This is a genomic window from Croceimicrobium hydrocarbonivorans (assembly GCF_014524565.1).
Classification (GTDB): domain Bacteria; phylum Bacteroidota; class Bacteroidia; order Flavobacteriales; family Schleiferiaceae; genus Croceimicrobium; species Croceimicrobium hydrocarbonivorans.
The window spans coordinates 1,282,219-1,339,889 of sequence record NZ_CP060139.1 but is presented as its reverse complement, the minus strand read 5'-3'; the positions used below and the strand labels follow the sequence as shown (position 1 = coordinate 1,339,889).

Genomic DNA, 57,671 nt, shown 5'->3' with positions numbered 1-57,671 from the left:
TTTCAAAAAGCTCAAGGCTGAAAGTCCTGCTCGCTCCCCACCGTAATTAGGTAGGATTTGAGCTGTGGCTGAAAAGCTACACAGGAGGGCAAAGAGGTATAGTGCTAATTTCTTCATCTCCTAAAAGCGAAATTCGATTCCGTATAAAATTTGTCGAGGGGCCAGATATCTTGCCGGGTTGCGAGGATCTACTCCACTTTCCTGGGGGCCACTGTAACGTGGATCGCGCCAGGTAATGGGCACATCGTCTCCGTATTCATAAGCTTCACCCGTAACCGGATTAATGATTTGAGAATTCTTGGCATTGGCCAGGTTTCGGATTTCCACACTGAGGGAAACTCCTTTGCCACGCTTCATACCCAGGGGTAGATTGTAGCTTAATTTCAAATCGATATTATGCCAGGGTTTGGCTTGATTTTGCAAATACTGATCAACGATAGGCTCATAAATAGGACGACCTAATTCGTTGGTGCGGGTTAATTGCTGTGGAGTGTAGCGGAAACCCGAGGTAAATTGATAAGACAGAAAGGCGCTAAAGCCAGTCCAGTTCATCCCTAAGATTGGAAGGGTGCTATCCGGTGCAAAGATGATTCCGGTATTGATGTTCCAAGGGCGGTCGAAGGCTAAATACTGCTCACGACTTAAAGATACCTCTCCGTTTTGTTCAATCTGTAAGCTGGATTCGCGGGCTGAGTTCGACTTACCACGAGCCACCTGATAGCCAATATTGGCAAAGCTGTTTAAATAGCGACCAATCCGGTAATTAAGTCCTAATTCTACACCGTAGATATTGGCATAATCCTGATTGATGTAGAAGTTCTTGGTAGTTGGACGACCCGTTTGATCTGCCACAATTACCCGACGGGATACGATATAATCGAAACGGTTATTGTTAAAGGCGGTAAGGCTCATGGCCAAATCCTTATTCAATTTGGATTTCAATCCAATCTCGTAGCTCACATTCACCTCTGGATCCAAATCGGGGTTACCCAAGCTAGCCAGGAAAGAACGATCCTGATAGGTGGGGTCTAATCCGGCATAAATGAAACGAGGGTGAGGTAAACGCATGCTATGCCCGTAGTTAAAGTAGAGCACATTATTTTCCGTTACCGGGAAGCTCACATTGATTTTAGGCAGTAAGCGTGCTTTCCACCGTAAACCAAATACCTCGCTGGTTTTAGCGAGATAATCTTCGCGTACCTGATCAATTACCGGAGCGCTAGGATCATTTACAGCATCATCCACAAATTTACCGGGAGCCCACATGTTTAATCGCAGCCCGAGGGTAGCAATAATCCCTTTATAGCTAATGCGATCTTGTACAAATAAACCGGTTTCGATGGGGTTTACCGACCAGATATCATTGCTTGAACCAATGCTTACTGATTGGGTGTAGGTACTGTCGTTGATCTTAATCGGGGCACCTACCCAAGGACGGGTAACATCTACCCATTGGTATTCGGTAAAAGTGTTTTGGAGCCCGAAGCTTAACTCATGTTGTTTGTTATCCGGAATCCAGGTGGCTTTGCCATTTACACTGTATTCTTCCACATAGTGATCGTGCCAGGTAGGGGTAATACCACCATTGTTGATTAATCCGTCACCTACAGATACGTAGTAAATACCACGAGGATCGCCCGGGTTAAAGATTTCAATGGGAGAGGAGATGATGTGTTGTTCATCTAAGATCTGATCGACCGTTTCGGTACGGAAAGGACGACCATTAGCATCGGCGCGCAAATTAGTGAATAAGCGACCTACTGAAACACTCAGTCCCCAGTTTTTAGTGATAAGGTGATTGAGGTTTAAGGCCGTTAAATTGGAGTGATGCGTATAAGTGGTTGCATTGTCCAAATTATTGCTGCGGTTGTATTGGAAACCCGGCGTTAAGATGGCGTCAAAACCTACAATTTGCAGCGTACGGGTATTCTGGTTGATGTTCAGCGAATGCTGATTGGTTAAGGTCAATTTGGTGCCAGAGCGCAGTTTATAAGCTAGCTTAATGGTATTAGTGTAGGAGTTGGTATAGCGCGGTGCCCAAAATTCGGGATTGGCACTAAAGAGTGAGCTTTCCAATTGATCGGCTGTAGCTCCGAAATATTCGTCGGTCATATAGGCCGAGATACTGGCAAACAGCGTCAATTTTTTTTGAGTGCCGGGAATAGGAGAACCAACATTCAGTTCGAAGCGATCGGTATTAAAGCTACTGGCGATATCGGAATTTCCAAGGTTATCACGCTGATAGCGACCACTAATTTGGAATTTCTCGCCTCCTTCGCGGATGCGGGTATTAACTACCCCGGAGCTACCTCCACCAAATTCGGCACCCACACCACCCGTGATAAGGTCTACACTGGCCACGGAGCTCGAATTTACATCCACACCAAAACCAGTACCGGCTAGTGGATCTTGGGCAGAAATACCATCAACGATGTACTCGGTTTCGTAAACCCGAGCACCACGGATTTGCAAACCATCCTGAGTTTTAATCACCCCAGCTTGCATCTGCAGTACTTCCTGCACATCGCGTACATTCATCTGCGAGATTTGCTCCTGACTGATGGTTACTTCACTGCTGGCTTTCTCAAGGCTAATTTGTTCCTTCTTACCAACAATGGTTACCTCATTAAGAGATTCGCGTTGTTCACGTAATTCGATATTGAGCACCTTGCTTTCGCCGGGCTCAAAGGAGATGCCGGTAAAAAGCTTGGTTTCATAACCGATAAACTGAACCTTAATGGTGTAATCCTGGGCCTTAATTCCATTGATTACATAATTACCATTGATATCCGCTGCGGCGCCCAAATAGGTTCCTACCAAAAGCACATTGGCACCGGGTAAGGTTTCCCCGCTTTTGGCATCGGTGATCACTCCACTTAAGGAGGCTTTTTCTTCGCTTTGAGCCTGGAGGCTGAGGCCTAAAAACAGGAAGGCCAGAAGACGGTAAAGGAGCTTAGAATTCATTATCGAAGATTTCACCGATTAATTGTTCAATAGCACCGGCATTCCGTTCAAAGCGATGAAGCTCCATGCAGAAGAATACCTGGGAGATTTTAGAATTGCGACGACGAACGGCGGCTACTACTTGAGAGCTGCCATTCCATCCGCGGAAGCGCGTAATTTGAGCATAGTAAAAATTCTGGGCATCGGCAGAAGCCACCATGGGCACAACGCCAAACTCTACATTGGTGGGAGCCAATTCAGGATATAAGGTGGTGTCCACCAAATTTACCAAAGCCGAATCGGTAGTAATACGCGCTTGCGAACCCGGAACGGTTGATACTACGATATCATCAATGGGATATACCGAGCGAGATTCACTGAGATCCTGAGTGCTGGTTAATTGAGTGGTGAGGAAGTATTTACCACCATTATCCGTAAAGCGCTGAATAACCGGCGCCAGATAGTCGATAAGAGGTTTTTCATCACCGGTAACCGAATTACGGAAATTGGTAGAAGGCAAGTTTAAAAAGGCCTGCTGATATTGTTTAAAGATCAATTGAACGGTTGGATCAAAATACTTTGGGAGATTCGCTCCTTGGGCATAGCCAAAGTTCAAGAGATCGTAATTGAGATTATTGCTTTGAAGGTATCCTTTGTACTGGTTTTTAATACCGGCATTATGACCGGAAACCCAAAGCATATTTACGCCGCTGGTTTTAGGGCGGAAGTAGAAAACTTCAGAGGTATCGACATCGCTAATTGCATCTGCAATGTCGATAGAGCGGATGTAAACACGGTTGGTGTCGTTTACTTTTAATCCGTTAATGTTGTAAGGTGCTGCGGCCGTTGATTGTCCGTAATAGATTTCAGCACTGGCTTCACCGTTTTGAATAGAGGTATCAGCCAAGAAGGTGATGAGGTTTTGACTGCGGTCGATTTCAACCCAGTCGCCCTCATTGATTTTCATCTCTACTGCTTTGAGGGTATTGTCCCCATCGGGGTCGGAAGCTTGCCAAAAGAAAGTGGCAGCAATAAAAGCAGTATCAGATGGTCCACGATCGTCTAAGAAAGCCGCATCTGGCGGAGTGTTGATCAGTGGAACTTTTAAGAAAGCCGGGCTGGGATCGATATTACCATCATTATCAATGGCACGTACGAAGAAGCTGATATCAGCAGAGTCCTGACCCGGAGGAATGTCAAATAGGAAAACAGAATCCTGAGTAGTGGTGTACTCCCAATTCTGATTGTCGAGTGATAGCTCGTAGCCGGAAATATAACCATCTCCATCGGTGCCATACCAAGTAAGGCGAACAGAGGAGTTTAAACGATTCTGACCGCTTAGATTGATAGCTTCATAGCTGATGAAGGTATCGGGTAAACCATTGCGATCAATTTCGCCTTTGCGACAGCCTGCGATGAGCAAAACCGCGCTGAGGCCCCAAAGGATGGATTTTAATTTTCCCGGCATAGGAATGAAAATTAAAAAGGGAAGCCTCCCGGAGAAGGCTTCCCTGAAATTATTAGTGGGCTACAACAACTTTAAAGCTGTTAGAAGCTCCGGTTTTAGTTTCGATAGTGTTTAATACGTAAACACCGTTCACTAAATTAGCCACATTTACTTCGTGCTGGGTAGCGGCATCGCTGCTGCTTAAGATCACACGACCATTGAGGTCCATTAAACGGAATTCAATAGTTCCATTCGCGCTCTCAATATTGAAGAGGCTGCGGGCTGGGTTAGGGTAGATGGCCACTTCAGCAGTTGCTACTTCTTCGATGCTCACATTGGTAGGAACATTACATCCATTGGTATCTAATGGAGTGCTCAAGTTCACAATGTCGAAGTTGTTACGAGGCATCAATTTGTAGTTACCGAAGCTGTACCAAAGGATACCGTGCATAGCATCCATATCCATGCTGGTGTTGGTGATAACGGCAGGTACCTGAAGAGTTCCATCATTGCTTACATAGTTAGAGTCAGCAATTAAAGAAACATAAAGGCTAGAGTTAGCACTGGTACCGCTCTGACGACCGGCAATTACGCGAGAAGACTGGCTGCTTCCGAAAGTAGGATCGGTTGCTACAGTGTACTCAGCAAATCCAGCATTAGCATTGGTAATGTAGATTTTACCACCATTAGGGTTTTGGTAAGATACCAACATACCTTCGTACATCTCCATGTCCAGGTTAGGATCTGAAGGATCGATAGCGATAGGCATAATGGTTTGGCTATTGTTCAAACCTACGTAGTTGTCTACGTTCAGGTAAGTAACACCGTAAGTTTCCTGGATGGTACCAGTTACTTGAATTTCCTGATCGCGATAAACATTGTCTAAGTCCTGGTTAGGAATTAAAGCAATACCAGCGTAGATAGTATCATTAGGATCTTGTAAGTACACATACTCTAAGTCACAATCTTTACGAGCTGAGGTGATGAAACCACGTACAGTTACAGTTTGACCTTCGAATACGCTAGAACCAGTTCCGTTTCCACTAAACTGAAGATCGAAAATGCGTAAACCATTATCGCGAACCACATAGTGGTTGAAGTTAGGATTAGCTTGGGCAGCAGGGCTAGCAGGGAAAATTACCGCAGAACCGTCGTTGTCTACTGCACGAATATAATAGCGTACCAAAGTGTTGTTAGCTTGAGCAGGAACATAGTACTCATAAGTAGTTCCACTAGCCAAGTTCATGTTCACAGCGTTGAAAGAACCGGTAGGCATAGAACCATTAGCACTCCAGAATAATTGTACAGTATCGATGGTACCATCAGCGTCAGAAATGTCGGCACTGATTAATACTGAATCGCTGCTAGTAGGGATTACAGGGAAGTGGAATACATTGGCAATAGCAGGAGCGCTGGCACCTACTTCATAGTGGGTAGAGTCGAATGGGTTGATTTCATAACCACGACCAGTACCACCGGTACATCCGTTACCTGAGTGACGAACAATACCTTTTAAAGAAGAGTAGAAAGTACCTACGGAAGGAGCTACGAAAGAACCGGTTCCGTTAGAAGGAGAGTTAGGGTTTACGGTGCTGAAAGAAGGAGTTTTCTGAGCTAGGAAGCGGTCAGAAACGTTGATCACATTACCAGCAGCATCGGCTACGTTGAAGCTTACACGGTTTCCACTGAAAGGAATTACCTGTACTACAGTTACGTTTTGCAATTCAACGAAGCTGTTTTGCCAGTACTCACCGCTCTGTACATTGTTTACACGTTGGGCATCGTTTAAGTCACCTAAAGGAAGGGTCTTAGGAACGAAAGCCGAGCTGGGTAAATCGCCAGAAGTAAGTAAGGTTACTGAGTTTACATCTAAAGTAGTTAACTGGGTGTTGTTTTCGTATTGCTCAACAACCGCGGTTACTTCTACTTTATCACCTTGGAATAAGGCAGTAAATCCTGGGATTGGCTGCAGGTTACCACTACCATCAGTGTAAACACCCATCACTTCGATTCCACCTAATGAATCTACAACACCACCCATGGCGGTATCGATCATGTAAATGAAAGGACGGTTACCACCTTGTACTGAGCTGGAAGCAACTTCAGAAAGTCCACCATCAGTAACAACATGCGCACGGAAGCGAACGGTATCTCCCAAATAAACGGAAGAATCGTTACAAGCAGCCAGGTCGATTACCTGGTTAATTTGCTGAATAGTAACCAGAGGGTAGGTCTGGGCACTTAAAAGGCTGGTCATAAATAGACCTAAGAAGAGAGGAAGTAATTTTCTCATCACTACTACATTGTTTACTTAATTATCACAAATTTTCCGGTGAACTTTTCACCACTGTTTAAATCTTCAACCGAGAACATATAGAGGCCTCGACTAATAATTTGGCTTTCGATGGACAGTAAATCCCAAGCATGCTCACCGCCGCTAAAACGGTTTTCACCAGCATCTTCAGCACCGAAAGTGCGGAACCAGCGAGTATCGCTACCATCGTAATTTTCATCATGACGGATCTCGTCAATAAAGTCACCCCCAGCAGTGTAAATGCGGATTACACAGCGTGCCGGTAAATTGGCAAATATGATCTTGCGGCTTTCTTCCTGGAAGTTGGATTTGCCTTCCCAGGCGGCGCCATAGTAATAAGGGTTAGGATATACGAAGGGTGCATCGGCTCCCATATCTTCATTAGGACCGGTTCCGGCGAAAGCCCGATTATTATTGGCCAGGAAAGAGCTCTCCAAGGATTCGAGATTCCCTTCCGGGTTCCCTTCATCAAAAGCAGTTACTGCCGTGGCATATTGCCAGCCATTGGGAATATTGTCAATCACATAGCGATAGTGATAAGCAATGGTATCGTCTTCAAAATAATAAGGTTGAGCAAGCTTGATGCTGCCAAAGCCCGTTTCGTTAAAGAGGTTGTTTCCAGCTTTATCGTATTGGGCGATTAAACTGAAGTCGCGCGCTAAATCTTGAACTCCGGTAACGTCAAATCCTAATTTGGAGAGGTATAAGCGATAGCCTTCAAAATCTTCGCGATTGGAAATTGGATCGATGCTGCGCTCGGCATTATCAGACCAGTAAATTTCAATTTGACCGTCGCCTGGTTCTACCCGGGTATAAGGGATATTGGGAGGAGAGGGTAAAATGAAACGCGTGATTTCACCATCACCATCATTGTCTTCACCTGGATCCAAGAGGCCATTAAAGTTTTGATCTTCACCATTAAAGGCTTGTTGAGCCCAACCGGCATTGGTGATTAAGTTGGCGCGCTGCACCTCATTATTGTCGGTATTGGGATTGCCATCCTCGTTTTTCTTAGCGAATACATAAGCGAAGGAAACTTCAATAACATCGCCGGGAGCAAAGCTGCTAAAGGGACCCGCTGCTAATAAATCTGAACGGTTACCCGAAGCATTTAATTCGGCCTGGAAATTCCGACCATTACAGCCAGGATCATTGGGATTATCCCAGCATGGACTTTGGTTTAAGCCTTGGGTCATTTTTTGGTAGCGATCGTTCTCCGTAGTTGGGAAGGCGAAATCCGCGCTAAAGTCATTGAAGGCCCAAGCATTGTAGTTTACCAGGAACTGATCCAATTCCCAAGCTCCATTAATAGGATTGTAATTGGAGTCGAGGTCTGGGTGGTGGAAACCTTCTTTATCCGTAGCACCCAAAAATTTCTGACCAACATAACTTTCGGTAAATCCTGGATCTCCATCGGCATCAAAGCAATAAGCCAGGTGCAGACTGTCCATAAATCCATTACCACCGCGATTGTAAAATGCCGATCCACCGGCACCGGCAGGAGTGATGTTTACATTTCGTACTACGGTATTATTCCAAAGGGCGGTGTATACATCATCGTAGGTGTTTTGCCCCTCATTATAGAAACGCAGGTTTACGATCACCATAAAGTCGGTGAAATTGTAATTCCAGTTATAGGTTTCCATTTCCACACGCACCCCCATTGGGCGGGTATGGTCGTTAATGGGAATTTGAGTTCCGGGCACCACAATGCTTTTATCACTGAAGGTGGCTACATAATCCTGATGAGAAATGGCGAAAGGATCGAAATAGCGACTGTCAAACAAGCTACTGCGTTCTTGCAAGTTTCGGGCATTCCCGGTAATAGATGTGTCTACGTGAAATTCGAATCCACCACGACCAGGAGCATAGCCTTGTGGGGCATCATAAGCGGAAGTAGATACTACGATCTGACCGCCATTTTCTTTACCACCAATCCAGATACCACCTTCAAAAAGGTGCTCTACACCGGAACCAGCTGGATATTCTGCACTGGGATTTCCGGTACCATCGCGATACCCGCGGAAGGCATTTCCGAAGGTGCCCAGGTTGGTTACGTTTAAACGCACATTACTGGCATTGGTGGTTTTCTCCTGATAGCTCTGGGCCATCAGGCTGTAGCCTGAAAAAATCAGACTGAATAGAGTTCCGATACGAAGAATCTGCTTCATCGTTTAATCACTTTGCGGGTTTCCAGAATCTCAGCGCCATCTGAAACCTGGATTAAATAAATACCATTCTGCCAAGCACTGCAATCGATGCTTAAGCGGGCTTGCGCTTCACTATTCCAGTGGCCGATCATTTGTCCGTTAATGCTCAAAACTTTTACCTGAACCGGCTTTTTAGCCATCAGGCCACTAAAGTTAATCACTAATTGATTTTCAATAGGATTGGAGAGGGTCCAGGCTTTACGGGCCTTCTCAATTGGGCTTAAGCCGATGCCGGAAACGGTGGCTTCCAATTCCAGTTCCACCGGTAAGTGATCACTGAAATTGTATAAGGCCGAGGCTACCGAACTATTAACCGATACATTATTAGTGGTGCTTAAGCTTCCACCGCAGCAGCTGCTTCCATCTTGACCCACCGCGCGGTAGTCGATAAAATCTAAGCCATCGCTGTTATTTTCGATAGCATCCGAAATAAGGATGAAGTCAAAACGGTCATCCATACCTCCACCACTAAAACAGCCACTGCTGCTGGCATGAGTACTTTGGGTATGATAGGCGGCAAAATTGCTGTTGTTGTTCCAGCTACCTAATTGATTTTCGGGATCATTAAAGCTGATGGCGGGATTGCCACTGTAATTAATGAGATTTTGAAAGGCAGCTTGGTTAGCACTGTATACATTAAGGTCGCCGGCAAAAAGCACATTATCGTCGGCTACATTCTGATCGATATAGTCCATTACCGCGGCGGTAGCACGTGCACGCTCAGCGGCATCTGCACCGCTGTTTCCAGCTTTTAAGTGGGCTACACCAATAGTGAAGAAAACGGTATCTACGCCTGCGGAGCCTAAACCCGCATCTTTAACATAGAGACGGTAGAAGTCTATTACCCGAACCAGTGGACTTTGATTGATATCGAGATTGATAGAGCTCTGTGAGGCTAAAACTAACTTCTCCTTATTATAGAAGAGCATGTTTACTAAGCCACTGGAGCTGTTATTGCTGCTGCCGGCACGATCGTAATGACTAATGCCATTCACATTAAAAATGTCGCTTAGCATTACGAGGGGATTCACCGGATTATTACCCAGTTCATTCACCACCATAACATCAGGGGCGAGGTAAGAAACGATGGTTTGTAAATCAGCATCTCGCTGAGCGGCGGTACGACTGTGGTTACAGGGTGCTGAACCCGTTTTGTAATACATTAAATTGTACGAAACCACTTTTATAGTTTCTGTTTGGGCCTGGGCCTGCAGAGCTAAACTGCAAAGAATGAGACCGATATAGCTTCTAAACATACCTACCGATTGGGGCGCGAAGTTACAAAAGCTATTGTTGCGAATGTTAAGGGAATCTTACCTTGTGCGGATGGGATTGATATCCTCCATTTTGGCCTTTTCTGAGAGCAGGGACATGGGGTTTAATCGGCTGGTATGTAGCTTGTTGTGACTGATTAGAGGCCTATCGAGATCTCTCGCTTAGAGATAGATATAACTTATACCGGCAGAAATATAGCCGAGATAGTTACTTTGATTCAAGTTTGATAAGAGTCCTGTAGTGCTAATGAGAAGGCCCAAGTAGTTTTGTTCATTTAGCTTAAAGTGCCACCTTAGGCTGGCTTCGAGTTTTAAATCTATATAGTTACTGTAAAGAGCGTCCTTAAGCTGCTGCTCAAATTTTTCACCACTAATGTGAGCAAATTCCTGCCTGATGTATATGGGTGTAGCTAAGTGAAAGTCGAGGCCAAAATTAAGCTTGCTGCGAAGCCCGGGTCTAAAGGGTAGGTTAGTTCCATATCTCAATCCATAGGCCAAATCGAGCTTCAGCTGTTTTGTATCTGTAAGGATGCTGGTATGGGTTGGAGTAGTGGATACAAACCCATAATTATAGGCTAGATAGTCGAATTGGGTAAAGGCATAGCTTGGCTTTTGATAGCTTCTAAATTGACTGCCTAGGCTAAAACCATGGTAAAGAGGGAAACGAGAATTTCCCTTTTTGTAAAGACCCCAGCTAAGATTGGTATTGAAAAGGGGAATTTGATTGTTCTGGTTTTGAGACAGATCTATACTCGATTCTAGCGGGTATTTTACGAGGTTCGCAAAACTAATTTTCACCTCTTTAAAGCTATTCTGACTCCATAAGGGATTGGAGAGGCAGATACTTATGAATGTCAGGTAGGCTAAGGGTTTTAAGGACATTTCAGGTTTAGGCTTTTGTTTACAGATTCATAATATAGAATTGTAGGGCATCACAAGGAAAGACAAATTTCCCTCGATTTAGGGATTTAACCTTCATCCCATTCAAACTTAAGGCCGGTGTCCTTCTCCTTTTTCTCTTCTTTTTTCTTGAAGAGCCCTTTGATCTCCTCACCTTGTTTCCTCAAGCTTTCCTTTACTGAGCTGCCCATGGCTTCGCCGTCAATTCCGATTTGAGGATCGTCTACCGTGCCGCTAATGCGAATGGGAATTCGGTGATCGTCATCGCGCTTAGAAACGGATAAATGCTCTTCAAATTCTTTGTTTCCAGAAGTCTTATCGCGCTTCGCAAAAAGCACATCGCCCAATCGCATGGTAATGATGTACTCAATTTCATTCTCGAAATTATGGGTGCCACTTAAGTTCAAATTCAAAACATTGCTGGCAATAGCCATATCCGGAATCCGAATCTCCCCATTGGCGATGGTGATGGTATTCTTAAGGGTATTAAAGCTTACGTCTTTCAGCTCATCTACTTCCGCAAAACGAGAGAGCGCTTGCAGGGGCTCATAATTTCGGAGATGTCCTTGATCAATTTGCATCTCACTAAGCACTTCCAGCCCATTGGGGTCTAGTTGTAAATCTGGGCTAATTGGTGCTTCAATTTTGGCCTCCAGGCTTAGGCGGCCTTCCAGATTGTCGGCGGTAATGGTCTCCTGACTGAAATTGTCGAAGCTTTTAAATACCGAGGCTACTAATACATTAGTTGCTTTTAATTCGGCTTGGAAATGGAAGCTGGAATCTTCCGGGGTGCGCAGTACAAATTTTCCTTGGTAGCGACCTTCATCCGCCAAGAGCGAAATCCCTTCACCGCTAATGGCCCGACGGTTGATATATACCTGACCTTTTAATTCTTTGGCATCGAAGTTTCGGAACTTGAATTCATGCAGATGAACCCGAGTACGGAGGTCCAAGCGTTTTTTCCAATCTAAACTTAGGCTGTCGTCTTCCGAGCTACTGCCCTCCGAAAGGAAATCTTGTAAGTTAAAATGTTGGGATACAATTAAAGCTTCTGCACCCAGGGTGGTGAGGCTGTCGCTTATAAAACGGAGGGGATGAATTAGACGTCCTTTTAAGCTGAGGTCGCTATCTCCGTGCTTTATAAGCAGGGTGTCGATCTGCAGATTTTGTTTCAGGAAGCTACTTCTGCCTAATTTCGATTCGAAGGCAAAGTTATCGCCAATCTCCATTTCCAGTTTTTCCCAGTCGATATTGCCGTCGATTTTGGCATTAGCCAGGGCGATGCCTCCTAAGGAATTCCAGTCGGGGAAGCTGCCATCAATATTCAGATCCACCTTGCAATGCCCGGATTTCATTTGCCAGTCTTCCGGCAATAGCTTGGCCCAAAAATCCTGATCCTCATCTATACTAATATTCAGCTTAAGCTGAGGTTTTAAGATTTGGCGAATGGTGCCTCTAATTTGCACTTGTTCTGAGAGGCTTTTTAATTCTCGGATTTCCAAGCGATCGAAAGCCCCTTGTCGGTAGTACTCCAATTGGGCTTCTAAATCTGCAAATTGAAAATCGCCACTTTCGATATTGAGACCTTTTAACTGGGCAAAAACCTCAGTACGTAAATCGGTATTTTCACGGATGATGAATTGGGCCTTTAAAGCGGCTTTGCCGTCCAGGTCCAGATTTTCCGGCCACTCCATATTAAGGATGGCGTAGATATTTTTGATTTGCTGGAGATCTAGCTCTTGATGTTCTAGGCTAAACACAGAAGCTTGGCCGGTTTTTAAGGAGGCCTTTAGATTTTCGATGGTGGCCAATTGTAATTGACTGGCAACTAATTCCAATTCTTCTCCGCCTTTAAGGCTGAAGGCGCCATCTACGATGATCGGATTTTGCAAATAATGCTCCTTGCCGGATTTGAAGCTTTCGGCCTGCGACTGTATTTGTAAATCTAGATTCCAGTCCGATCCGCCAAACCGACCAGCGGCTAATAGATCGCTAATAAATCCTTTTAAAGATGACTCTTCATCTTGATATCGGTAGCGAATATTCTTGAGCTTGATCGACTCTAGTTTTACTGCCGCCTGAGAGTCGCCGGAACCTTCCTTAAAGATAGACCAGTTGTTGAGGGCTCCGTTTTTAACCAGATTTAATTGGCCATTCTCCAGGCTAATGCTGCTAATGGGAATCTCAGAATCGAACATATCCCATACCCGAAATTCTACGAAGAGATCTTCGGCATAAAAGAGGGTGTCGCTCAAATCTCGACTGCCAGCCGCATGAACTGCTTGCAGGCGAATGGCGGCTTTGGGAAATTTGCGTAGGGAAATACCGGCCTCTTTTACCTGAATTTCTGTTTCCAGATTTTCATTGAGGCTGGCAAATACCAAATCCCGGATTTGATCCTGACGGAAATAGAGTAGGGCAAATGTTAATCCAAAGATGAGCAGGAAAATTCCTGTTATCCAAGCAAATATTCTGAGGATCCCTTTCAACATATACTTCTATGTCTAAAGCAGAACGTCAAAGATGCATCTTTATTAATGCATCATCAAAGTGTTGACCTCTTTAGGGTTCAATTTGCGCCATTGACCTCTGCGCAGGTTCTTCTTGGTGATACCGGCAAATACAGAGCGGTCGAGCTTGGTTACGGTATATCCTAAGTGTTCGAAAATACGACGTACGATGCGATTTCGACCACTGTGTAAAACCACCCCAACGTGGTTGCGATCCTTGCCTTCTACAAAGGCGATATCATCCACTTTAATAGGTCCGTCATTAAGTTCCAGGCCTTCTGCAATAGCGTGGAAATCTTTTAAATCCAGGTTTTTATCCAAGGTTACATCATAGACCTTACGCGCTCCATGTGAAGGGTGGGTAAGGCGTTTGGCGAAATCACCATCATTAGTAAAAAGGAGAACACCGGTAGTTTGGCGATCCAAACGACCTACGGGATAGATGCGCTCAGGACCGGTTTGGGCCATTAAATCCATTACCGTTTTACGGGCCTTGGGATCATTAGTGGTGGTGATAAATCCTTTTGGTTTATTGAGTACGTAGTACACTTTGGCTTCGCGACGAATCTCGCTGCCATTAAAGCGAACCTTATCTCGAGATGCTACCTTGTAGCCCATCTCCTGAACTACTTTGCCATTCACCTCTACCAAACCAGCGGCAATCAGATCATCAGCTTCGCGACGAGAGCAGATTCCGGAATTCGCTAAGAAACGGTTCAAGCGAACATTATTGTCGCCGCCCGCTACATTAGCCTTGGTTTTGGTTACGTATTTACTATCGTTATCCTGCTCCTTTCGCTTAAATGGTTTGCGACCGCTAGGACGAGAATTTCCATTTGAGGATTTAGGGCCTCTGGAATTGGAATTAGAGTTGCGGGAACGTGATTGATCCCTGCGAGAATTGTTTCGGCTCATGCGTTTAAATTTTGCACAGCCCTTATCGCCACTGCCGGTTCACACCGGGAACGCTTCAGGCTTATTTTCGGCCGGCAAAAGTACATTTAATCCAAGACGTGGCAAAATTTCTTTTACTGGAAATCAAGGCTTTAAAGGCTGGGGTAAAAGGCATCTTCAATATGTCGCAATCCATAAGGATTTAGGCAAATGCCAATGATGTCGAAACGGGTCATCCCTTGCCAATTGATTTGCTGAACGTATTGGTTGGCAGCGCTGATTAAGAATTTTTGCTTTTGCTGGTTTACGAATTCCCAGGCCTCCCCAAAGCGATTGGAGCTGCGTGCTTTTACTTCGATTATCACCAAGCACTCCTTATCTATAGCAATAAGGTCTACTTCCTTGCGGCGGAAGCGCCAGTTTTGTTCCAGCAATTGGTAATTATGGGAGAGTAGATAGCGCGCAGCAGCGGTTTCGCTACTCTGTCCCAGTTTTTGATTCGGATGCATGCGGAAAACGGATTAAGGTTTCCTGCGAAGCTACCGATAGCTCCACATCCAATCCGAAGATAAACGTTTGATTGTCGCTTAAATGTCCGGCAGGAACGCCAAAGGCAATGGGAATCTCCAAATCTTTAAAATGACGATGCAATATTTCCTCAGCCTTTTCCCCAAATGGAATGCTGTTATCATTCATATCACTCATGCCACCCACGATAATCCCCGCTAGATTTTCGAAATAGCCATTTCGACGAAGATTATAGAGCATGCGATCGATATGATAGAGGTATTCGTCCAGGTCTTCCAGAAAGAGGATTTTACCACTAGTATCTACACTTTCTTTTGAGCCTAGTAGACTGTAAAGCATACTTAAGTTCCCGCCACATACAGCTGCCTTTACTTCGCCTTCTTTATTAAATGCATGCGCAGGAGCGCTGATGGAATAACTTTCTCCGACTAAAGCCTTTTGCATACTTAGTAGTGCGGCCTCACTATTCCCCTTGAAATTAATGGGCATGGACGCGTGCAAACTGGCATAGCCCAGATTGTGTAGGGCGCTATGAAATACAGTGATGTCGCTGTATCCCACCAGCCATTTTGGACTTTTCTCAAAGGCTTCAAAATTGAGCTGATCAAATAAGCGCACGGATCCATATCCGCCCCGAGCACAAAGAATGGCGCGGCATTTAGGATCGTCCAAGGCCGCTTGAAAGTCGGCGGTTCGAATGGCATCACTACCCGCAAATTGATTTTCTTCCGCAAATAGATCCTCGGTAAAAAAAGCCTCATAGCCCCAGGTCGCTATTTGGTCTAGGGCAGGCTGTAATTCTTCCCGACTAATTTTTCGAGCCGGAGCTACAATGCGAATCCGATCGCCTTTTTGGAGTGATGCCGGGCGAATCATTGGGCCATTTCAATTTCGCGCAGATAACGCTGAATGGTGTTTTCTAAACCAAGATAGAGTGCATCTGAAATTAAAGCATGACCAATAGATACTTCTGCTAAATGAGGCACTTCCTTGGTGAAATAGCGGAGGTTATTTAAGTCTAGATCGTGACCCGCATTTATCCCTAAGCCAAGCTCATGTGCTAGGAGGGCTGCTTCGCGATAAGCTTTAACTGCTGCTTCTGGATCATTGGGGTATTCACGGGCATAATCTTCCGTGTATAATTCAATGCGATCGGTGCCGGTTTGAGCCACCGCTTTTATTTGTTCGGGATCACATTCCATGAATACCGAAACTCGTATCCCGGCGTTTTTGAAAGTAGGGATCACCTCTTTTAAAAAGACTTGGTTTTCGATGGCATTCCATCCGGCATTGGAGGTGAGTACTCCGGGTGGATCGGGTACCAGGGTAACTTGGGCCGGAGCAGCTTCTAAAACCAAGGCGATGAAATCTTCCGAAGGATATCCTTCGATATTAAATTCGGTTGAGACAACTTTTGTGAGCTCGCGAACGTCATTATAACGTATATGGCGTTCATCAGGACGCGGGTGAACTGTGATTCCCTGGGCGCCGAAACGCTCGCAATTCTGAGCCGCCAGAATCAAATCTGGAACATTGCCTCCCCGGGCATTGCGCAGGGTTGCAATTTTATTAATGTTAACGGAAAGCTTTGTCATGGTTGGCAAAGATAAAGCCTTATGTTTGCTTTGAATATGAGAGTAAGAGATCACATTCTGAATGATTTTAAACCCCTGAGTACCGGGGAGCGAGTAGCGGATATTATGTTGGCTATGGAGGAGTTGAAATGCAGCCATTTACCGGTGCTGCATGAGGGTGCCTATTTGGGCCTGATCTCTGAAGATGATCTGCTGGATATCCAAAATGATCAGGATAGCTTAGAAAAGCATCTCAAGGTGATAAAACCTTATAAGGTGCAGGCCGATACTCATATTTATGAGGCTATTCAAGTGATTGGAGAGGGCAATCTAACCTGCCTGCCTGTAATTGATGGGCAAGGTCAGTATATCGGTTATGTCTCTCCACAAGAATTAATGTGGGATTTAGGTCGGCAAGTTTCGTATGCCGAGCGTGGTGGTGTAGTGGTGCTACGTCTTCCTGTTCGCGATTATCATATCTCTCAAATCGCCCAAATTGTAGAGTCGGAAGACGCGCTGATTTTAGGATTGCAATTGCGGTCCCATGCCAATGATTTTATCAATGTGGCCTTAAAAATCAATCAGCAGGATTTAAGCCGAATCGTTAAAGCTTTCGAGCGCTATCAATATGAGGTAGTGGAGCTTTATCACGAAAGTTTATTCGATGATACTGCTTCTGATCGCTACGAAGGTTTGATGAAATATCTCAATATCTGATGAAATTAGCGGTATACGGAAAGAAGATCACGGCCGAAGCGCGGGAGGATATCGAGAATTTACATTCGATATTAATCGAGTCGGGCGTAGACTTTAAGGTCTTCCACCGCCTAAATTCTTATATCAAAGAACATTGCGATTTAGGTTTGGAATTCGAAGAGTTTCGAACCAGTCAGGAATTGCTCGAGTATGCTCCGGATTTCTTGATTACCATTGGTGGGGATGGCACCATCCTCGATGCGGCTACTTTGGTGCGCGATAGTGGTATTCCGATTTTAGGGATTAATACCGGTCGATTGGGATTCTTATCCAATGTAAATCGCCAGAAAATCGAAGAGAGTTTGGAAGCCCTTTTCCGGAAGGATTACCAGCTCAGTCATCGTCGTTTATTGCATATGGAGTCCAAGGCCTTGGATTTGGATTTGCCTTTTGCCTTAAATGAGATTACAGTCAGTCGAAAAGATACCACCGCCATGGTTACCGTTGAGGTTTCCATTAATGGAGAATTCTTTAATAATTATTGGGCGGATGGATTGATAATCGCCACCCCAACCGGTAGTACAGGATATTCATTATCCTGCAATGGGCCAATTATGATGCCGGGTTCCGAAACTTTAGTGCTAACGCCAATTGCACCACACAATCTCACCGCCCGACCTTTCGTTATCCCGAACAGCTGTGAGATCGAGTTGAAGGTGCACAGTCGGGAAGAGTGGAACTTAGTGTCCCTGGATTCCAGGATCTATTCTATTCGTAATGGGGAGCCCTTGAAAATTCGCAAAGCGGATTTTAGCATTGCTCTGGTAGAAACCGCAGACCACACCTTCGCCAAGACCTTGCGCAATAAGCTGATGTGGGGAATGGATAAAAGAAACTAAAAACTTATCTATACCCTTGATTTATTTATATTTGCGCTCCCAAAAATGAAGCATAAATCTTTCATAATCAAAAGCATACTGCTTTTAATCCTGCCCCTATGCAGTACAGCACAGTACTTAGAGGCCGGAATTAATGGTGGTGGCTCCAATTTTTTGGGGGATGTAGGTCCATATCGGATTGATGTTCCTCGAGGTTATCACGCTGGAGTATTGTTTCGCTATAACTTCAATCGCTATTGGTCGGTGCGCTTCCAAGGGAATTATGGAATGATTGCAGCCGATGATGCAAATTCCACTTTGGATGAACGCAAGGAACGCAATTTGAATTTCCGATCCGAGATTTGGGAAGCCTATGCCGCTGCGGAGTTTAATTTCTTCGAATTTGAACCCGGAACTAAGCTCAATCACACACCCTATATTAATGCCGGTTTCGGCATTTTCAGCTTTAATCCAGAGGCCAATTATAATGGTGATTGGATTGCCTTGAGGCCTTTGCGCACGGAAGGACAGGGTACTTCACTAGGAAGAGGCTCGCCTTATGCGACCGCTAGTTCCTACTTCATATTTAGTTTGGGCTACAAATGGGGCTTAGGTCGCTTTAGCTCCATCGCCATCGAAAGTAGCTTCCGCAATGCCTATACCGATTACCTTGATGATGTAAGTGGATACTACGCCGATCCGGTAGTTTTAAGCACTGAGGTTTCAGAATTATCTGCGACCTTAGCCGATCGCAGTTTAAGTCAGAGCAACAAAGAGAATATTTTACGCGGGGATCCCACCAATCGCGATTGGTACATATTTACCGGGATTACCTTGCAGTTTAAATTTGGTGAGCTGTACGAAAAATGTGCAAACTTTATCGGTAAATAAGGAACTGGATGTCTGAGCTCAAAGAACAAGTTAAAGCGTTAAAAAATCTGCCCGAGCATATAGCCATTATTATGGATGGCAATGGTCGTTGGGCCAAGAAACGCGGATTTTTACGAGCCCTCGGGCATGAAAATGGAGTAGACGCCTTACGTCGTATTGCCACTGCATCTGCAGAGGTGAATATTAAGTACTTAACGGTTTACGCTTTTAGTAGCGAAAATTGGAACCGACCTAAAACTGAGGTGAAAGCTCTGATGACTTTGCTGGTAAGCAGTCTTAAGAAGGAGTTAAAAACCCTCAACGATAATAAAATTCGTTTGCAGGCTATCGGCGATACTTCATCTTTGCCCGGCAATTGTAGAAACGAATTGGAAGAAGTGATCGAACTTACTAAAGATCATAAACATATGACCCTCACCCTGGCCCTGTCTTATGGCAGTCGGGAAGAGCTAAGCCGGGCAGCACGCGAATTAGCCCAGGAAGTAGCAGAGGGAATCCGCACTGCGGATAGTATTAACGAAGAAGCTCTGGCCTCCAAACTCTATACAGCAGCTATGCCCGATCCCGATTTATTGATTCGGACCAGTAATGAGTACCGCATCAGTAATTATCTGCTTTGGCAGATAGCCTATTCGGAATTGTATTTCAGTCCTAAATTATGGCCCGACTTTCAGGCTGAGGACCTCTACAATGCCATTTTGGATTATCGGAATAGAGAGAGGCGTTTTGGAAAAATAAGTGAGCAATTAAAATCTGATTATCATAATGCATAAGCTCTTGCGGCTGGCGGCATTAGCTCTGCTCTTGCAACCTTGGAATCTTATCGGTCAAATTACCGGCGACGTAACGGTAGTACCTGGTGTGAAATACGAAATCGGCGGTATTCGCATCACCGGTTCTGACAACCTCGATAAACAAGTAATTACCTTAATCTCTGGCTTGCAGGTAGGGCAAGAAATTACCCTTCCGGGTGATGCGACTACCAAAGCGATTGAGAACTTATGGCGCCAAAAACTCTTCGATGATATTGGCATTTTTGTTACCGAGGTAAAAGGAAAATTGGTCTTTTTGGAAATTCGATTGAAGGAATTACCCAAGCTTTCGAAATACGGAATTAAAGGCCTTTCCAAAACCAAGCGCGATAATCTGCGGGATGAGCTCGACTTGAGCAGTGGCCTGATTGTTACGGAAAACCTGATTGTAAATACCCGCAATATTGCCCGAGATTTCTTCGTGAAGGATGGCTATCTCAACACCAAGGTGGAGGTGCGTAAAAGAGCCGACACCACCCGCAGTAATTCGGTGATCCTAGATATCATTGTTGATCGTGGCGAAAGGGTTAAGATTCGTAATATCAACTTTATCGGCAATGAGAAGATCAGCGATAAGAAATTGCGAAAGGCCATGGATGAGACGGTGCGCAGTCGCATTTGGAACATCTTTAAATCTTCTAAGCTTATTGAAGACGATTACGATACGGATAAAGGTCTGATCATCGAGAAATACAATTCGGAAGGATTTAGGGATGCTCGGATTATCAAAGACAGCATTTATGCCGTAGATGACGATCGTATTAATATTGACATTTACGTTAAGGAAGGACCGAAGTATTATTTCGGTGATATTACCTGGTTGGGTAACTCCAAATACTCTGATGAGGTGCTTTCCAAAGTATTGGCGATTCAAAGAGGGGATGTGTACGATGCATCCTTCCTAAATGAACGTCTATTTGTAGATCCCCAAGGTGGTGATGTATCTTCCCTCTATCTTGATAATGGATACCTCTTCTTTAATATGGTTCCGGTTGAGGTAAACGTGCAGAACGATACCATCGATTTGGAAATTCGTATTCAAGAGGGTCGTCAGGCGACCATCAATAAGGTAACTGTGGTGGGTAACGACCGCACCAATGATCATGTTATTTTACGTGAACTGCGTACCAAGCCCGGTGAGCTTTTCCGTCGTAGTGATATTCAGCGTTCTTTACGTGAATTGCAGCAATTAGGCTTCTTCGATCCACAGAAATTGAATGTGGAGCCCAAGCCTAATGCAGAGACCGGTACTGTAGATATTCAGTACATCGTTGCAGAGCAGTCTACCTCTCAATTAGAATTACAAGGTGGCTGGGGAGCTGGTCGTATTGTAGGTACTTTGGGATTGAACTTCAACAATTTCTCAGCGCGCAATATGTTTAAGAAATCAGCCTGGCAGCCATTGCCAGCGGGTGATGGACAAACAATTAACCTGCGGGCTCAGAGTAATGGTCTTTTCTTCCAATCCTACAGTGCGTCTTTCACTGAGCCTTGGCTGGGAGGTAAGAAACCCAACTCATTAACTGTATCGGTATATCATAATATTCAGAACCTTACGGGGCTACCTAGTGATGACCCTAATTATCAAGGTCTATCTATCACCGGGGCAACGGTAGGTTTAGGCCGTCGTCTAAAATGGCCGGATGATTACTTCACCTTATATCAGGCGATTGACTTCCAACGCTATCGTTTGAGGGATTATCCTTTAGGTGGCATCCGCTTTGAAGATGGTAGAGTGAATAATATCAACTATAAAATCACCTTGGGAAGAAACAGTGTCGACTTCCCCATTTACCCGCGTAAGGGTAACCTCTTTAATTTGAGTGGTGAGTTCACCTTGCCCTTATCCTTGTTCAATGGTAGAGACTATTCTAATCTCGATGCCAGTGATCGCTACGAGTGGTTGGAGTATTATAAGATTAAGATGAATAGCTCTTGGTTTACCGAGATCTTCCCTAAGACGGTAATAAAGGCAGCTGGTGAATTTGGTTATTTAGGTACCTATAATTCTGAAGTGGGCTTGCCTCCATTTGAGCGTTTCTTCGTTGGGGGTGATGGTCTGCAGAACTTCGTATTGGATGGTCGCGAAATTATTGGCTTGCGCGGATATCCAAACAACCGAATTGTACCTACTACTGTATCCCAAATTGGTGGAGCCTTGTACAATAAATTCACTTTGGAATTACGCTATTTGATTACCGAAAACCCCAGTGCACAGATCTTTACTTTAGGATTTTTGGAGGCCGGTAATAACTATGATACTTTTCAGAACTATGAGCCGTTTAACCTCAAGCGTTCCGCTGGCTTTGGAGTGCGCATCTTTATGCCTATGTTCGGATTACTGGGTGTAGACTTCGGATACGGATTCGATCCTATTCCTGGTGCCACAGCTCCAAGCGGTTGGAATACGCACTTTATAATTGGACAGCAATTTTAAATAAGCTATTTTCGCCCGCTCTCGGAAATGCTTTCATTTTGAGCGAGAAAAGGCGATTTGCGAACGGCAACTATGAATAGAAAAATTTGGCTTCTTCTTTTTGGTCTGGTTTTTGGATTTCAGATAAGCGCACAGCGATTCGGCATCGTTGATTCGGAGTACGTGCTTACGCAGATTCCCGAATACGCCAAAGCTCAACAACAATTGGATCAACTAAGCCGTACCTGGGAAGGTGAAATTGAAGCCCTCCTCAGTGAAGCAGATGCCATGCGTAAGGCTTATGAAGCCGAGAAAGTTCTTCTTACCGAAGAGATGAAAGCCGAAAGAGAGGCTGCCATCAAAGCCAAGGAGGAAGAAGCTAAGAATAAGCAGCAACTGTACTTCGGGATTAAAGGCAAGATTTACAGTAAGCGCCAGGAGTTAATCAAACCGATACAGGATAAGATTTACAACGCTGTGCAGGAAGTGGCAAGACGCCGTAACCTCGACGTAGTGTTTGATAAAGGGAGTGAGCTGATAACCCTTTATGTAAGCGAAAAGGTTGATATCAGCGATGAAGTGATTGAAAATTTAGAAGACGAATAACAAAACAAGACCATTAAACAAACTCAGCAATGAAGAAGATCATTTTACTAGCCGCCTTATTTTTTGGATTGAGCAGTACTGCTTTCGCTCAACAAAAGATTGGCCATATAAATGCAGACGAACTCCTAGCCTTAATGCCTGAAACTAAAGCTGCTCAAACTGAATTGGAGAACTTTAGCAACCGTTTGCAAGCGGATCTTACCGAGATGGAAAATGAACTCACCAAGAAAATTGAAGAGTTCCGTCGCAATGAGCAAATGATGACTACCTCCACTCGTGAGATTAAGACCAAAGAATTACAAGAATTACAAGGTCGTATTCAGCAGTTTAGCCAAAGTGCACAACAAGAATTACAATCTAAGCAAGTAGAGCTTTTACAGCCTGTAATCGATAAAGCTTCTAAAGCTATTGCCGATGTAGCTCGCGAAAAAGGATTTGCTTATGTTTTGGATAGCTCTGAGAGCAAAGCAGTGGTAGTATTCGCCGAAGGTGGTGAAGACATTATGCCGCTGGTAAAAGCTAAATTGGGAATCCAATAAAAAGCATTTAGATAGCTTAACTTCGTACCCGCTGTTATCCACAGCGGGTTTTTTTATGGCCAAAAACAATCCCATAGGCATATTCGATTCCGGGGTAGGTGGTTTAACCGTTGCCTCGGCCATTCACCAATTACTACCCTCCGAATCCTTTATTTATTTCGGAGATACCCGGCATGCCCCATATGGGGATAAGTCGAAAGGTACCATCCTCGATTATTCTCGACGCATAAGTCGTTTCTTGGTAGAGAGTGATTGCAAGTGCATTGTTATTGCCTGTAATTCTGCCTCGGCCATGGCCTATAAGGAGCTAAAACAAGATTGGCCGGAAGTGCCCATCCTTAATGTGGTAGAGCCGGTGGTAGATGAAGTGGCTCGCTTAAAAGCGCGTAAGGTTGGGGTAGTAGCGACCCGTGCCACAGTACGCTCACAAGTGTATAGCAAGCAATTGCAAAAGTTGGATACTGACTTGAAAGTCGTACAAAAAGCCACTCCTTTATTAGCTCCTTTAGTGGAAGAAGGTTTCGCAGGAACCGAAGTGAGCACTGGAGTTTTAGCACATTATTTGGCCGATCCCGCTCTGAAGGATTTGAGTCATTTGATTTTAGGCTGCACACATTATCCCTTATTACAAGCTGAGTTTGAGCACTACTTGGGGCAGGATGTTCAAGTGATTAATTCGGCCGAGATGGTCGCTCGTCGTTTAAAGCAAATGCTAAGTGAAAAAGATCTTTTGCGGGAATTGAATACGGAACCCAAGCTTCAATTCTACGTATCCGAAAAGACCAAGGCCTTCAGTAAAACTGCTCGCCTATTCTTCGGCCAGGAAATTAAATTGAGCGAGAAATTATTGCCCGCCTAAAAAGTCGCTAACCGCTTCAAAGAAAAGCTCGGGTTGCTGGGCATGAAGCCAGTGGCCAGCATTGGGGATAGTTACCAATTCTGCTTGGGGGTAATGACTTTGAATTTCATCGATATCTTCATCCTTGATGTACCAGGAATCACCACCGCGTAAAAAGAGGGCGGGTCGATCGTAATAAGCATTGGGTGGTAGACTCTCACCCACCTTTTGAATTTCTCGAGACAATACCTTGAGGTTGAAGCGCCAATTAAGTCGATCCCTTTCTTCCCAATAGAGATTCTTTAAAAGAAACTGACGTACACCGGGCTCTAGTTCGGGGCCAAATTGATCATTGGCTTCACTGCGTCGACTGATTTTAGAGAGGTCCAAGGCTTCCAGCGCTTCAATCACATCCATATGGTGAGGAGGGTAGGCCTTAGGGGCAATGTCGGCAATGATCATAGAGCGACAACGTTCCGGATGAAGTACCGCAAACAGCATCGCTACCTTACCTCCCATACTATGGCCAATGATATGGGCTTCATCGATTTGATGTTGGTCGAGGTATTCCAGTAAATCATCAACCATCAGATCATAGGAAAATTCCTCAGAATGAGGGCTACGACCATGATTGCGCAGGTCCAGTAAATGCACTCTAAAATGCTCTGACCACTTGCGACCCAGGCTTTGCCAATTATCGCTCATCCCAAAAAGGCCGTGCATGATAATGAGGTCTTCCGGACCTTCGCCAAGAATATTTGAAAAGAGTTGCATTCTTTTTTTTGCAAAGATCGTTAAGCTCCTGCGAATGACCTGAGTTTTGGAATTCAATTCCTTTGCAGATCGGCAATTGCGGAGGCCGCGCAATTCTTACTTTTGTGGGCTAAATTGAATGTATGTCCTCCGAGATTTCGCGCTATACTATTACAGCAGCCCTTCCATATGCCAATGGCCCTGTACACATCGGTCACCTAGCCGGATGTTACTTGCCTTCGGATATTTATGCTCGATATCTGCGTAAAAATGGCAAAGACCTCATTTTCGTTTGTGGAACGGATGAGCATGGTGCGGCCATTAATATGAAGGCTCAAAGTGAAGGCGCCGAACCTCGGGAGATCGTTGATCGTTACCATGCTATCATCCGCGATTCATTGGATAAGATCGGCATTAGTTTCGATGTGTTTTCTCGCACCAGTAAGGAGATCCATCATAAAACTGCGCAGGACTTTTTTACTAAACTCTATGAGAAGGGATCCTTAGAGGAAAAGGTAACGCAGCAGTATTTCGACCCGGAGGCAGAGCAGTTTATAGCCGATCGTTTTATTGTGGGTGAATGCCCCAATTGCCATTTTGGTGAGGCTTATGGAGATCAATGCGAGAATTGTGGTACTTCTTTGAGTCCTACTGATCTGATCAGCCCAAAGAGTCGCTTAAGTGGAGCGGAGCCCATTTTAAAGGAAACCAAACACTGGTTCCTACCCTTGGATCACTTGAGTGGGAAAATTAAGGATTATATCCAATCCCATAAAAACTGGAAGCCTAATGTCTATGGCCAATGCATGAGTTGGTTAGACAGTGGTGATGGTTTACAAGCACGCAGTATGACCCGCGATTTGGATTGGGGTATCCCCGTTCCTCTCGATGATGCGGAGGGCAAGGTTTTATACGTATGGTTTGATGCTCCCATTGGGTACATTTCTGCAACTAAGGAATTGTTGGGAGATGCCTGGGAGGATTATTGGACTAAGGACGATACCAAATTGGTGCATTTTATCGGTAAGGATAATATCGTTTTCCATTGCATCATTTTCCCAGCTATGTTGATGGAGCACGGTGGTTTTCATTTAGCGGATGAAGTGCCAGCCAATGAGTTTCTCAATTTGGAGGGACGTAAAATTTCTACCAGCCGTAATTGGGCGGTTTGGTTACATGAGTACCTCGAGGATTTCGAGGGTAAGGAAGATGTATTGCGCTACGTACTAACTGCTACGGCTCCCGAGAGTAAGGACAATGATTTTACCTGGAGCGATTTCCAAACTCGGAATAATAGTGAGTTGGTTGCCATTTTGGGCAATTTTGTGAATCGGGTGCAGGTATTAATGCAGAAGTATTATGAAGGCGAAATCCCCAAAGCCGGAGCATTCACTAGCGAAGATAAAGAGGCCTTAGCCTCGATGGCAGCTACACCCGCGTCGATTGCTGAGTCTTTGGAAAGCTATCGATTCCGTGAGGCTTTAAGCCGGATGATGGGATTGGCCAGATTAGGGAATAAATACCTAGCGGATCAAGAGCCCTGGAAGAAAATTAAGGAAGACCCGGAGCGAGCGGGAACCACCTTATATGTGGCTGCCCAAATTTGTGCTCAGTTGGCCCAGGTTATGGAGCCTTTCATGCCTTTTAGCGCTAATAAGTTGCGGACAGACCTGCAAATTGAAGCTTTAGCCTGGGAAGATTGCAATAGTCAGGAATTACTTAAGGCCGGGCATCGCATTCAAAGTGGTGGTCATCTCTTTTCTAAAATTGAAGATGAAACTATTGAAGCCCAGAAAGCCAAATTGGAAGCCGCTGCGGCAGCCAAAGCTGAGCCTCAGTACGAGGCTTTAAAGGAAGAAATACAATTTGAGGATTTCACTAAGCTTGATATCCGAGTAGGTACTATTCTTAGTGCTCAGAAAGTAAAGAAGGCGGATAAGCTTTTACATCTCGAAGTAGATTTAGGTTTCGAAAAGCGGAGTATTGTTAGTGGAATTGCCCAGTATTTTAATCCCGAAGATTTATCAGGCACTAAGGTGTCCGTGGTAGTGAATTTAGCTCCGCGAAAATTGCGGGGTGTAATGAGCCAGGGAATGATATTAATGGCGGAAGATTCGGAGGGAAATCTTAAATTCACTTCAGCACCCGCAGATATGCCTAATGGTGCTGTAATCCGATAGTATGAAAGCACCACATCCTGATACCTACCAGTTTTTAGAAGCTTTAAAAGTCCTCAATACAAAAGAGTGGATGGATGCCAATCGTAAATGGTATCAGGATATCCGACAGGGCTTAATCGACTATGCCGGTCAAATTCAGGAGACCTTTGCCGAGGTCTATCCCATGACCATGATGGACCCTAAGAAGTATCTGGCCAGGATTAATAATAACCGTCGTTTTCATCCGGATAAACCGCCCTATAAGACCAATTTCGCCCTCATGGTGAAAAGGAGAGGGCCAGGCTATGGTGATTTCTATTTACATATTGAGCCAGGTAATTTGTTTATTGGCACCGGATTGTATCATCCCGCCAAGGAACATCTTTTGGCATTGCGCGATTTAATTGATGTGCGTGGAGATGAATTGAAAGCCATTGAAGAAGATCCGCAGTTCAAGAAAGTGTATGGTGCTTTTAGAGGTGATAAGCTTCAAAGAAATCCCAAGGGTTTTGAATTGGATCATCCTCATATTGAGCTACTGAAACACAAGGATCTCCTAATCATGAAGCAGCTTGATGAGCAAGCTATTTTTACAGCTAAAGGACTAGAGGAACTAAAGGAAGCCTTTGCTGCAGCGATTCCATTTATGGATTTTATCGACGACGCGATTAGCCAGGCTTAATGCGGTTTAAAAGGGATGGAAACCGTAAAGGTGCTGCCTTTTCCAGGGCTGCTATCCAAGCTAATACTACCTTGATGCAAGTCTACGTATTCCTTCACTATCAATAGACCGAAACCGCTTCCTCGTTCTTGTTGAGTACCCGGAACACTTTCTGTGCGGCCGCTAAAAAGAGTCTTTTGTTTTTCAGCTGAAATCCCAAGTCCTTGATCACTTACCGTAAAAAGCACAGCGTTTTTAGTACTGCGAACTTTTAGCGAAATCTCTTTACCACTAGGAGTGAATTTAACAGCATTCTGTAAGAGATTTCGGATAATAACGGTCATCAAAATGGGGTCACAGAATACTTTTTCCTGACCATTGTAATCATCTTTCAGTAGGATTCCTTTTGCTTTGGCCATACCTCTTAGATGCTCTACGGTCTGATTTAACCAGGACCCTAAACTTACCAAATGGAAATTGGCATGATTGCCGGCGATTTGGGATTTGGACCAATTCACCATATCATCCAACATATGGGAGGTGTTTTGCACCATTTTCAGAAGCTCGGCTTTGAGCTGCATTCGGTCTTCCTCCGGAATGGCACCATCTCGGGCTAATTCAAGATAGCTTTCTATGGAGGCCAAGGGATTCCGAACATCATGAGCAATTATAGAAAGAACTTTGGTTAATTCTTTATAGCTCTCTTTTAGTTCCTTTTGGTTTTGTTGCAGTTCAATTTTTTGGTCCTCCACTTTCTGACGTTGCATCTCATAAGCTTGTCGGATCAATCGGAAGATTAAAAAGAAAAGCCCCAGGGTAAGAAGGTAGCTAAATACCGTATCGATATAGCGCAGTTCCTCCGTTTCGTAGCCTACGATGTATTGGCGACCGAAGTTGTATTCATAGAGCAGTAGACCGGAAAAAACAATTCCGTGAATGACGGTCCAAAACCAATGTTGCTTGCTTTGAGTGGTGGCAAAAAGCATGGCCAGAGTCATGAAGCTTAGAACTGTGGTGGTTCCATTAATACCGCTATTTAGAAAATAATTAAATCCAAATAGGGCATAGGAGGTGATCATAAAGATGAACCATCCCACTTTGAAATAGCCCATCACTCTGGAAAACCAGTAGCTTAAGATCAAGATTAATTGGGTGCCCAGAATTACCAAAACCAGGTCCCATTGACGGATATTAATGGAAAGCAGCAGGCCTATGCTCAAAGCAATAGCACTGATAAAACAGATTTGATGGAAGATGATTTCTTTAAGATCAAATTCATCTTCCCGACCGTAAACTATTTCTCTAAACTGCTTATAAGACATTCTTATTTAAAGGGGGCTCGTTCCGCGTCTTCTTCTGAAGCAGGCTTTTTCTGAGGACTACGCTCAATTTTGGTAATGAAATAGCGTGTGCTTCCTCTCCAGGGTAAAACTCGATATCTTTCGATATAGTGTAAGTTAACACGTTCTCCGGAAAGTGAAACCTCCTCAAGGGTTTTAATTATGTGCTCTTGATCACTTTCAATGGAAAACTCAAAGGTCTCGGAAAGGCTGTTATTGCTGTTAACCGCACCAAAAGAGCGAATATTAAGCTGGCCTTCCCAGGTTTTAAAAACTACACCTTTACGAGAAAGTTTAATCACGGTACCCGCACGAACTCCTTCAGAATAGGTGCCGTAGTAAAGGAAAGTGATCCATCCGATGAGCAGGATCAGGGCAATACCCAAGATCCAGAAAAGTGTTTTACGCATAAGGCTTTAGCTTAATTATTGGCCCTGTATTTTTTATAGTCCTCCAGACTTTGAAGTACAATTTTCCTGGCAATTTCAGCATTTTGGAAATCTTCCACTTCTACGGTTTTGTTTTCCAGCTTTTTATAGTCTTCAAAGAAATTTTTAAGCTCCTTTAAAAAGTGCACAGGTAATTCTGAAATATCGTGAATATGGTTGACACTCATATCATTTTCGGCTACAGCAATGATCTTGTCATCCAATTCACCGCCATCGAGCATTCGCATAACGCCAATAACACGAGCCGAAACCATGCACATCGGAACAACGGTAATTTGCGAAAGCACTAAAATATCGAGGGGGTCTTTATCGTCGCAATAAGTTTGAGGGATAAAACCGTAATTGGCAGGGTAGTACATAGATGAGTACAAAACCCTATCCATTTTTAATAGGCCAGAGTCTTTATCTAATTCGTATTTCGCACGGGTATTCGCGGGAATTTCAATGATACCATTTACGTAAGATGGGAATTTATCGCCAGGAGAAACAGAGTGCCAGGGGTTGAAAGGGGTGTTCATGTTAGTGTTTTGGACAAAGTTAGTGCATGTAGCCGGTCATTCTCACGACAAGTACTATTTTTGCAGCCCTCAATTACCTATGCTAAATTGACTCCAATTAGCAGTTTTGAGTTCTTTGGATATTGAAAGAAGAATTGGCTCCGTAGTACAATGGATAGTATGCAAGTTTCCGGAGCTTGAGATGCAGGTTCGATTCCTGCCGGGGCTACTTTTTGTTTCAATAGCATTTCACACTTTCATTTTGATATATCCTTGTGCTTTAGCTTCTTTGCTTCAAGATTGCATTAGTCTTGGAGAATTTAGCTTGTTTTAAAGCCTAGATGAATAATCTGAAATCTTGCTTAGCTCGGATTTAAAGGGATACGATTAGAATGAAAAGCCTTTTACAGTTTTATCTTGAAAAATGGTATCTCCCTATTTATGGCATTATCCTCTTTGGCTTAATTGGTGTTTTCATATTTAGTGTTTCTAGTAGTTTTTCGATCCACTTATTTGCTCTGGCTTTGCCTTGGGCCGCCATTATTGTGTCTGGAATAATATCCTTGCGAAGATTTTTGCGTAAAGATTATAACAGAGGCTTGGCCCAACTTGCTTTAACGGGCCTGCTCACTTGTCTTGGGATGATCATCGGAGGCTTATTATTCTATAATTCACCCTATGATTATTATGCAGATGATTTAGAAATTCCAACGGGCCTGCAGGTATACGAACCGGTAGGTGAAAAGTCAGGTCAACTCGTATTTAAAAAGGATCAGCCTGATAGTATTAACCAGATTACAAAGGATCAAATTGACTTTGAAATAGTTTCCCAGTTCCTAGCGGGCATTTATAGCTATCAAGCTTGGCTATCTAATTTGGATAGCGGGGAAATTTACTTGAAGGCCTTTGAGCTTAGTCATAATGATCCATTATCTGGTAACAGCTTAGCCTTAAGGTCAAAAATGAAGGTTTTTAATGCTACTGACTCCTTTAAGCTTTTTCGCTTATCGGATCATCTCACGATTTATGAAGGGGATTGGGATAAACCTTATGCAGCTCGATTTGAATTGTGGTACCAAAGTGCAAAGTCCCAAGAGGAAAGGATGCTTTTATCTAAAAATTACCGGATCGAAGGTTGGATGAGGTAATCCAGCTTAATGGGTTTGAGCTAATACCATAACCGAAGCCATTGCAGATAAAGAAAAGGCTTCAGTGCATAGTGACATGACCCCGTTTTCAATGGATACCCGCCTACCGTCAGGCAGGGAATAGAGTTTCCTATTTCTCAAACGTTTATCAGACAATTCAATTAGAACTATTTCATTTAGTTTGATAAGTGAAAAGGTATTTCGTTTACGCTTTGTGGAGTCCCAGTCATTCTAGGCTTTATATTGGCCTCACTTCAAACCTGAAGATCCGTCTAGAGCAACATAATTCTGGGAAGACTCGCTCCAATAGATATTATCGACCATGGAAGGTTTTAAAAGTCGAAGAAACTACCGATTTGAATTCCGCTCGCCAATTAGAGTTAAAATGGAAAGGAGGAAGTTTTCGCGAAAGATTTAGGGAATTGGCCAAGCACAAGTTCGGAGTCAATGGCCGAAATGATTAGTGTATTATAATGCCATTGCAGATAAAGAATAGGCTTCAGTGCATAGTGTCATGGCCCCGTTTTCAATGGATACCCGCCTACCGTCAGGCAGGGAATAGAGTTTCCAAATTATTCTTTACAAGGAGAGAATTTCGTTTAGGACTATACTAAGGCTATAGCTAATATTATTACAGAAGCCATTGCAGATAAAGAATAGGCTTCAGTGCATAGTGACATGACCTCGTTTTCAATGGATACCCGCCTACCGGCAGGCAGGGAATAGAGTTTCCAAATTATTCTTGACAAGGAGAGAATTTCGTTTAGGCCTTTACTAAGGCTATAACTAATAATATTACTGAAGCCATTGCAGATAAAGAAAAGGCTTCGGACCTTTGTTGCTTGGCCCCGTAGTTCAATGGATAGAATAGAAGTTTCCTAAACTTTAGATGCGAGTTCGATTCTCGCCGGGGCTACTCCTTTTTCTTTTACTCAAGCTGAGGACAACATTTCAGAAGTTTATCAGCTCTTTCCCTAAGTGAAATCCATCAGCGAAAGCAGTGGCACAGATTTGGTCTTTATTAAATCAAATTCATGCCTTATGAAAAAGTCAATTTTCCTTTTCGTTTTTGCTTGCCTGGGCTTACAGCCCTTAAGTGCTTCTAACTTTATGGATTATGATCACCGCAAGCCTCATCATTCCAATCCCCATGCTGAAGCGCAGGTAACTCTTTTTAAGGAACCTGGTTTTCGTGGTGATGCTTTGATCATTAATGGAGATTGGTCATGTGAACTAGATCGGGACTTTTGCTTTACTATCGAAAGCATTATTATTCCAAGAGGCTATGAACTTTGGTTGTATCGCCATCGTAAATTCAACGGTGATCCGGTGGTTTTAAATAGCTCTTGGGATGGAAGTGGGGCCGGATCTTATATGTTGAGAAACCGCATCCGAAGCATTCGTATCGTCCAAAGAAGACAAGCCGTGCCACGCTTTCCACGCTCTGCTACCGGAAGTCAGGTTATTGTTTACGATCAATTTTTTCAAGGTCGGCAAATGGTATTAAATGGAAACTGGACTGTTAGTCAACATAATGGCTTTGACTTCAATGATTGCATTAATGCTATTTACGTACCACGTGGCTATGTAGTACGGATTTTTGAAGATGCCAATTACAGCGGACGCTATCAAGATATTTACGGAGATTGGAGGGTAGGCCAACAAGACTTTTGGTTCGCTCGAATAAGCTCCATAATGATTATGCCAGCCAGAAACTTCAGAACTCGAAGGTCCATTTAAGCTTAAAAAGCTCTGAATTTAGTTCAGGGCTTTTTTTATCGAATACAATAGGTCTCTATTCTTTAATTAAGCTTGATAGTCGAAATCCGTAACTTCCCCACAAATTATTGCTATGCGAAAACTACTATCCCTTGCCTTATTATTTGGATTGACTTTAGGAGCGGAAGCCCAAAGTTTAATCTCCATAATTCCCTTAGATACTACCTCAAAGTTTACTATCAACTTTGTGGCTAACGGCCGTGCCAAGTATGATGTGGCCAATTATAAAATTCTGTACCAAACTCCGGATGTGGATGGTAATCCCAGTACCGCATCAGGTTTGATGTCTGTGCCATTGGTAGCTTGCGATAGCATCGGAATTGTACTCTATGATCATGGAACTGTTTTGGAACGTGATGATGTGCCTAGCCGGAATAATTTCGAATCTATTATCGGAAAGGTATTCGCCAGTCGCGGCTACGTTTGTGTAATGCCTGACTATTTAGGTTTGGGCGATAGTCCGGGTTTGCATCCCTATGTTCACGCAGAAACTGAAGCTACGGCTAGTATCGATATGATGCGTGCTGTACGCGAAGCTCTGGCAGATAGCATTGCCAGTTATAATCTGAATTCCGAACTGTTTATTACCGGTTATTCCCAAGGTGGTCATGCCGCGATGGCAACAGCAAAATACATTCAGGATAATAATCTGGAAACCGAATTTAATGTGGTAGGTGCAGCTCCCGCTAGCGGACCTTATAATTTAGCTGGATCTCAAGCTTCGGTATTCATCAACAATCAACCTTATAGCAATCCGGGTTATGTGGTGTACCTTCTTTTAGGAATGAACCATGCCTATGGAGGTATTTTCTTTTCTAATCCATCAGAAATCCTAAAAGCACCCTATGATGTAATTATCCCTCCTTACTTTGATGGTACCTATCCTATGGATTCGGTAAATAGTAAATTACCGTCTCGTGTGCGTGACTATTTAGAGGATTCTGTGGTGCAGGCTTTTGTGGATGATACGGTGAATCAACAGCACTGGTTGTGGACGATCTTAAACGATAATTCCAATCACGATTGGCGTCCCAATACCAAATTGCGCATGTATTACTGTACCAATGATGAGCAGGTAAACTATCAGAATGCTTTGGATGCCTATGCTGCTATGACTGCGAAGGGAGCTACAGATGTACATGCCATTGGCAGAGGAGCTTTTAACCATGGTGGTTGTGTAGCACCATCTATTGAGTCGGCAGTATACTTTTTCGATAGCCTCAGTACTTCTTGCAGCAGCTTTGTCGGTTTATTGGATCAGGATATAGCCTCTTACGAGATTTATCCGAATCCTGTTCATACCGAATTAAAAATCAAAGGAATAGGCGAGCAAGCCAATATCCTAATCTATGACCTAAATGGTCGTTTGGTATTGGAGCAGAAAGCCAGCTTCCAAACTCGACTAGGTCTGTCAGAATTGAATAAGGGGATATACCTCTTAGAAATTCAAGAAGGACAGAGGAGAACGCGTCAGCGAATTATGAAAAACTAAATGAAAATGGCGGAGCTCAATTATCGAGCTCCGCTTTTTTTTGTTCCAATTGATGAAATTCTTCTTGGGCCTTTTCCCAGTCTTTCATCATTTTCTCTAAGTCCTTTTTTCGAGCTTCGTATTTTGCGTAGAAGTCAGCATCCTTGGATAGCTCCTTGAACTTTTCCGGATCATGCAGTTGGGTGTCGATTTGCTCCAATTCGGATTCTAAGGCTTCAATGGAGCCCTCTAAATCTTCAACTTGCTTTTCCGCTTTGCGAAGGTCTTTATCGAGTTGTTTACGCTCCTTATATGAGAGCCCCGTCTTTTCTTTAGGCTCATTTTGTTTGGCAACTTTATCTGCTTCCTTGCTTTTCTCGAGTTGGCGGAAATCATCCAGTTTACGTGCCTCCAGATATTCGTCAATATTGCCGAGGAACTCCTTCACCTGGCCATCTTTAAATTCAAATATCTTATCGGCCAGGCCTTGCAAGAAATGACGGTCGTGAGATACAACCACCAGGGTACCATCGTATTGAAGTAAGGCGTTTTTGAGCATATCCTTACTCTTCAAATCTAAGTGGTTGGTAGGCTCATCCATAATGAGCAAATTATGAGGGAAGAGCAGGAGCTTACATAGGGCCAAACGTCCTTTTTCACCCCCACTCAATACTTTCACCTTCTTATCTACATCTTCACCACTAAAAAGGAAGGCACCTAAATAGTCGCGAGCTTTTTTACGCAGATCTTCCGGTGCGGCATCTTCAATGGTTTGCAATAGAGTTTTATTGCCATCTAAGGTTTTAGCCTGTTCCTGAGCATAATAACCGAAGGTTACATTATGACCTAGATCTAAGTGTCCTTCGTGCTTAAGATTGTCGGCAATGATCTTTACCAAGGTAGATTTACCCTGACCGTTTTGACCTACAAAGGCAATCCTTTCACCACGAATCACTTCCAGGTTTACCCCACCAAAGATTTTCTTTTCGCCGTAGTTCTTGCCAAGTTTTTCTGCTTTGACTACTACTTTTCCTGAACGTGGAGCAGGGGGAAAGCGGAAATTAATTTTCCGACTGTCGTCATCGTCAATTTCAATGCGTTCCATCTTGTCCAATTTCTTGATTAGATTTTGGGCAAAGGCCGCTTTCGAAGCTTTATAGCGGAACTTCTCTATTAGCTCCTCGGTATGCTTAATTTCTTTCTCCTGGTTCTTCTGTTCCTGCATTTGAAGTTGGCGACGTTCTTCACGCAAGGACACAAAACGGGAATAGGGAACAGGATAGTCATAGACCTTCCCGTTCACAATTTCCACGGTTCGTTTGGTGATATTATCGAGGAAGGTCCGGTCGTGAGATACCATTACTATGGCACCTTCATAATCTTTTAAAAAGTTCTCCAACCAAATAATGGAGTTAATATCCAAGTGGTTGGTGGGCTCATCCAGAAGAAGCACATCGTGTTTGGCTAAAAGAAGTTTGGCCAATTCGATTCGCATCCGCCAGCCACCACTGAATTCTTGGGTTTGTCGGTGGAAGTCCTCGGCTTTAAAGCCTAATCCCTGGAGGATTTTTTCCAGATCGGCATGGTAGGTATAGCCACCAATCAGGTTAAAGCGCTCCGTATTAAAATTGAGGTCTTCAATCAACTTAAGGTAGCTATCGCTTTCATAGTCTTCACGTGAGGCTAATTGGTGATTTATGTCATCAATAGCAGCCTGGAGTTGTTTAATTTCGCCCAGTGAAGTTTCGGCTTCTTCCCAAACGGTTCGGCCATCATGAAGCGGTAGTTCCTGAGGGAGATAGCCAATATTGAAGTCTTTGGGTTTAGAGATATTCCCTTTATCCACAGAAGCTTCTCCGGCAATGGTTTTGAGCAGCGTCGATTTACCAGCGCCATTACTTCCTACCAGACCTAATTTCTCTCCGGGATTTACTAAAAAGGAAATCTCATCGAAGAGCATGCGGTCGTTTAATTGTAATATGAGTTTATTGATCCCAAGCATGGGGCAAAAATAGTTTTTAGATTATGTCCATTTTTTCCAAAGGCACTAAGTTGTACAGCATTCTTAATTCTCGCTGTCCACGTTGCCACGAAGGCGAGGTTTTCGAAGTGAAAAACCCCTATAAATTGGGTTCTTTATTCAAAATGCATGAGACCTGCTCGCATTGTGGTCTCCGTTATGAGGTAGAACCTTCTTTCTTTTATGGAGCTATGTATGTAAGCTATGGTTATTCGGTAGCTTTATTTGTGGCCACCTATATTGTGATGAACCTTATTTACGATCCGGGTATTACCGATATCATTATTGCCTTGGCCATAACTGTGATTGCTTTATCACCGGTTGTATTACGTTTATCCCGCATTACCTGGCTTAATTTATTTGTAAAGTATAATCCCGAAAAGCGAGGGCCTAAAATCAAGTAAACCTTTGAAGGTCCCATTTGGGATTTAGGGGTGAGGCTCGGATGAGATAATTCATAAAGTGCTCGGCTAAATAGGGGGCCATTAAAACACCGCGAGAACCCATTCCATTAAAGGTGTATTCGCTTTCGCGGATGAGGCCTAATAAAGGCCTACGGTCTTTAATATTGGGTCTAACTCCCGCATATTGTTCCAAGACTTCATAAGGACCTTGGTAGAAAGCTTCCAATTTGCTTTTTAGAAAGTCTAGGCCTTTGCTGCTTGTCGTTTCATCTAGGTTATGATGGGCATAGGTGGCTCCAACCTTAAAAGTTTGATTTCCCAGTGGAAGTGTAAATACTCCGGCATGTAGCATCCGGTCTTCGGGTAGTTCCTCAGCCCGAATGATCATTACTTCTCCTTTGGTGGGTGTAAAAGCCTCAGCGATTTGCGGATGACTGTGCCTTAGAAGGTGACCATTGCAATAAATTATGGATTGGCCATTACTTGCCTCTGAATTGGTATTCCATTCTTCTTCGAATAGAAGACCTTCTTTCTTCAAGAAATTACGCCATCTGTCTAAAAAAGCAACCGTGTCGAGCCAGAATACCCCTTCCAGTCTTCCTAGTCCGTGAGGAGCAGGAACTGAAGCCATGGTACTATCATGAATCTTTCCCAGATGATCTTGAAGATGGGGTTTTTCGGCATTGATCTGCCAGTCGTTTACTTCACCGGCATTGTGAAATACATGATCTAGAGGAATGGGATGATGAAATTTCAAATCAAGTTTTCTTTCCCATTTTTGATAGAATTCTAAAGCGGCTGGTAAATAGATATCCGCATCGGCGACCCATTTCTGCCGTTTTAAAACCACGGGGTTGCAGAGGCCAGCTGCTATTCTGGATGACTGGGAATGTTGTGCTTGATCTACCACTTTGAAAGGTATGCCCGCTTCAAACATTCGCATGCTTAAAATACTGCCAGCCAGACCTTGTCCTACTATGGTGAATTCCTTTTTCATTGGGAGGACAAAGATGCTAATTTATCGTGCCTCTCTAGTGCTTTAGTATTCCCAAAGTTCGGCTTCAAAATTTCGGAGTTTATTCTTTATTCGATCTGCTTCGAGTAATTGATCTAATGTAGAACTGCGCTTGTATTCTTCAATTTTACGATCATAATCATTATCCTCCTTGAAGATCACAGAATCGAAGAAGCGCATATTTAAAACCTGATCATAATTGAGATGCTGTAATTGGTTCTGACGGATATAGGCAGGGCTAGAGGCTAGGCTTTCTCGGGCACTTGGATACCAGATCCAAAATAGGTTGTATCGGTCTAGAGTTTTAGGGTTTTCTACTACTGGTGAAATACCCAAGATACGATGTCGAAGTTCTCCTCTTGATTTATCAAAATACCAATCTGTTCGAAGCTCCCAGAACTTCACATCTTTAGAGCTGATACTAATGGTATCCATTAACAGAATTTCTCCAGTATCCGGATCCCGAATGGTGTCAATCATCTGTATATAGCTCAATGCCTGTCTATGGCTAAGTGGTATTTCAAAATGATCATCGGCAAATACTTCAATGGGGGAGTCAAGATTTCGAATGCTGCCTATCAATGCATCATACAGGCTCTTGCGACAAGGAAGTGCTCGTAAAGGATAGTAGAGGTATTGGTTCATTTTCTCACGAAGGTCTATTCGTTCCCAATGACGACCAGACCACATTAGGTCTGCCTCTCTAATATAGGGTTCTGGAATTACCGAATCACTGATTAAGATCCCACTGCAATCGGATGGGTCTTTGATCTGGGCTGATAATTTAGAAGTTGAAATAAGGTGTAATCCTAGTAGTAAGTGTACAAAAAAAGCCCGATGATAAACCGGGCTTTTTAATTTGAATGCTATGTCTACTAGTATTCCCAAAGTTCGGCTTCGAGATTACGTAGATTATTTTTAATGCGTTCAGCTTCGAGTAATTGATCCAAAGTGGAGCTGCGCTTGTACTCTTCAATCTGACGGTCGAATACATTGTCTTCCTTGAAAATTACGGAGTCAAAGAAACGCAAATGGAATACCTGGTCATAGGTTAAACGTGAGCTATTATTATGGCCATTAAAGGCTACATGAGTAGCTAGGGCATAACGAGCATCCGGGAACCAAACCCAGAAGAGATTATAGCGGTCCAGCGTCTTGGGATTCTCAACAACGGGTGAAATACCAATAATTCGGTTTTTCATTTCACCTCTTTGTTTATCGAAATACCAATCTGATTTAATTTCCCAAAACTTCACATCCTTGGAACGGATACGAATAGGGTCAACCAATAAGATTTCACCAGTATCCGGATCACGAATAGTATCATTCATTTCCACGTAGCCTAAAACTTGTTCTACGCTGAGTGGAATCTCAAAACGATCATCTCCAAAAACCTCTACAATAGTTCCTTCAACAAGAATTCCGTCAATGATCACATCATAAAGTGATTTACGATCTGGAATGGCTTTCTCAGGATAATAGAGGTGTAGATTCATTTTTTGTCTCAGATCAATTCGCTCCCAGTGACGGGTTGACCACAACATATCCGCTTCTCTTAAATAAGGGTATTCGAATACTTTATTATTGTGGTAATGTTTGGGATCATCAGGAATGATACCATCGTCTGCAGGACTGATAATCTGAGCCTCTGAAGTTTGGGGCATCAAATAGAATCCAATAAGTCCAAGACAAAAAACTAATCGTTTCATGAGTATTGCTTTTTTAGTTTACGTCAACCGAAATTGTAGCAACTCGATCTACTCTAACTTTGGAATTTCCTTTTGGCTTCGCTTTAATATTACGGAAGGTAACTGTAGCGCCTGGTCTTAAATTCAAAATTTTCGCACGGGCAGATGATGGAACTTTATCACCATTGACACGTACGGGTGGAGATCCCGGAATGGCTAATTCGAAAGAAACAACATCCAAATCTAAGTCGAAAACAAAGTCTTCAAATCTGGCTTCCACAGTCGCATTAGCAATGGCATTGGCCGAAAACAAACCTTCAGTTCTTTTATAGATAGTTCCTACCGCAGGAGGTAATCCTTTGATACGGAATTTCTTGGTTCCGGCAGGACGTGTAGATTCCTTACCATCAGCATCAGTTTCAGCTACAGATACAGATATAGTTACTTCAGTTTGGCCAGTCATACCGGTTACATCTGCTATGTACTCACCTGGCTTAACCTGTCGCACTCCCGGGCCGCTCACTCGGATTTTAGAAGGTTCTACACCTGGCACTCCGATTTCCAATGGGTTATCAACCCCACGGTAGAGTACGTTCATTTTAGAAGGTGAAATCACAACGCTTTGTGGGGCAACAGTAAAAGACTGCTCAGGGATTGGGAAAGGAACCTCGCCTTTTCCAATTTGCTTAATAATGATCTGACCACCCCATTTTTGCTCACCTACACTGTTAGCCGGAATACGAACCTTACCGATACCATTTTGAATATTCGTTACTGGCAATTCCTCACCATTGATAATGATTTTAGGATTTTGAGTATTGTCGTAAGCAGCTAAGAAAACATCGGCTTCATATACATCACCTTGAGTAATGTAATTAGATGGAGCATTCACCATTGCCTTAACGGTGTTAAAGGTCATTTCACCTTCCGTAATGTTTCTACGTAAAAGAGTAATAACTTCCGACTCAGAGTTTCTTACACGGGCTTGAATATCAGTAAGGAAAGGAATAATAGCTCCTAGTGGATATTCACCAAAAGAGGCTTCTTCCCAGCTAATTTCTTTATCACCTTCTTTTTGCTTATCGGTGTTAAAAACAGTTTCTAAGTTCGCTTTAATCTTAGGGTCTTTGTCCGCAATTGTAATTAATTCATCACGGTATTTTTCGATTTTAGCTTTTAGCTCCTCTGCTTTTTTCGGGCCTTGTTCAGCAACGAGGTAATTAAGAGGTTTAGACTTAGCATCTAAAGCCTTAGGAATTCTCTTTTCCTCATCTTCGTATCCTCCAGAAAGGACTACGAGGGTGTCTTTCATTTCCTCGATGTAAGCAAAAAGCTTATCGGAAATATCTTTAACCTCATAAGCTTTGTCCTTCCATTTACCAGCCTTAACGGGATCTTCTGCGGCCGCCGCATTAAATGCGTTGTACACATCGTCGTTTTTAGCTTGTACGGTTGAGATAGTCTCTGTCAAACTTTCATCAAGTTTGGTCAAAGCCTTCAAAATGTCTTTGGAAACGTTTAATGCCAGCATCGCCGTTAACACGAGGTACATCATGTTAATCATTTTCTGACGTGCTGATAGTTTTCCTCCAGCCATGAATTAATTTTTAGAGTTGTTTAGTGACTCGATGAATTGACTTAATTACTACGATTTACGTTCATGGCAGAAAGCATACCTCCGTAAACGTTGTTGAGTTGACTCATGTTGTTTACAAGGCTGCTAACCTCATTAGTCAAACGATCAGAATCCTGGATAGAATTGCTGAGTTTTTCCATTAAGGTGTTTTGAGCTTCCATATGATTGGCAGAACTCTCTAGTTGAACAGCATATAGAGCATTTAATGACTCCATGTTCTTGGAGGCTAAGCTCAATTGCTCATTGTAAGCACCAGTGGCAGCAGCAGCTTCGCTGGTCTCAGTTAATTTGTTTGCGGCATCTCCAAAGCGACGCAGTCCACTTCCCAAGCTTTCAATCAACTCTCCATCGATTTTAGCATCTTCAAGCATGCGGTCTAATTCCTGAGTAGCTGATAAACCACGTTGGTTATTGCTGCTGTACTGCTCCTCTTCGTCGGTCATACCTGCTAATTCAGGATAAACTAAGGTCCAATCCAGTTCTTCACCGGGTTTTTCAAATGCAGAGAAGAAGAAAATTACAGCCTCAGTAGTCAAACCTACTACCAACATGATATCGGCTCCTGGCAAGTGAAGGATTTTAAACATCGCTCCGAGGATTACAACGGAGGCACCCCAGCCATAAAGCTTAGCCATGAAATTCTTAAAACGCTTGCTGTTTACATCAATTAACGCCATTGGAAAAAATTAAATTAAAATAGAAATTAGGGGATTAAAAGTCGGCAAGATCGCGACCCATAAAGCTTTGTACCGTACGGAATCCAACGTAGGATTTAGCGGTATCAGCATATTCATAGTCACGGGTACTCACCTGCATGTAGTAAGCAACGTCTTTCCAGCTACCACCGCGAATTACTTTACGCGTAATAGTGGGGTCGTCACTCGGGTTAGCATTGTACTCAAAATTGGGACTAATGTCTGAAACATAGTAGAAGCTTGCAGCGTCAAAGGCCGTATTGGTCCATTCGGCTACGTTTCCTGCCATGTTGTACAGGTCATATTCATTAGGCGCGTAAGCAGTCGCTTTTACAGGATAAAAGGCTCCATCAGCTACCAGGTTACCACGTAAAGGTTTGAAGTTACCCAAGTAACAACCTGAGCTGTTCAAGGCATAAGGTCCACCCCATGGATAGGTAGTTAATTCTTTACGACCACGAGCAGCATATTCCCATTCAGCTTCAGTAGGTAAGCGGAACTCTTGCTCAGTAAAATAGCCTGATTTACGAAGGTATTCGTTTCTATACTTTGTTCTCCAGTTACAGAAGGCACGAGCTTGATACCAGCTTAAGCCTACCACAGGGTACTCGTCAAAGGCAGGGTGCCAGAAGTACTTATCATGCATAGGGTCATTATAGCTGTAGGTAAAGTCATGAATCCAACACAAAGTATCAGGATAGATGTTGATTACGCCACCTTCAAAGAATGAACTACGATCGGAAATTTCCTTGTTATCCTTAATAAAGTCTTGATAAGAGAAACGCTCTCCGTCTTGATCAGCATCATAATGATCGTACATCACACGATTGGATTTACGAGCAGCTTTCTGTTTGTTGATCCAGAAGAAGGCATAGTTTAATTGACGGGCATCAATCATACGATCACCCATAAATTGTTCTTCTGGTGGTAAGTACATTCCTTCGATAATTTCGGTGTACTCAGCCGATGGATAGTTTTCTGTGCGCCACTCTAACATAGGCTCCCAGTTAATATGGCGTTGCATACTATCTGGATAGTTAAGAGAAACATACTCGTCAAAGAAGGTTTGATCTTCCTTGTTTGCGGCTTCAATTAATTCGTAACCTTCTACTAATCCGTCTTCACCTAATCGGAAACGCACGATCGAGTCGCGTACCCATTGAATGAATTGACGATACTCGTTATTAGTGATTTCGGTTTGGTCCATCCAGAAGGAAGGAACCGAAACGGTTTTAGTAGGAGAGATCAAGCTATAAGGTACATCCTGATCAGAGTTTCCCATGTTGTAGGAGCCCTGGGGGATATATACCATTCCGTATGGTTGCGCCGGATACCAAGTAGGTCGGTTCTGAGCGCCCACTAATTCGCCGTAGTCATTGCTGCTACAACTGATCAGAAGCACGGAGCTTAAGGCTATGGAAATCAGTTTCTTCATGTCTCTTGACGTTGTTTTCCGTTGATCAACAGTCTGTTGAAAACAGGGGCTGCTATATTACAAAAATCTTGGGTTCTTATGACTTCCCGTTGTGGGAGGTGGAATTACTATTTTAAAGCAGTAACTCGCCATTATTTCGTGGCTACCACCACCGCGGGTGGAAAGCGCTGATGTCGCAACATCGTATGAGTACCCTAGTTTAAATCCAGGTGTCGCTTGCCAGCCGATCATGACTGCAACCGCGTCCTGTAGCCTGTATGTAACGCCACCCCAAAACTTATTATTATATACTCCCATTGCATTTATATCAAAGGTAGTAGATCCAGAAGTGAGTTTTAATAACATGCTAGGACGTAATTCCCAGTTACTTGCGGGTACTGCCCAATTGTATCCACCCATTAAATAGTAATGGCGGGCATTGCGGATGAAAGTGGATGAAAGACCATTAAAAGAGCCTACGTCCGTAGAACTTTCTATAACACGGGTAGAGGAAATACCACCCCAAATATTTTGACTCTCGTAGTAAATTCCAAAAATTCCGTCGACCTGAAAACCGGTTTCATTTAATCCGTAAACACCAGGATCTAATGCACCATTAACACCATCAGATGGAATCCAGCCAGTACTGGCGATTTGATTGTTTAGAAACGAAGCTCCTAATCCAATGCCCAAGGTACCAGTGCTTAAATCTATTTGGTAGCCGTACATTAAACGAGCGGAGATATTATTAAAGAAGCCAATTTGATCATTAACAATGCTCAAACCAATTCCACCGTGAAGCTTCTTAAAAGGGGCATTGATGTTAATGTTCTGAGTAATGGGGGCTCCTTCAAAACCTACCCACTGACTGCGGTGCAAGCCGTTTATGCAAATGGCGCCTCCAGAACCAGCAACTCCGGGATTGTAATAAACGCGATTGAACATGTATTGGCTGAATTGCACATCCTGCTGCGCTAAGGCAAAAAGCGGGAATGCAAGCACCATGATGAGGTAGAATTTCTTCATCAAATCGGGTTAGTATTAATTGTTGACAACACTTTGTTGAAATCCCAAATATAAAGCTTTGAACAAATATGCCTTAAGCCGCAGTTAATTTTTCACGGCTTTTTGTTGATGAATGCTCGATTTATTACAATGCTTTCTGCATTGCTCGCCACCATCGGTCCGGTATTTCGTTCTGCATAGCTTCTTGGTAATCCACATAAGAACAGGGGATTAGCTTGTGTCTAGCCGAGCTTAGGCCGGCACTTTCCCGCACCGGAACCTCTATCCACCAACGGCCACTTAGAGGGCTTTTATAAAAGACCAATTCGTACTCTCCATCGTTGATAAGTACGGTAAATCGTTGATAATCCTCCTTTCTCGCGAAGGGATAGTCCCCTTTTCGGAGGTTAAATCCCTCCAAAAAATACCAGATCATTTGGGCTACCAAGTGGGCCGTTCGACCTTCTTTGTCGGCTAAGGCATTGCATTCATAAATACCGAATGAACTCAATTTGTCGCTGATTCCGCTGTAGCGGGCCAAAGCACATGCTTCCTCTCCACTAAAGCCATTAGGGCTATGAAAAGTATTACCAGGTGCATCACTTTGTCGTAGAGCAGAAAGGTCGAAACTCACAATATCTGCATCTCGTAATATGGGTTCGCTTTCGCTGATGTCCTGTCGCATATTGCCCAGTCGATGGATATCGAAATACATGCGCTCCATCAAGTCCACTTCCTCTTGATTAACAAAATAGCTCTGGTAGCCGATATTGCTGAAATTATAGAGGATATAGGGTTTTTGAAGAATGATATGACTCAAAAATGAACGATGCGTTAGCTTATCATCTTGCTTGCCTAAATCAAATTGGGAGTCGATGGATACTAAATTAACCGTCTGTTCCAAACGATCGTAGGCTCGATAATTACCGTAAGTCAAATCCTGACTACCGCCAATAATGATCGGGACAATACCGCGTTTTATCAGCTCAAAGCAAACTTCCCGCAAGGCGAACATGGTGTCGGCCAGTTTTTCTCCGGAATAAATATTGCCCAGATCACATACCGGGGCATCCCAATTACCCCAATATAAATTGTAAAGGTATTTGCGCACTTGATCCGGGCTTTGAGCCGATCCGGCATTATCACTGCCGCGATCTTCCATCACCCCGATCAGGGCTAATTTGTAATTTTCGATTTCCGGAAGGCCTTCGATTTCCTGATGGATACCAATTCGCTTACCAAATATTTGCTCATTGGCCTGAGCACAAGACTCAATTATGCTCCCGCCCACCGGGCTAAGGAAATCTTCCAGAATCATTTCTTAGTGCTTTTTTTAGCGCGTCCTTTTGCGGGTTTTTTGGCGGAATCAGCGATAATAGCCTCTGCTTCTTCTCGAGTTAATTTCGCAGGATCTTCAATATCTTTTGGAAGCTTGAAATTTTTACGACCGGATTTTAAATAGGGGCCATAACGTCCGTTTAGAACTTCAATCACCGGCTTGGCCTCGTCAAATACCTTGATGTATTTGTTTTTATCCGCTTCGATTTTTGCCTCAATCAATTCGATAGCGCGATCCAATTCAATGGTCATCGGATCATCACCTTCCGCTGCTTTAATGGAAGCAAAAAGACTCTTGTACTTTACATAAGGTCCAAAGCGACCAATATTGGCACTTACCTTTTCACCTTGGTATTCGCCTAATTCACGTGGGAGTTTAAAAAGATCCAAAGCTTCCTCCAGGCTTATGGTGTCAATACTCTGTCCTTTTTGCAAGCTCGCAAAACGAGGCTTTTCTTCGTCTTCGGCTTCTCCAATTTGAATCATGGGGCCATAACGACCTATTCGAGCGATAATGGGTTTTCCACTCTTTGGGTCTTCGCCTAAAACTCTTTCGCCAGTGGCGCGATCCGAGTTCTCTTCTACCTCCTTTAAATGCGGGTGGAAATCCTGATAGAACTCATCCAACATGGCGGTCCATTCTTCCTGGCCATGCGCAATTTGGTCGAACTTAGCTTCTACGGAAGCGGTAAAGTTGTAGTCCAGGATTTGGTCGAAATGCTCAGTAAGGAATCCGTTTACTACGGTGCCAATATCAGTGGGGATCAATTTATTTTTATCTGCTCCGGTAGTTTCGCTGAGCTTTTGATCCTTTAAGGTTCCATCAGCTAAAGTCATCTGCAGGTAATCACGCTGGGTACCGCTTAATTCCGATTTCTCAACGTATTGCCTTTTTATAATGGTGCTGATAGTTGGTGCATAAGTAGAAGGACGACCAATGCCTAATTCTTCCAGTTTCTTTACCAAGCTGGCTTCGGTATAGCGTGGTGGGTGCTTGGTGAAGCGTTGGGTAGCAACAATATCTTCATAGCTTAGGTTTTCACCTTGCTTTGTAGCCGGTAACATACCTGATTGCTCTTCCGAATCCTCATCGTCAGTGCCTTCCAAGTATACCTTTAAGAAACCTTCGAAGGTGATTACTTCACCGCGAGCCACGAATTCCAGTTTTTCGCCAGGGGCATCAATATGGAAAACCGTTCTTTCCAATTGGGCATCGCTCATCTGTGAGGCGATGGCTCTTTTCCAAATCAAATCGTAAAGGCGCTTTTGCTGATCGCCGGTTCCCGCACTATGCTTATTAAAATAGGTAGGACGAATGGCCTCGTGCGCTTCCTGTGCTCCTTTACTCTTAGTCGCAAAACGACGGGTATTCGAATAGTCTTTTCCGTACTGATCTTCAATTTCTAATTGTGCGGCGCCTAGTGCATCGTCTGATAAATTGGTGGAGTCGGTACGCATATAGGTTATCAAACCTGCTTCGTATAGCTTTTGGGCTACCGACATAGTTTGACTTACCGAGAAATACAATTTCCTTGCGGCTTCCTGTTGCAGGGTAGAAGTGGTAAAGGGAGGAGCAGGCGATTTTTTCGCAGGCTTGGTCTCTACCGAATCGATCTTAAAGGAGTGCTTAGCACAATTATCTAAAAATTCGCGAGCCTCATTTTCGGTGTCGAAACGTTTGTTGAGCTCCGCTTTAAAGGTCTTGCCTGAAGCATTTTGGAATTCGGCTACTACGCGGAAGTAAGATTTTGCTTCAAAATTGCGAATCTCCATTTCTCGTTCAACAATCAGGCGAACCGCTACCGATTGCACCCTTCCGGCAGATAAACCGGCCTTCACTTTCTTCCATAAAACCGGAGAAAGCTCAAAACCTACCAAGCGATCTAAAACCCGACGAGCTTGTTGGGCATTTACTAAATCGGTATTAATGCGACGTGGATTTTGAATCGCCTTGTCAATCGCTTTTTTAGTGATTTCCGAAAAAGTAATGCGATTTGTGTGGGTTGGAGTAAGGCCTAAAGCTTCGTAAAGGTGCCAGGCGATGGCTTCTCCTTCACGGTCCTCATCCGATGCAAGCCACACCATTTCGGCGTCCTTGCTTAATTTTTTAAGCTTTTTTACGACTTCTTTTTTGTCGCTGCTGATGGCGTACTTTGGTTCAAAGTTATTCTCCACATCAACACCCATATCCTTCTGTACCAGGTCGCGTATATGCCCGTAGCTACTTTCTACTTGATACTCTTTTCCGAGAAATTTCTCAATAGTTTTTGCCTTGGCAGGCGACTCGACGATCACTAAATTTTTTGCCATGTACTCCTTTGAATTAGCATGCGAATAAGGCGCAAAATAAATCAATGTTTTTCGTTTTTAGGTTTTACCCCTGTTAAGAGGCCCTGATCTTTTGGTCTGTCAAATTGGCAATCGACTTACATTTGTACCTTTGCAGACCTTATAAAATGACGATGAAAGAGACTGCCACCGAGGCGAAATTGATGGACGAAAAAATTCAGGGTACCGCCCTGGAAGGAAGCGGAGAACGTGGCGATCGCAAGCTGTACATTGAAAGTTACGGCTGCCAGATGAACTTTTCCGACTCCGAAATTGTGGCTTCCATCCTCGCTAAAGAAGGATTTGGAACTACCCGAAATGTTGAAGAGGCGGATTTAGTGCTGCTCAATACCTGCTCAATACGCGATAAGGCAGAGCAAACCGTACGTAAGCGCTTAAGTAGTTTCAATAAGTTGAAGCAAGAGCGTCCAGATATGAAAATTGGCGTTTTAGGTTGTATGGCTGAGCGCTTGAAGGATAAGTTTTTAGACGAGGAAAAATTAGTCGACTTGGTGGTGGGTCCAGATGCCTATCGGGATTTACCCAATTTAATTGAGAAGGTTGACGGCGGACGTAAAGCCGTGAATGTCCTCCTGTCTAAAGAAGAAACCTATGCCGATGTAAGTCCGGTGCGAATCGACTCCAACGGTGTATCAGCATTTGTATCAATTACCCGCGGCTGCGATAATATGTGCACCTTCTGTGTGGTTCCATTTACCCGTGGTCGGGAACGCAGTCGCAATCCTCAAACCATTTTGGCCGAAGTGCGCGAATTACAAGCACGTGGCTTTAAGGAGATTACACTCTTGGGTCAAAATGTAGATAGCTACCTCTGGTATGGCGGTGGTTTGAAAAAGGACTTTGATAAGGCTTCGGAAACAGCGAAAGCTTCATCCGTGAATTTTGCAGCTTTGCTGGATATGGTGGCCCTGGCGGTGCCCGAAATGCGCATTCGTTTTAGTACCAGTAATCCACAGGATATGACGGATGAAGTGCTATATGCCATTGCCCGTCATGAAAATATCTGCAATTACATCCACCTTCCGGTGCAATCCGGTAGTAGCCGAATTTTAAAGGAAATGAATCGTGGTCATAATCGTGAAGAATACTTTGCGCTGATTGATCGTTTACGGAAAATAATCCCCGATTGTGGTATTTCCCACGATATGATTGCAGGCTTCCCAACTGAAACGGAAGAGGATCATAAGGAGACTTTAAGTCTGATGGAATACGTTCGGTACGACTTTGGTTATATGTTCTACTACAGTGAACGTCCTAATACTTTTGCCGCGCGCAAGATGGAAGACGATGTGGATATGGAAACCAAGAAACGTCGTTTGAATGAGATTATCGCCTTGCAACAGGAGCATTCCTTGCAACGTAATCAAGAGCATATTGGCAGGATAGAAGAGATTCTGATTGAAGGTGATTCCAAGCGAAGCGATCAGGATTGGAAGGGACGGAATACTCAGAATACCATGGTAGTTTTCCCTAAAAAAGGAGAGCATAAACCAGGGGATTTCGTGAAAGTAAAAATTACCGATTGTACCACGGCTACCCTCTTTGGGGAGATGGTGCAAGACTAAAACCAGGCATGAGAATACAACTGCTAATCCTTGGCCTTTTGTTAAGCGGCTTGGGTCTTAAGGCTCAAGAAAAGGTGAATGGTCGTTGGGTAGATAATAATCTTACCATTTGGATCGAAGAGGATAAAATCCGCAGCGAGGGCGTACTTTATTATTGTGTGGCAGATACCTCTCGAGAGGTGTGTATCCAGAACCTTTCAACCGGTTTTGAATTAAAGCTATATGATGCGCAGGGAAAATTGATTTACGAAGGTATTGCCAGTGGTCGCCGACGAGGAGTAAAGCTCCCCAAGGCTTATCCTCAGGCTTATGAAGTAGAAATCATTGCCTTTAAACCCTGGGTTATCAATCAGAGTACAGCCAGCAAGATCCATCAGGAAAAGGCAATCCGTGTAAAATACCGAGTGAAGTAATGAGCTTACAAGAAGTTAAACAGCGATTTGGTATTATCGGCAATAGCCCAGGTTTAGAAAGGGCCCTCAATAAAGCTTTGCAAGTAGCCAGTACTGATATTTCGGTTTTGGTATCCGGTGAAAGTGGGGTGGGGAAAGAAGCCATTCCACGGATAATCCATTCGCAAAGTCATCGCAAGCATAATAAATACATCGCCGTAAACTGTGGTGCTATTCCGGAAGGAACCATCGATAGTGAGCTTTTTGGTCACGAGAAAGGTGCCTTTACCGGAGCTACTGGAACCCGAAAGGGATATTTCGAAGAAGCAGACGGCGGGACCATTTTTTTGGATGAAGTAGGGGAATTACCCCTGTCTACTCAGGTGCGTCTCCTCAGGGTATTGGAGACTGGAGAATTTATTAAGGTAGGTTCTTCTCAAATTCAGAAGACCGACGTGCGTATTGTTGCCGCCACCAATGTTGATATGATGGGGGCTGTGCAGAAAGGAAAATTCCGCGAGGATCTTTATTACCGTTTAAATACGGTAGAAATTCACCTGCCAGCATTACGAGAGCGTAAGGATGATATTCATTTGATATTTAGAAAGTTCGCGGCAGATTTCGCGGATAAATACCATACCCCAACCTTGCGTTTAGATGAGGAAGCGGTGGAAGTACTGCGCAATTACCATTGGCCTGGAAACATTCGTCAATTGCGCAACCTGGCGGAGCAGATATCGGTGATTGAAACCGATCGAGCTATTTCGGCTAATATCCTGATGAACTATTTACCCGATGCCGGAAAGGGTGGCTTGCCTGCGCTGTATCGCGAAGAGCAAAAACAGTCGAGCAGCGATTTTAGCAATGAACGAGAAATTCTCTATCAGGTGCTTTTTGATATGCGCAAGGATATTGCCGATCTGAAAAAGTTAACCGGTGAGCTGATGCAGAATAATGAGATCAGCGAAGAATGGAAGAGCGACAATAGCAATTTGATTCGTCGAATTTATCGCGAAGAAAGAGAGCTTCCGGAAGGAAGAAATGCGGTGGAGGAAAATTCAAGCACCTATTTGCCCGTTTACAGCGATAATGATGAACCTGAGTTGCAAACGGATACCTACGATGCCAGTCATGATATTGTAGAGGATGAGCCGGTAACGCTGCAGGAGAAAGAATTGGAGATGATTAAACGCGCCTTGGAGCGCAATCATAATAAACGAAAAGATGCTGCGGAGGAATTAGGGATTTCTGAAAGAACTCTTTACCGCAAAATCAAGCAATACAATTTATAAGATGCGAAAAACCCTTGCACTGGCATTGATCCTGATTTTACAGGCTTGTGGCGGATATAGCTTTACCGGTGGTGACGTTGGTGATGCAAAAACGGTGAGCATCGATTTTTTTCCCAATACCGCAGATTTGGTGAAACCTCAATTAGCACAGGTTTTTACCGAAAAATTGCGGGACATCTTTGTTCAGCAAACCCCACTGGAACTAGTGCGTCGCAATGGGCATATGCAGTTTTCGGGAAATATTGAAAAATATACTATACAACCTATTAACGCTCAGGCCTCTGATATAGGTTCGGTCGCGCAAAACCGCTTAACGGTAGAGGTGAATGTAATCTTTATCAATACCTTAGAGCCCGACAAAGGATTTGAGGAGCGTTTTAGCCGCTTTGTAGACTTTGATGCCAATCAGGATATCAATGCCATAGAAGCGGAATTGCATGAGCAGGTTTGTCAAGAATTGTCAGAAAATATCCTTAACCGCGCAATTGGAGATTGGTAATTGAGAACCGAAGATTTTCATAAACTACTTGAAGACCCCAAACATGTAGCAGATTATCTGGTGGATGATTTGCGTGATTTGGCTCGGAAATATCCTTACAGTCAGTTGATACAACTGATGTATGGCCTGCGTTTACGCACTTCTTCCGAACATCTCTTTAATCAGCAATTGGGGAAAACCGCGGTCCTTACCAATGACCGAGCCGTACTTTTTGAACTCTTCGAAAATCGAAAACCTACCTTAAATAGCGGTATTGAGACAGTTGAGGTAGAGTCGGTGAGCAGTCCACCTGTATTAGCGCAGATGACCGAAGCTCCTATTGCAGAACAGGAAGTGCTTGAAGAATCTAAGCCGCCAGTAGAAGAGATTCCTGTTCCCGAAAACAAAGAGGTAGAAGCATTAGCAAGCCTTGAAAGTAAGTCGGAAGAAAAAATAGAGCCACAGGCGGAGAAGCCAGCTGAAGTGCAACCGCCTCCTAAAAAAGACTTGCCTTCTGCCTTACCTGAAAACCTTTCAGAGCTAAGTCCTCAGGAGAGAGTTAAAGCCATATTAGAGCGAAATCGTCAGGTACGCGAACAATTTGAGTCGCAAAAATCCGGAGGCGAAGCCAAGCTTTTTGAGCAGGATAAACCATCGGCCCCCGAGTCAGAACCCAAAGAAGAACTTATAGAGGATTCAGTTCAGGCTGAATCGACAGATGAAATTGAAGTTGCAGATACTAAAGCAGAAGAGGCTGTGGCTGCAACTGAGAATGAAGTTCTAGGTGTCCATGCAGAGGAAAGTCCAGGCGAAATACAAGAAGAACTACCCGAGCCTGTATCCGAGCCGGAAGAAGAGGATGAGGAACCAATTTCCACTGAAGAAGATTCTGTTGAACAAGCTAAGGAGCCAGAACAAGATTCGAGCCTTTCCTTTGAGGAAGAGCGTGAGCCTTGGGCTGATTCGCCCATCGATATAGAAGCCTTAATTCGTCGTCGTTTTGCTCGTCGTTTTGAAAGTATTGAAGAACCTGAAGAGGAAGAAGTAGATTGGGATGAGGAAGAAGACCTGGACTCAAGCACTGTTGCAGGTCCGGAAGAATCCATTGAAGAAGAGGAAGGAATAGAAGATCAAAACTCTTCTTATACAGAAGATACCAAAGAAGAAAATTCGGAAGCCACTATTCCTACAGATTTAAGTCCCGAGGAGGCGAAAAGTGATTTAGCCTTAGCCTCTCGTATTCGCATGATTCGCGATCGTTTGGAGACACTGCGCAATAGCGATGCTCTCAGTCGGGAGGAGCTGGAAGTGCTGATGGAGGAACATCGTCAGTTAGAAGCACTGATGGCGGATTTACCTCTGAATGAAGAGCAGCTTTTTGAGGTAGAGATTAAACTACCGAAGGCAGAAGACGAGGTTCAGGCGGAAACAGTGGTATTGGAACCAGAAGAGGATAGTCAAGTTGAAGAAGAAGCGGACTTGAAGACTGATCCGGAACTTGAAGAAGTTGAGGGAGAGCTTAAAGCCGAAGATTCCGAACCAGATACCACCGCAAGTTCAGAAGAAATAAAAGCGCCCGTGGCGGAAGAGCAGGTGGAAGCTGAAGAAGAACCGGAAGAGGATTTGGATTCAGAGATTCGTCGCATAGAACAATTAGCCGAGAAAATGCGCAGCGGAGCTAAAGACGAAGGGGATTCAGATTCCTTATCGGATTTGCGTGAGCAGCGTATGAATGAGCTGATCGAAGAGCGCAAGAGAAGTCTGGAAGCGGCGCTAGCGCAGAAGGAGCAAGAGCAAGAAGAAGAGGCTGAAGAACCTGAAGAAGCTAAGTCTATTGAAGGGGAGGAGGGCGAAAATCTTCCGGCCGAAAACGAAGAAACTATTTCTACAGCGGAACAGCCAGCCACTGAAGAAGATTCAGGAGGGGGTGAGCCGACTGAAGCAAATGAATTGGAATCCCGCTCGGAGGCGGAGGAGAACTTAGCCGAGAATGAAATTGATTCAGAAACAGAAACAGAAACAGAAACAGAAACAGAAACAGCAATAGCAGAAACGGAGCCTATTGAAGAAGTTTCAGAACCGGAACTAATAAGTCCCAGCCCAGCCAAGGAGCCGAGTTTTTCTCAGTGGTTAAAGCGCATTGCCAAAGGTGAAGCGCAAATGGAGCCGGCTAAACCTAAGGTAGAAGAGAAGAAGGAGCTTGAGGATCAAGAACCGAAAGAAGAGATCTCTAAAAAGATTGATTTGCTGGACTCCTTTGTTGAGAAATTACCAGAGTTGAAAAAGCAAAGTCGCGAAGCCGTACCAGCCAGTCCTAAAGCGACTAAAATGGAAGTGCCGGAAGCTAAGGAAGAAGATCAAGGAGGCGGTTTGGTAACCGAGACCCTGGCTAAGGTTTACATCAGACAAAAGCACTATAAAAAGGCAATTCAAGCCTATGAAATTCTGATGTTGAAATATCCCGAAAAAAGTTCTTTCTTTGCCAGCCAAATTTCAGAGATCAAGAAACTGGCTAACAGTAAATAATAAAAGATGACCCTTTTACTTACAACCCTAATCATCGTAACTTGTATTTTACTAATTATCATTGTTTTGGTGCAAAATCCAAAAGGTGGTGGTTTAAGTTCATCCTTTGGTGGTGGCGGTACTCAATTATTCGGTGGCGTTAAGAAAACAACCGACTTTTTAGATCGCGGTACCTGGGCCTTGGCCATTGTATTAGTGGTTTTAGTAATGATTTCCAATATTGCTTTAAGTCCTGATAATGTAAGAGTGGAGCAACGTGAGTCTGCATTAGACGATGTTCAAGTTGAACAAGCTCCAGCTCCTGCTCAATTTAGTATGCCTGCTGGTGATGCTCCTGCTGATATGCCAGAAAGTGTTGATGATACTGAAGAATAAGATCAGAAGACAATAAGACTTCTTTAACTATTAAGCCTTCCTTCCGGAAGGCTTTTTTAGTTTTATTCGTTTCATGAAAACGAAACATATACTAGCAAGCCTCGGCATACTGCTGATGCTGATCTCCTGCCGGAAGGAAGAAGATCCAACAGAAAGTCCCAATCCCTGGGTGTTTACCTATGACGGAGTCGAGCACGACTTAAAGAGTGGTGCCTTAATTCACTATCCATCATTTAGTCATAGCGGCGCAGAAAATGTGGATTTACTCCTTTATACCAAGGGTGTAGATTTGATAATTGGCAGTGAAGGCCTGCCTAATGACGCCAGTGGTAATGGCTATATCTTGTATTTCGAATGTTATAGTGCGGATAGTGCCTATTTGAGTGATGGCACCTATACTCTTGATACCAATATTAGAGCTTTAAGTATTGCCACCGCGGCCATCAACCCGGTAGTAAATGGAAATACAGACCTCTGGTTTGAAGTGCCTAGCACCCAGTTTGAAGTGATTTATAAGGATGGGGAATTTCAAATTATAGGAAGCGGTAAAGATGAGGCAAACCTAAATTTTGACTTCAAGTACAAAGGTGAGCTGGATTGGTATCAGGAAAGTTAAAATTTAACCTTATCTAAGCCTAGTAGGCGAAAACCCCAGTATTTATAGGCTTTTTCAGGTTTTGTGAATTGCCCGAAATAGCTATCTTCACGCGCTTAACATTAATTTAATATCTATGTTTAAATCAAAGCTTTTTGTAGGGCTTTTGGGTACTTTACTACTGGTTACTGCCTGTAAGAAAGACGACGACAATGATGGTACTAACAATCCAGGGGACTTCCCACAAGAATTGGTTTTAGATGGTACCCGTTATGGTTTAGGTACTGCTTTTATGGAGTTTTATCCTGACTATGGTGTGAACTCTCATAATTTGGACTTAATCTTTTTTAGTGATGGTTTAACGCCTCATTATGATGCCGACAACTATCCAGATTCTGTTAGCGGAAACGGTTATATGATGTATTTCGAATTGTTTAGTGCCGACAGTACTTACTTAAGTGCCGGAACTTACAGCATGGATACCACCTTAACCGTAAACACTTTCCAAGGTGCCTTTATTGCTCCAGTAAGCAATGGTGCGATCAATGGTGATCCCGAGCAATTGAAAGCCGGCAGTGTTGAGGTGTCTCGCAGCAATAATGTGTACACCATTACCGGTTCTGGTAAGGATGCAAACAATAAAGATTTCGAGTTCAGCTACCAAGCTGCTATTACCATTTTCTAGGTATAGGAATCATTAGCATAAAAAAACCTGGCTTCTTATGGAGGCCAGGTTTTGTGTTTTAAGGACATTGCTTTTAGCTGAAATCGGCTAAAATCTGTTCGGTAGCTTCTTTGGTTTTTACCTTCAGGTAGATTTTAGCAATCTTTCCTTCTTCGTCAATTACAAAGGTTTCGCGGTGAATGCCATCGTATTCGCGGCCCATAAATTTCTTTAAGCCCCATACTCCATAAGCTTCAATAACTTCTTTCTCCGTATCGGGAATCAAAGCGAAGGGTAAATCATATTTGGTGGCGAATTTCTGATGCTTTGCGGCGGTATCTGCACTTACTCCAATTAGTTCAAAGCCTTTGTCTTTTAGGTCCTGATAATTATCTCGGAAATTACAAGCCTCGGCCGTACAGCCTGGCGTATCGTCTTTGGGGTAGAAGTAGAGAACTACCTTCTTGCCTTTAAAATCCGAAAGTTTGATCGGATTGCCATTCTGGTCCTCTGCATTAATATCCGGGGCCTTGTCGCCCTCTTTAAGATGTGTCATATTTCAATTTTTCTATAAAACCCTAGCAAAGGTAGAATGTTGATTCGGGAATACGAATTTAGGTTCTGTCAGTCGAGCTTGCAGAAACTGACAGATTGGATAGGGTGAATGTCAGTTTGCCACCTTTTTTAGAGCCTTTTTCTACTGGCATATTTTCTGCCTTAAGGGAGGTCAATCAGATTAAAAATAAGTTTAACCTAAACAAAGTCTAGAATGGCTGATATTAACTTAAAACCTTTGGCAGATCGCGTACTGGTAGAGCCCAGCGCAGCCGAAACTACCACTGCCTCCGGAATTATCATTCCTGATACTGCCCAGGAAAAACCCCAACAAGGTACTGTTGTAGCGGTAGGGGCTGGTAAAGCAGATGAGCCCATGACCGTTAAAGTAGGTGATACCGTATTATACGGAAAGTACGGTGGTACTGAAATTAAGCATGAAGGTAAAGATTACCTAATCATGCGTGAGTCTGATATTTATGCCGTAATCGGTTAAACCAATTCCAAAAAGAAAATACAATACAGATGGCTAAAGAAATCAAATTTAACCTTCAAGCTCGCGATGGTTTAAAGCGTGGTGTAGATGCGCTGGCCAATGCAGTTAAAGTTACCCTCGGACCTAAAGGGCGTAACGTAATCATCGAAAAATCATTCGGTGCTCCTCACGTAACCAAAGACGGTGTTACTGTGGCCAAGGAAATCGAATTGGAAGATAAAGTGGAGAACATCGGTGCCCAAATGGTAAAAGAGGTAGCCAGTAAAACTGCTGATGTAGCAGGTGATGGTACTACTACCGCTACCGTATTGGCTCAGGCGATCTTCAACCAGGGTTTGAAAAACGTTACCGCTGGTGCTGCTCCTATGGATTTGAAACGCGGTATCGATAAAGCGGTTACTGCCGTAATTGAAAACCTTCGTTCTCAAAGTCAGGAAGTAGGCGATAGCGATGCTAAAATTGAGCAGGTAGCAGCTATTTCTGCTAATAATGACTCTGCCATTGGTAAGCTTATCGCTGAGGCCATGGGCAAAGTGAAGAAAGAAGGTGTTATCACCGTTGAAGAAGCTAAAGGAACCGAAACTTATGTGGAGGTTGTAGAAGGTATGCAGTTCGATCGCGGTTACCTTTCTCCTTACTTCG

52 protein-coding genes and 2 tRNA genes (2 of these 54 only partly in view) are annotated in these 57,671 nt (G+C 43.7%); 27 read left to right on the top strand and 27 right to left on the bottom strand.

Features of this window, described 5'->3' with window-relative positions; all coding sequences use genetic code 11:
- The 12 genes from H4K34_RS06215 to H4K34_RS06160 all read right to left on the bottom strand — a co-directional run.
- A protein-coding gene (locus H4K34_RS06215) for a PorV/PorQ family protein (protein WP_210759959.1) crosses the window boundary here: on the bottom strand, positions 1 to 117 show its 5' end (the start). The gene continues 897 nt to the left of window position 1, outside the view; the window shows 117 of its 1,014 coding nt (coding positions 1–117); its start codon is at positions 115 to 117; the stop codon falls past the left edge of the window.
- A 3-nt stretch (positions 118 to 120) separates the two neighbouring features.
- The gene (locus H4K34_RS06210) at positions 121 to 2,964 is read right to left on the bottom strand and encodes a TonB-dependent receptor (protein WP_210759958.1); all 2,844 of its coding nucleotides are present in this window, start codon (positions 2,962 to 2,964) and stop codon (positions 121 to 123) included.
- Positions 2,954 to 4,411 (bottom strand): hypothetical protein, encoded by a 1,458-nt coding sequence (locus tag H4K34_RS06205; protein WP_210759957.1) that lies wholly within the window; start codon positions 4,409 to 4,411, stop codon positions 2,954 to 2,956. The genes H4K34_RS06210 and H4K34_RS06205 overlap by 11 nt, the downstream gene beginning before the upstream one ends.
- A 52-nt stretch (positions 4,412 to 4,463) precedes the next feature.
- Positions 4,464 to 6,683 (bottom strand): T9SS type A sorting domain-containing protein, encoded by a 2,220-nt coding sequence (locus tag H4K34_RS06200; protein ID WP_210759956.1) that lies wholly within the window; start codon positions 6,681 to 6,683, stop codon positions 4,464 to 4,466.
- A gap of 14 nt (positions 6,684 to 6,697) precedes the next feature.
- Complete coding sequence (locus H4K34_RS06195) at positions 6,698 to 8,875, bottom strand: hypothetical protein (RefSeq protein WP_210759955.1); 2,178 nt, start codon at positions 8,873 to 8,875, stop codon at positions 6,698 to 6,700.
- Positions 8,872 to 10,170 (bottom strand): T9SS type A sorting domain-containing protein, encoded by a 1,299-nt coding sequence (locus tag H4K34_RS06190; protein ID WP_210759954.1) that lies wholly within the window; start codon positions 10,168 to 10,170, stop codon positions 8,872 to 8,874. The genes H4K34_RS06195 and H4K34_RS06190 overlap by 4 nt, the downstream gene beginning before the upstream one ends.
- A gap of 180 nt (positions 10,171 to 10,350) precedes the next feature.
- A complete protein-coding gene (locus H4K34_RS06185) occupies positions 10,351 to 11,070 on the bottom strand; it encodes a hypothetical protein (protein ID WP_210759953.1) in 720 nt (239 codons plus the stop codon).
- A gap of 86 nt (positions 11,071 to 11,156) precedes the next feature.
- Positions 11,157 to 13,580 (bottom strand): AsmA-like C-terminal region-containing protein, encoded by a 2,424-nt coding sequence (locus H4K34_RS06180; protein ID WP_210759952.1) that lies wholly within the window; start codon positions 13,578 to 13,580, stop codon positions 11,157 to 11,159.
- 42 nt (positions 13,581 to 13,622) lie between these two features.
- On the bottom strand, positions 13,623 to 14,513 hold the full coding sequence (locus tag H4K34_RS06175) for a pseudouridine synthase (protein WP_210759951.1): 891 nt from the start codon (positions 14,511 to 14,513) through the stop codon (positions 13,623 to 13,625).
- Positions 14,514 to 14,644: 131 nt separating this feature from the next.
- Complete coding sequence (locus H4K34_RS06170; RefSeq protein WP_210759950.1) at positions 14,645 to 15,001, bottom strand: YraN family protein; 357 nt, start codon at positions 14,999 to 15,001, stop codon at positions 14,645 to 14,647.
- Complete coding sequence (locus tag H4K34_RS06165) at positions 14,970 to 15,896, bottom strand: S66 peptidase family protein (RefSeq protein WP_210759949.1); 927 nt, start codon at positions 15,894 to 15,896, stop codon at positions 14,970 to 14,972. Before H4K34_RS06165 ends, H4K34_RS06170 begins: the two co-directional genes overlap by 32 nt.
- On the bottom strand, positions 15,893 to 16,615 hold the full coding sequence (locus H4K34_RS06160; RefSeq protein ID WP_210759948.1) for a pyridoxine 5'-phosphate synthase: 723 nt from the start codon (positions 16,613 to 16,615) through the stop codon (positions 15,893 to 15,895). The genes H4K34_RS06165 and H4K34_RS06160 overlap by 4 nt, the downstream gene beginning before the upstream one ends.
- A gap of 36 nt (positions 16,616 to 16,651) precedes the next feature.
- Between H4K34_RS06160 and H4K34_RS06155 the strand changes: the two genes are divergently transcribed.
- The 8 genes from H4K34_RS06155 (at position 16,652) to murI (ending at position 24,291) form a co-directional block, all read left to right on the top strand.
- Positions 16,652 to 17,311: a CBS domain-containing protein gene (locus tag H4K34_RS06155; RefSeq protein WP_246452224.1), complete on the top strand. Its 660-nt coding sequence runs from the start codon at positions 16,652 to 16,654 to the stop codon at positions 17,309 to 17,311.
- Positions 17,311 to 18,189 carry an NAD kinase gene (locus H4K34_RS06150; protein ID WP_210759946.1) on the top strand — a complete coding sequence of 293 codons (879 nt, stop codon included), beginning with the start codon at positions 17,311 to 17,313 and terminating at the stop codon, positions 18,187 to 18,189. The genes H4K34_RS06155 and H4K34_RS06150 overlap by 1 nt, the downstream gene beginning before the upstream one ends.
- A 45-nt stretch (positions 18,190 to 18,234) precedes the next feature.
- Positions 18,235 to 19,059 carry a type IX secretion system protein PorG gene (porG, locus tag H4K34_RS06145; RefSeq protein WP_210759945.1) on the top strand — a complete coding sequence of 275 codons (825 nt, stop codon included), beginning with the start codon at positions 18,235 to 18,237 and terminating at the stop codon, positions 19,057 to 19,059.
- Positions 19,060 to 19,067: 8 nt separating this feature from the next.
- A complete protein-coding gene (locus tag H4K34_RS06140) occupies positions 19,068 to 19,832 on the top strand; it encodes an isoprenyl transferase (RefSeq protein WP_210759944.1) in 765 nt (254 codons plus the stop codon).
- A complete protein-coding gene (gene bamA, locus H4K34_RS06135; RefSeq protein ID WP_210759943.1) occupies positions 19,825 to 22,308 on the top strand; it encodes an outer membrane protein assembly factor BamA in 2,484 nt (827 codons plus the stop codon). Before H4K34_RS06140 ends, bamA begins: the two co-directional genes overlap by 8 nt.
- Positions 22,309 to 22,380: 72 nt before the next feature.
- Positions 22,381 to 22,893 (top strand): OmpH family outer membrane protein, encoded by a 513-nt coding sequence (locus tag H4K34_RS06130; protein WP_210759942.1) that lies wholly within the window; start codon positions 22,381 to 22,383, stop codon positions 22,891 to 22,893.
- Positions 22,894 to 22,922: 29 nt separating this feature from the next.
- Positions 22,923 to 23,432, top strand: coding sequence for an OmpH family outer membrane protein (locus H4K34_RS06125; RefSeq protein ID WP_210759941.1), 510 nt, complete (start codon positions 22,923 to 22,925; stop codon positions 23,430 to 23,432).
- A gap of 55 nt (positions 23,433 to 23,487) precedes the next feature.
- Positions 23,488 to 24,291 (top strand): glutamate racemase, encoded by an 804-nt coding sequence (gene murI, locus H4K34_RS06120; RefSeq protein ID WP_210759940.1) that lies wholly within the window; start codon positions 23,488 to 23,490, stop codon positions 24,289 to 24,291.
- On the opposite strand, the gene H4K34_RS06115 is transcribed toward murI, so the two are convergent.
- Complete coding sequence (locus tag H4K34_RS06115) at positions 24,277 to 25,044, bottom strand: alpha/beta fold hydrolase (protein ID WP_210759939.1); 768 nt, start codon at positions 25,042 to 25,044, stop codon at positions 24,277 to 24,279. The genes murI and H4K34_RS06115 overlap by 15 nt on opposite strands.
- A 122-nt stretch (positions 25,045 to 25,166) precedes the next feature.
- Between H4K34_RS06115 and metG the strand changes: the two genes are divergently transcribed.
- The gene (metG, locus tag H4K34_RS06110) at positions 25,167 to 27,203 is read left to right on the top strand and encodes a methionine--tRNA ligase (protein ID WP_210759938.1); all 2,037 of its coding nucleotides are present in this window, start codon (positions 25,167 to 25,169) and stop codon (positions 27,201 to 27,203) included.
- A gap of 1 nt (position 27,204) precedes the next feature.
- Positions 27,205 to 27,864, top strand: a complete 660-nt coding sequence (locus H4K34_RS06105; RefSeq protein ID WP_210759937.1) for a DUF2461 domain-containing protein — start codon at positions 27,205 to 27,207, stop codon at positions 27,862 to 27,864.
- On the opposite strand, the gene H4K34_RS06100 is transcribed toward H4K34_RS06105, so the two are convergent.
- From H4K34_RS06100 to H4K34_RS06090, 3 genes are read right to left on the bottom strand one after another with little or no spacing between them, the layout of a single operon-like run.
- Positions 27,861 to 29,165: a sensor histidine kinase gene (locus H4K34_RS06100; RefSeq protein ID WP_210759936.1), complete on the bottom strand. Its 1,305-nt coding sequence runs from the start codon at positions 29,163 to 29,165 to the stop codon at positions 27,861 to 27,863. The two genes, H4K34_RS06105 and H4K34_RS06100, sit on opposite strands and share 4 nt — an antisense overlap.
- Before the next feature lie 2 nt (positions 29,166 to 29,167).
- Entirely contained in the window at positions 29,168 to 29,593 is a 426-nt protein-coding gene (locus H4K34_RS06095; RefSeq protein WP_210759935.1) for a 6-phosphogluconate dehydrogenase, read from the bottom strand.
- 11 nt (positions 29,594 to 29,604) lie between these two features.
- Positions 29,605 to 30,150 carry an inorganic diphosphatase gene (locus H4K34_RS06090; protein ID WP_210759934.1) on the bottom strand — a complete coding sequence of 182 codons (546 nt, stop codon included), beginning with the start codon at positions 30,148 to 30,150 and terminating at the stop codon, positions 29,605 to 29,607.
- Positions 30,151 to 30,286: 136 nt separating this feature from the next.
- Between H4K34_RS06090 and H4K34_RS06085 the strand changes: the two genes are divergently transcribed.
- From H4K34_RS06085 to H4K34_RS06060, 6 genes are all read left to right on the top strand, one after another.
- Positions 30,287 to 30,358, top strand: a tRNA-Arg gene (locus H4K34_RS06085).
- 163 nt (positions 30,359 to 30,521) lie between these two features.
- Positions 30,522 to 31,277: a hypothetical protein gene (locus tag H4K34_RS06080; RefSeq protein WP_210759933.1), complete on the top strand. Its 756-nt coding sequence runs from the start codon at positions 30,522 to 30,524 to the stop codon at positions 31,275 to 31,277.
- 188 nt (positions 31,278 to 31,465) lie between these two features.
- Entirely contained in the window at positions 31,466 to 31,741 is a 276-nt protein-coding gene (locus H4K34_RS18160; protein WP_210759932.1) for a GIY-YIG nuclease family protein, read from the top strand.
- Between the two features lie 380 nt (positions 31,742 to 32,121).
- A tRNA-Arg gene (locus tag H4K34_RS06070) sits at positions 32,122 to 32,193 on the top strand.
- 125 nt (positions 32,194 to 32,318) lie between these two features.
- Positions 32,319 to 33,017, top strand: coding sequence for a beta/gamma crystallin-related protein (locus H4K34_RS06065; RefSeq protein ID WP_210759931.1), 699 nt, complete (start codon positions 32,319 to 32,321; stop codon positions 33,015 to 33,017).
- A 112-nt stretch (positions 33,018 to 33,129) separates the two neighbouring features.
- Positions 33,130 to 34,548, top strand: coding sequence for a T9SS type A sorting domain-containing protein (locus tag H4K34_RS06060; protein WP_210759930.1), 1,419 nt, complete (start codon positions 33,130 to 33,132; stop codon positions 34,546 to 34,548).
- A 16-nt stretch (positions 34,549 to 34,564) separates the two neighbouring features.
- On the opposite strand, the gene H4K34_RS06055 is transcribed toward H4K34_RS06060, so the two are convergent.
- A complete protein-coding gene (locus H4K34_RS06055) occupies positions 34,565 to 36,529 on the bottom strand; it encodes an ABC-F family ATP-binding cassette domain-containing protein (RefSeq protein ID WP_210759929.1) in 1,965 nt (654 codons plus the stop codon).
- 23 nt (positions 36,530 to 36,552) lie between these two features.
- On the opposite strand from H4K34_RS06055, the gene H4K34_RS06050 reads away from it, so the two are divergent.
- Entirely contained in the window at positions 36,553 to 36,951 is a 399-nt protein-coding gene (locus H4K34_RS06050; RefSeq protein ID WP_210759928.1) for a DUF983 domain-containing protein, read from the top strand.
- Here the strand turns inward: H4K34_RS06050 and H4K34_RS06045 are convergent.
- The 9 genes from H4K34_RS06045 to topA all read right to left on the bottom strand — a co-directional run bounded on the left by H4K34_RS06045 (position 36,944) and on the right by topA (position 48,052).
- Positions 36,944 to 37,948 carry an NAD(P)/FAD-dependent oxidoreductase gene (locus H4K34_RS06045; RefSeq protein WP_210759927.1) on the bottom strand — a complete coding sequence of 335 codons (1,005 nt, stop codon included), beginning with the start codon at positions 37,946 to 37,948 and terminating at the stop codon, positions 36,944 to 36,946. The two genes, H4K34_RS06050 and H4K34_RS06045, sit on opposite strands and share 8 nt — an antisense overlap.
- A 42-nt stretch (positions 37,949 to 37,990) precedes the next feature.
- Positions 37,991 to 38,854, bottom strand: a complete 864-nt coding sequence (gene porN / locus H4K34_RS06040) for a type IX secretion system ring subunit PorN/GldN (RefSeq protein WP_210759926.1) — start codon at positions 38,852 to 38,854, stop codon at positions 37,991 to 37,993.
- Entirely contained in the window at positions 38,842 to 39,675 is an 834-nt protein-coding gene (gene porN / locus H4K34_RS06035) for a type IX secretion system ring subunit PorN/GldN (protein WP_210759925.1), read from the bottom strand. The genes porN (H4K34_RS06040) and porN (H4K34_RS06035) overlap by 13 nt, the downstream gene beginning before the upstream one ends.
- A 13-nt stretch (positions 39,676 to 39,688) precedes the next feature.
- Positions 39,689 to 41,251, bottom strand: coding sequence for a type IX secretion system motor protein PorM/GldM (porM, locus tag H4K34_RS06030; protein ID WP_210759924.1), 1,563 nt, complete (start codon positions 41,249 to 41,251; stop codon positions 39,689 to 39,691).
- A gap of 41 nt (positions 41,252 to 41,292) precedes the next feature.
- The gene (porL, locus tag H4K34_RS06025; protein WP_210759923.1) at positions 41,293 to 41,967 is read right to left on the bottom strand and encodes a type IX secretion system motor protein PorL/GldL; all 675 of its coding nucleotides are present in this window, start codon (positions 41,965 to 41,967) and stop codon (positions 41,293 to 41,295) included.
- Between the two features lie 34 nt (positions 41,968 to 42,001).
- Positions 42,002 to 43,420 carry a T9SS ring complex lipoprotein PorK/GldK gene (porK, locus tag H4K34_RS06020; protein ID WP_210759922.1) on the bottom strand — a complete coding sequence of 473 codons (1,419 nt, stop codon included), beginning with the start codon at positions 43,418 to 43,420 and terminating at the stop codon, positions 42,002 to 42,004.
- A 57-nt stretch (positions 43,421 to 43,477) separates the two neighbouring features.
- Complete coding sequence (locus H4K34_RS06015; protein ID WP_210759921.1) at positions 43,478 to 44,425, bottom strand: PorP/SprF family type IX secretion system membrane protein; 948 nt, start codon at positions 44,423 to 44,425, stop codon at positions 43,478 to 43,480.
- 124 nt (positions 44,426 to 44,549) lie between these two features.
- Positions 44,550 to 45,722: a formimidoylglutamase gene (locus H4K34_RS06010; RefSeq protein ID WP_210759920.1), complete on the bottom strand. Its 1,173-nt coding sequence runs from the start codon at positions 45,720 to 45,722 to the stop codon at positions 44,550 to 44,552.
- Positions 45,719 to 48,052 (bottom strand): type I DNA topoisomerase, encoded by a 2,334-nt coding sequence (topA, locus tag H4K34_RS06005; RefSeq protein WP_210759919.1) that lies wholly within the window; start codon positions 48,050 to 48,052, stop codon positions 45,719 to 45,721. The genes H4K34_RS06010 and topA overlap by 4 nt, the downstream gene beginning before the upstream one ends.
- 152 nt (positions 48,053 to 48,204) lie before the next feature.
- On the opposite strand from topA, the gene miaB reads away from it, so the two are divergent.
- The 8 genes from miaB to H4K34_RS05965 all read left to right on the top strand — a co-directional run bounded on the left by miaB (position 48,205) and on the right by H4K34_RS05965 (position 55,999).
- Entirely contained in the window at positions 48,205 to 49,656 is a 1,452-nt protein-coding gene (gene miaB, locus H4K34_RS06000) for a tRNA (N6-isopentenyl adenosine(37)-C2)-methylthiotransferase MiaB (RefSeq protein ID WP_210760545.1), read from the top strand.
- An 8-nt stretch (positions 49,657 to 49,664) separates the two neighbouring features.
- Entirely contained in the window at positions 49,665 to 50,069 is a 405-nt protein-coding gene (locus tag H4K34_RS05995) for a hypothetical protein (protein WP_210759918.1), read from the top strand.
- Positions 50,069 to 51,340, top strand: a complete 1,272-nt coding sequence (locus H4K34_RS05990) for a sigma-54 interaction domain-containing protein (protein WP_210759917.1) — start codon at positions 50,069 to 50,071, stop codon at positions 51,338 to 51,340. Before H4K34_RS05995 ends, H4K34_RS05990 begins: the two co-directional genes overlap by 1 nt.
- A gap of 1 nt (position 51,341) precedes the next feature.
- Entirely contained in the window at positions 51,342 to 51,839 is a 498-nt protein-coding gene (gene lptE, locus H4K34_RS05985) for an LPS assembly lipoprotein LptE (RefSeq protein WP_210759916.1), read from the top strand.
- A complete protein-coding gene (locus H4K34_RS05980) occupies positions 51,840 to 54,344 on the top strand; it encodes a hypothetical protein (RefSeq protein ID WP_210760614.1) in 2,505 nt (834 codons plus the stop codon).
- A 6-nt stretch (positions 54,345 to 54,350) separates the two neighbouring features.
- Positions 54,351 to 54,719, top strand: coding sequence for a preprotein translocase subunit SecG (gene secG / locus H4K34_RS05975; protein WP_210759915.1), 369 nt, complete (start codon positions 54,351 to 54,353; stop codon positions 54,717 to 54,719).
- A gap of 73 nt (positions 54,720 to 54,792) precedes the next feature.
- Complete coding sequence (locus tag H4K34_RS05970) at positions 54,793 to 55,335, top strand: hypothetical protein (protein ID WP_210759914.1); 543 nt, start codon at positions 54,793 to 54,795, stop codon at positions 55,333 to 55,335.
- 115 nt (positions 55,336 to 55,450) lie between these two features.
- Positions 55,451 to 55,999 carry a hypothetical protein gene (locus H4K34_RS05965; RefSeq protein ID WP_210759913.1) on the top strand — a complete coding sequence of 183 codons (549 nt, stop codon included), beginning with the start codon at positions 55,451 to 55,453 and terminating at the stop codon, positions 55,997 to 55,999.
- Positions 56,000 to 56,072: 73 nt separating this feature from the next.
- On the opposite strand, the gene bcp is transcribed toward H4K34_RS05965, so the two are convergent.
- On the bottom strand, positions 56,073 to 56,534 hold the full coding sequence (gene bcp, locus H4K34_RS05960) for a thioredoxin-dependent thiol peroxidase (protein ID WP_210759912.1): 462 nt from the start codon (positions 56,532 to 56,534) through the stop codon (positions 56,073 to 56,075).
- A gap of 213 nt (positions 56,535 to 56,747) precedes the next feature.
- Between bcp and H4K34_RS05955 the strand changes: the two genes are divergently transcribed.
- Both H4K34_RS05955 and groL read left to right on the top strand, forming a co-directional pair.
- A complete protein-coding gene (locus H4K34_RS05955; protein ID WP_210759911.1) occupies positions 56,748 to 57,029 on the top strand; it encodes a co-chaperone GroES in 282 nt (93 codons plus the stop codon).
- Positions 57,030 to 57,058: 29 nt separating this feature from the next.
- Positions 57,059 to 57,671, top strand: partial view of a chaperonin GroEL gene (gene groL / locus H4K34_RS05950; RefSeq protein WP_210759910.1) — the beginning only. Its footprint extends 1,031 nt past the window's final position; 613 of the gene's 1,644 nt are visible here — the first part of the coding sequence; the start codon lies at positions 57,059 to 57,061; its stop codon lies off the right edge, out of view.

What these genes read in the sequence shown, in the direction of transcription:
- H4K34_RS06210 (WP_210759958.1), bottom strand. Translation starts at nt 2,964, where the DNA reads ATGAATTCTAAGCTCCTTTACCGTCTTCTGGCCTTCCTGTTTTTAGGC.
- H4K34_RS06205 (WP_210759957.1), bottom strand. Translation starts at nt 4,411, where the DNA reads ATGCCGGGAAAATTAAAATCCATCCTTTGGGGCCTCAGCGCGGTTTTG.
- H4K34_RS06200 (WP_210759956.1), bottom strand. Translation starts at nt 6,683, where the DNA reads ATGAGAAAATTACTTCCTCTCTTCTTAGGTCTATTTATGACCAGCCTT.
- H4K34_RS06195 (WP_210759955.1), bottom strand. Translation starts at nt 8,875, where the DNA reads ATGAAGCAGATTCTTCGTATCGGAACTCTATTCAGTCTGATTTTTTCA.
- H4K34_RS06190 (WP_210759954.1), bottom strand. Translation starts at nt 10,170, where the DNA reads ATGTTTAGAAGCTATATCGGTCTCATTCTTTGCAGTTTAGCTCTGCAG.
- H4K34_RS06185 (WP_210759953.1), bottom strand. Translation starts at nt 11,070, where the DNA reads ATGTCCTTAAAACCCTTAGCCTACCTGACATTCATAAGTATCTGCCTC.
- H4K34_RS06180 (WP_210759952.1), bottom strand. Translation starts at nt 13,580, where the DNA reads ATGTTGAAAGGGATCCTCAGAATATTTGCTTGGATAACAGGAATTTTC.
- H4K34_RS06175 (WP_210759951.1), bottom strand. Translation starts at nt 14,513, where the DNA reads ATGAGCCGAAACAATTCTCGCAGGGATCAATCACGTTCCCGCAACTCT.
- H4K34_RS06170 (WP_210759950.1), bottom strand. Translation starts at nt 15,001, where the DNA reads ATGCATCCGAATCAAAAACTGGGACAGAGTAGCGAAACCGCTGCTGCG.
- H4K34_RS06165 (WP_210759949.1), bottom strand. Translation starts at nt 15,896, where the DNA reads ATGATTCGCCCGGCATCACTCCAAAAAGGCGATCGGATTCGCATTGTA.
- H4K34_RS06160 (WP_210759948.1), bottom strand. Translation starts at nt 16,615, where the DNA reads ATGACAAAGCTTTCCGTTAACATTAATAAAATTGCAACCCTGCGCAAT.
- H4K34_RS06155 (WP_246452224.1), top strand. Translation starts at nt 16,652, where the DNA reads ATGAGAGTAAGAGATCACATTCTGAATGATTTTAAACCCCTGAGTACC.
- H4K34_RS06150 (WP_210759946.1), top strand. Translation starts at nt 17,311, where the DNA reads ATGAAATTAGCGGTATACGGAAAGAAGATCACGGCCGAAGCGCGGGAG.
- porG (WP_210759945.1), top strand. Translation starts at nt 18,235, where the DNA reads ATGAAGCATAAATCTTTCATAATCAAAAGCATACTGCTTTTAATCCTG.
- H4K34_RS06140 (WP_210759944.1), top strand. Translation starts at nt 19,068, where the DNA reads ATGTCTGAGCTCAAAGAACAAGTTAAAGCGTTAAAAAATCTGCCCGAG.
- bamA (WP_210759943.1), top strand. Translation starts at nt 19,825, where the DNA reads ATGCATAAGCTCTTGCGGCTGGCGGCATTAGCTCTGCTCTTGCAACCT.
- H4K34_RS06130 (WP_210759942.1), top strand. Translation starts at nt 22,381, where the DNA reads ATGAATAGAAAAATTTGGCTTCTTCTTTTTGGTCTGGTTTTTGGATTT.
- H4K34_RS06125 (WP_210759941.1), top strand. Translation starts at nt 22,923, where the DNA reads ATGAAGAAGATCATTTTACTAGCCGCCTTATTTTTTGGATTGAGCAGT.
- murI (WP_210759940.1), top strand. Translation starts at nt 23,488, where the DNA reads ATGGCCAAAAACAATCCCATAGGCATATTCGATTCCGGGGTAGGTGGT.
- H4K34_RS06115 (WP_210759939.1), bottom strand. Translation starts at nt 25,044, where the DNA reads ATGCAACTCTTTTCAAATATTCTTGGCGAAGGTCCGGAAGACCTCATT.
- metG (WP_210759938.1), top strand. Translation starts at nt 25,167, where the DNA reads ATGTCCTCCGAGATTTCGCGCTATACTATTACAGCAGCCCTTCCATAT.
- H4K34_RS06105 (WP_210759937.1), top strand. Translation starts at nt 27,205, where the DNA reads ATGAAAGCACCACATCCTGATACCTACCAGTTTTTAGAAGCTTTAAAA.
- H4K34_RS06100 (WP_210759936.1), bottom strand. Translation starts at nt 29,165, where the DNA reads ATGTCTTATAAGCAGTTTAGAGAAATAGTTTACGGTCGGGAAGATGAA.
- H4K34_RS06095 (WP_210759935.1), bottom strand. Translation starts at nt 29,593, where the DNA reads ATGCGTAAAACACTTTTCTGGATCTTGGGTATTGCCCTGATCCTGCTC.
- H4K34_RS06090 (WP_210759934.1), bottom strand. Translation starts at nt 30,150, where the DNA reads ATGAACACCCCTTTCAACCCCTGGCACTCTGTTTCTCCTGGCGATAAA.
- H4K34_RS06080 (WP_210759933.1), top strand. Translation starts at nt 30,522, where the DNA reads ATGAAAAGCCTTTTACAGTTTTATCTTGAAAAATGGTATCTCCCTATT.
- H4K34_RS06065 (WP_210759931.1), top strand. Translation starts at nt 32,319, where the DNA reads ATGAAAAAGTCAATTTTCCTTTTCGTTTTTGCTTGCCTGGGCTTACAG.
- H4K34_RS06060 (WP_210759930.1), top strand. Translation starts at nt 33,130, where the DNA reads ATGCGAAAACTACTATCCCTTGCCTTATTATTTGGATTGACTTTAGGA.
- H4K34_RS06055 (WP_210759929.1), bottom strand. Translation starts at nt 36,529, where the DNA reads ATGCTTGGGATCAATAAACTCATATTACAATTAAACGACCGCATGCTC.
- H4K34_RS06050 (WP_210759928.1), top strand. Translation starts at nt 36,553, where the DNA reads ATGTCCATTTTTTCCAAAGGCACTAAGTTGTACAGCATTCTTAATTCT.
- H4K34_RS06045 (WP_210759927.1), bottom strand. Translation starts at nt 37,948, where the DNA reads ATGAAAAAGGAATTCACCATAGTAGGACAAGGTCTGGCTGGCAGTATT.
- porN (WP_210759925.1), bottom strand. Translation starts at nt 39,675, where the DNA reads ATGAAACGATTAGTTTTTTGTCTTGGACTTATTGGATTCTATTTGATG.
- porM (WP_210759924.1), bottom strand. Translation starts at nt 41,251, where the DNA reads ATGGCTGGAGGAAAACTATCAGCACGTCAGAAAATGATTAACATGATG.
- porL (WP_210759923.1), bottom strand. Translation starts at nt 41,967, where the DNA reads ATGGCGTTAATTGATGTAAACAGCAAGCGTTTTAAGAATTTCATGGCT.
- porK (WP_210759922.1), bottom strand. Translation starts at nt 43,420, where the DNA reads ATGAAGAAACTGATTTCCATAGCCTTAAGCTCCGTGCTTCTGATCAGT.
- H4K34_RS06015 (WP_210759921.1), bottom strand. Translation starts at nt 44,425, where the DNA reads ATGAAGAAATTCTACCTCATCATGGTGCTTGCATTCCCGCTTTTTGCC.
- H4K34_RS06010 (WP_210759920.1), bottom strand. Translation starts at nt 45,722, where the DNA reads ATGATTCTGGAAGATTTCCTTAGCCCGGTGGGCGGGAGCATAATTGAG.
- topA (WP_210759919.1), bottom strand. Translation starts at nt 48,052, where the DNA reads ATGGCAAAAAATTTAGTGATCGTCGAGTCGCCTGCCAAGGCAAAAACT.
- miaB (WP_210760545.1), top strand. Translation starts at nt 48,205, where the DNA reads ATGAAAGAGACTGCCACCGAGGCGAAATTGATGGACGAAAAAATTCAG.
- H4K34_RS05995 (WP_210759918.1), top strand. Translation starts at nt 49,665, where the DNA reads ATGAGAATACAACTGCTAATCCTTGGCCTTTTGTTAAGCGGCTTGGGT.
- H4K34_RS05990 (WP_210759917.1), top strand. Translation starts at nt 50,069, where the DNA reads ATGAGCTTACAAGAAGTTAAACAGCGATTTGGTATTATCGGCAATAGC.
- lptE (WP_210759916.1), top strand. Translation starts at nt 51,342, where the DNA reads ATGCGAAAAACCCTTGCACTGGCATTGATCCTGATTTTACAGGCTTGT.
- secG (WP_210759915.1), top strand. Translation starts at nt 54,351, where the DNA reads ATGACCCTTTTACTTACAACCCTAATCATCGTAACTTGTATTTTACTA.
- H4K34_RS05970 (WP_210759914.1), top strand. Translation starts at nt 54,793, where the DNA reads ATGAAAACGAAACATATACTAGCAAGCCTCGGCATACTGCTGATGCTG.
- H4K34_RS05965 (WP_210759913.1), top strand. Translation starts at nt 55,451, where the DNA reads ATGTTTAAATCAAAGCTTTTTGTAGGGCTTTTGGGTACTTTACTACTG.
- bcp (WP_210759912.1), bottom strand. Translation starts at nt 56,534, where the DNA reads ATGACACATCTTAAAGAGGGCGACAAGGCCCCGGATATTAATGCAGAG.
- H4K34_RS05955 (WP_210759911.1), top strand. Translation starts at nt 56,748, where the DNA reads ATGGCTGATATTAACTTAAAACCTTTGGCAGATCGCGTACTGGTAGAG.